This window comes from Oribacterium asaccharolyticum ACB7 (assembly GCF_000238075.1).
In the GTDB taxonomy this organism is placed as follows: domain Bacteria; phylum Bacillota; class Clostridia; order Lachnospirales; family Lachnospiraceae; genus Oribacterium; species Oribacterium asaccharolyticum.
In genome coordinates, this window is sequence record NZ_JH414506.1 from 260399 (window position 1) to 318069 (window position 57671).

49 protein-coding genes, 1 tRNA gene and 1 pseudogene (2 of these 51 running past the window's edge) are annotated in these 57671 nt (G+C 44.8%); 4 read left to right on the top strand and 47 right to left on the bottom strand.

Annotation, left to right across the window (positions count from 1 at the left end; genetic code table 11):
* From HMPREF9624_RS09040 to brnQ, 10 genes are all read right to left on the bottom strand, one after another.
* Positions 1-892 carry the beginning of an IdeS/Mac family cysteine endopeptidase gene (locus HMPREF9624_RS09040; protein WP_009537471.1) on the bottom strand. The gene continues 1013 nt to the left of window position 1, outside the view, so 892 of the gene's 1905 nt are visible here — the first part of the coding sequence; its start codon is at positions 890-892; the stop codon falls past the left edge of the window.
* A 208-nt stretch (positions 893-1100) separates the two neighbouring features.
* Positions 1101-1511 (bottom strand): PH domain-containing protein, encoded by a 411-nt coding sequence (locus tag HMPREF9624_RS09045; RefSeq protein WP_009537472.1) that lies wholly within the window; start codon positions 1509-1511, stop codon positions 1101-1103.
* A 66-nt stretch (positions 1512-1577) separates the two neighbouring features.
* Complete coding sequence (locus HMPREF9624_RS09050) at positions 1578-1997, bottom strand: hypothetical protein (RefSeq protein ID WP_009537473.1); 420 nt, start codon at positions 1995-1997, stop codon at positions 1578-1580.
* Between the two features lie 69 nt (positions 1998-2066).
* Positions 2067-2492 carry a hypothetical protein gene (locus HMPREF9624_RS09055; RefSeq protein ID WP_036595056.1) on the bottom strand — a complete coding sequence of 142 codons (426 nt, stop codon included), beginning with the start codon at positions 2490-2492 and terminating at the stop codon, positions 2067-2069.
* 5 nt (positions 2493-2497) lie between these two features.
* Positions 2498-3502, bottom strand: a complete 1005-nt coding sequence (locus HMPREF9624_RS09060) for a GHMP family kinase ATP-binding protein (protein WP_009537475.1) — start codon at positions 3500-3502, stop codon at positions 2498-2500.
* Between the two features lie 73 nt (positions 3503-3575).
* On the bottom strand, positions 3576-4559 hold the full coding sequence (locus HMPREF9624_RS09065; RefSeq protein WP_009537476.1) for a glycosyltransferase family 2 protein: 984 nt from the start codon (positions 4557-4559) through the stop codon (positions 3576-3578).
* Positions 4556-5422: a LicD family protein gene (locus tag HMPREF9624_RS09070; protein WP_009537477.1), complete on the bottom strand. Its 867-nt coding sequence runs from the start codon at positions 5420-5422 to the stop codon at positions 4556-4558. Before HMPREF9624_RS09070 ends, HMPREF9624_RS09065 begins: the two co-directional genes overlap by 4 nt.
* 204 nt (positions 5423-5626) lie before the next feature.
* Positions 5627-6769 (bottom strand): CDP-glucose 4,6-dehydratase, encoded by a 1143-nt coding sequence (gene rfbG / locus HMPREF9624_RS09075; RefSeq protein WP_009537478.1) that lies wholly within the window; start codon positions 6767-6769, stop codon positions 5627-5629.
* Position 6770: 1 nt separating this feature from the next.
* Positions 6771-7541, bottom strand: coding sequence for a glucose-1-phosphate cytidylyltransferase (gene rfbF / locus HMPREF9624_RS09080; RefSeq protein WP_009537479.1), 771 nt, complete (start codon positions 7539-7541; stop codon positions 6771-6773).
* A 68-nt stretch (positions 7542-7609) separates the two neighbouring features.
* Complete coding sequence (gene brnQ, locus HMPREF9624_RS09085) at positions 7610-8998, bottom strand: branched-chain amino acid transport system II carrier protein (protein ID WP_009537480.1); 1389 nt, start codon at positions 8996-8998, stop codon at positions 7610-7612.
* Positions 8999-9386: 388 nt separating this feature from the next.
* On the opposite strand from brnQ, the gene HMPREF9624_RS09095 reads away from it, so the two are divergent.
* A complete protein-coding gene (locus HMPREF9624_RS09095) occupies positions 9387-11594 on the top strand; it encodes a methyl-accepting chemotaxis protein (protein ID WP_009537481.1) in 2208 nt (735 codons plus the stop codon).
* Positions 11595-11736: 142 nt separating this feature from the next.
* Here HMPREF9624_RS09095 and HMPREF9624_RS09100 read toward each other — a convergent pair whose 3' ends face one another.
* A complete protein-coding gene (locus HMPREF9624_RS09100; RefSeq protein WP_009537482.1) occupies positions 11737-12462 on the bottom strand; it encodes an NAD-dependent protein deacylase in 726 nt (241 codons plus the stop codon).
* A gap of 171 nt (positions 12463-12633) precedes the next feature.
* Between HMPREF9624_RS09100 and crcB the strand changes: the two genes are divergently transcribed.
* Positions 12634-13014 (top strand): fluoride efflux transporter CrcB, encoded by a 381-nt coding sequence (crcB, locus tag HMPREF9624_RS09105; RefSeq protein WP_009537483.1) that lies wholly within the window; start codon positions 12634-12636, stop codon positions 13012-13014.
* Between the two features lie 31 nt (positions 13015-13045).
* Here crcB and HMPREF9624_RS09110 read toward each other — a convergent pair whose 3' ends face one another.
* The 4 genes from HMPREF9624_RS09110 to HMPREF9624_RS09130 form a co-directional block, all read right to left on the bottom strand.
* A complete protein-coding gene (locus HMPREF9624_RS09110) occupies positions 13046-13999 on the bottom strand; it encodes a beta-galactosidase small subunit (RefSeq protein WP_009537484.1) in 954 nt (317 codons plus the stop codon).
* Entirely contained in the window at positions 13983-15887 is a 1905-nt protein-coding gene (locus HMPREF9624_RS09115) for a glycoside hydrolase family 2 TIM barrel-domain containing protein (protein ID WP_009537485.1), read from the bottom strand. Before HMPREF9624_RS09115 ends, HMPREF9624_RS09110 begins: the two co-directional genes overlap by 17 nt.
* Before the next feature lie 459 nt (positions 15888-16346).
* Positions 16347-17357: an NADP-dependent oxidoreductase gene (locus tag HMPREF9624_RS09125; protein WP_009537486.1), complete on the bottom strand. Its 1011-nt coding sequence runs from the start codon at positions 17355-17357 to the stop codon at positions 16347-16349.
* Positions 17358-17367: 10 nt separating this feature from the next.
* Positions 17368-17796 carry an Rrf2 family transcriptional regulator gene (locus HMPREF9624_RS09130; protein WP_009537487.1) on the bottom strand — a complete coding sequence of 143 codons (429 nt, stop codon included), beginning with the start codon at positions 17794-17796 and terminating at the stop codon, positions 17368-17370.
* 396 nt (positions 17797-18192) lie between these two features.
* On the opposite strand from HMPREF9624_RS09130, the gene HMPREF9624_RS09140 reads away from it, so the two are divergent.
* Complete coding sequence (locus tag HMPREF9624_RS09140; RefSeq protein WP_009537488.1) at positions 18193-19536, top strand: RNA-binding domain-containing protein; 1344 nt, start codon at positions 18193-18195, stop codon at positions 19534-19536.
* A gap of 10 nt (positions 19537-19546) precedes the next feature.
* Here HMPREF9624_RS09140 and yaaA read toward each other — a convergent pair whose 3' ends face one another.
* From yaaA to HMPREF9624_RS09270, 26 genes and pseudogenes are all read right to left on the bottom strand, one after another.
* Complete coding sequence (gene yaaA / locus HMPREF9624_RS09145; RefSeq protein ID WP_009537489.1) at positions 19547-20296, bottom strand: peroxide stress protein YaaA; 750 nt, start codon at positions 20294-20296, stop codon at positions 19547-19549.
* A gap of 1 nt (position 20297) precedes the next feature.
* A complete protein-coding gene (gene bcp, locus HMPREF9624_RS09150) occupies positions 20298-20753 on the bottom strand; it encodes a thioredoxin-dependent thiol peroxidase (protein WP_009537490.1) in 456 nt (151 codons plus the stop codon).
* Positions 20754-20911: 158 nt separating this feature from the next.
* Positions 20912-20983: transfer RNA gene (locus HMPREF9624_RS09155), tRNA-Arg, on the bottom strand.
* A 144-nt stretch (positions 20984-21127) separates the two neighbouring features.
* Positions 21128-22675, bottom strand: coding sequence for a hypothetical protein (locus tag HMPREF9624_RS09160; protein ID WP_009537491.1), 1548 nt, complete (start codon positions 22673-22675; stop codon positions 21128-21130).
* On the bottom strand, positions 22668-24509 hold the full coding sequence (locus HMPREF9624_RS12030; protein ID WP_009537492.1) for a hypothetical protein: 1842 nt from the start codon (positions 24507-24509) through the stop codon (positions 22668-22670). Before HMPREF9624_RS12030 ends, HMPREF9624_RS09160 begins: the two co-directional genes overlap by 8 nt.
* 64 nt (positions 24510-24573) lie before the next feature.
* Positions 24574-26631 carry a hypothetical protein gene (locus HMPREF9624_RS09170; protein WP_242822641.1) on the bottom strand — a complete coding sequence of 686 codons (2058 nt, stop codon included), beginning with the start codon at positions 26629-26631 and terminating at the stop codon, positions 24574-24576.
* A 240-nt stretch (positions 26632-26871) separates the two neighbouring features.
* A complete protein-coding gene (locus HMPREF9624_RS09175; RefSeq protein WP_009537494.1) occupies positions 26872-27879 on the bottom strand; it encodes a proline racemase in 1008 nt (335 codons plus the stop codon).
* Between the two features lie 22 nt (positions 27880-27901).
* On the bottom strand, positions 27902-28987 hold the full coding sequence (aroC, locus tag HMPREF9624_RS09180) for a chorismate synthase (protein WP_009537495.1): 1086 nt from the start codon (positions 28985-28987) through the stop codon (positions 27902-27904).
* Positions 28988-29055: 68 nt separating this feature from the next.
* Positions 29056-30126, bottom strand: a complete 1071-nt coding sequence (locus tag HMPREF9624_RS09185) for a lactonase family protein (protein WP_009537496.1) — start codon at positions 30124-30126, stop codon at positions 29056-29058.
* A gap of 138 nt (positions 30127-30264) precedes the next feature.
* The gene (locus HMPREF9624_RS09190; RefSeq protein ID WP_009537497.1) at positions 30265-31989 is read right to left on the bottom strand and encodes a hypothetical protein; all 1725 of its coding nucleotides are present in this window, start codon (positions 31987-31989) and stop codon (positions 30265-30267) included.
* Positions 31990-32083: 94 nt separating this feature from the next.
* Positions 32084-32332 carry a DNA-directed RNA polymerase subunit alpha C-terminal domain-containing protein gene (locus HMPREF9624_RS09195; protein ID WP_009537498.1) on the bottom strand — a complete coding sequence of 83 codons (249 nt, stop codon included), beginning with the start codon at positions 32330-32332 and terminating at the stop codon, positions 32084-32086.
* A gap of 264 nt (positions 32333-32596) precedes the next feature.
* Positions 32597-33766 carry an ABC transporter substrate-binding protein gene (locus HMPREF9624_RS09200; RefSeq protein WP_009537499.1) on the bottom strand — a complete coding sequence of 390 codons (1170 nt, stop codon included), beginning with the start codon at positions 33764-33766 and terminating at the stop codon, positions 32597-32599.
* Between the two features lie 52 nt (positions 33767-33818).
* Entirely contained in the window at positions 33819-34619 is an 801-nt protein-coding gene (locus HMPREF9624_RS09205) for an ABC transporter permease (RefSeq protein WP_009537500.1), read from the bottom strand.
* Positions 34619-35437 carry an ABC transporter permease gene (locus tag HMPREF9624_RS09210; protein ID WP_009537501.1) on the bottom strand — a complete coding sequence of 273 codons (819 nt, stop codon included), beginning with the start codon at positions 35435-35437 and terminating at the stop codon, positions 34619-34621. The genes HMPREF9624_RS09205 and HMPREF9624_RS09210 overlap by 1 nt, the downstream gene beginning before the upstream one ends.
* A pseudogene (locus HMPREF9624_RS09215) lies at positions 35427-36510 on the bottom strand (ABC transporter ATP-binding protein). Before HMPREF9624_RS09215 ends, HMPREF9624_RS09210 begins: the two are co-directional and overlap by 11 nt.
* A 104-nt stretch (positions 36511-36614) precedes the next feature.
* A complete protein-coding gene (locus HMPREF9624_RS09220; protein ID WP_009537504.1) occupies positions 36615-37361 on the bottom strand; it encodes a response regulator transcription factor in 747 nt (248 codons plus the stop codon).
* A 1-nt stretch (position 37362) separates the two neighbouring features.
* The gene (locus HMPREF9624_RS09225) at positions 37363-39117 is read right to left on the bottom strand and encodes a sensor histidine kinase (protein WP_009537505.1); all 1755 of its coding nucleotides are present in this window, start codon (positions 39115-39117) and stop codon (positions 37363-37365) included.
* Entirely contained in the window at positions 39114-40298 is a 1185-nt protein-coding gene (locus HMPREF9624_RS09230) for an extracellular solute-binding protein (protein ID WP_009537506.1), read from the bottom strand. The genes HMPREF9624_RS09225 and HMPREF9624_RS09230 overlap by 4 nt, the downstream gene beginning before the upstream one ends.
* A 53-nt stretch (positions 40299-40351) precedes the next feature.
* A complete protein-coding gene (locus tag HMPREF9624_RS09235; protein ID WP_009537507.1) occupies positions 40352-41968 on the bottom strand; it encodes an ABC transporter ATP-binding protein in 1617 nt (538 codons plus the stop codon).
* Between the two features lies 1 nt (position 41969).
* Positions 41970-43793, bottom strand: a complete 1824-nt coding sequence (locus tag HMPREF9624_RS09240; protein WP_009537508.1) for an ABC transporter permease — start codon at positions 43791-43793, stop codon at positions 41970-41972.
* A 32-nt stretch (positions 43794-43825) separates the two neighbouring features.
* Complete coding sequence (locus HMPREF9624_RS09245) at positions 43826-45235, bottom strand: hypothetical protein (RefSeq protein ID WP_009537509.1); 1410 nt, start codon at positions 45233-45235, stop codon at positions 43826-43828.
* Between the two features lie 250 nt (positions 45236-45485).
* Positions 45486-46700, bottom strand: coding sequence for an iron-containing alcohol dehydrogenase (locus HMPREF9624_RS09250; RefSeq protein ID WP_009537510.1), 1215 nt, complete (start codon positions 46698-46700; stop codon positions 45486-45488).
* 378 nt (positions 46701-47078) lie between these two features.
* The gene (locus HMPREF9624_RS09255) at positions 47079-48140 is read right to left on the bottom strand and encodes an NAD(P)-dependent alcohol dehydrogenase (RefSeq protein ID WP_009428200.1); all 1062 of its coding nucleotides are present in this window, start codon (positions 48138-48140) and stop codon (positions 47079-47081) included.
* A 222-nt stretch (positions 48141-48362) separates the two neighbouring features.
* Positions 48363-49214, bottom strand: coding sequence for a YitT family protein (locus tag HMPREF9624_RS09260; protein WP_009537511.1), 852 nt, complete (start codon positions 49212-49214; stop codon positions 48363-48365).
* 27 nt (positions 49215-49241) lie between these two features.
* Positions 49242-50459: an MFS transporter gene (locus HMPREF9624_RS09265; RefSeq protein ID WP_009537512.1), complete on the bottom strand. Its 1218-nt coding sequence runs from the start codon at positions 50457-50459 to the stop codon at positions 49242-49244.
* A 10-nt stretch (positions 50460-50469) separates the two neighbouring features.
* The gene (locus tag HMPREF9624_RS09270; RefSeq protein ID WP_009537513.1) at positions 50470-51849 is read right to left on the bottom strand and encodes an MATE family efflux transporter; all 1380 of its coding nucleotides are present in this window, start codon (positions 51847-51849) and stop codon (positions 50470-50472) included.
* 154 nt (positions 51850-52003) lie between these two features.
* Here HMPREF9624_RS09270 and HMPREF9624_RS09275 point away from each other — a divergent pair, with 154 nt between their 5' ends.
* A complete protein-coding gene (locus HMPREF9624_RS09275) occupies positions 52004-53305 on the top strand; it encodes an MATE family efflux transporter (protein ID WP_009537514.1) in 1302 nt (433 codons plus the stop codon).
* On the opposite strand, the gene HMPREF9624_RS09280 is transcribed toward HMPREF9624_RS09275, so the two are convergent.
* The 6 genes from HMPREF9624_RS09280 to HMPREF9624_RS09305 all read right to left on the bottom strand — a co-directional run.
* The gene (locus HMPREF9624_RS09280) at positions 53292-54167 is read right to left on the bottom strand and encodes an aldose 1-epimerase family protein (protein WP_009537515.1); all 876 of its coding nucleotides are present in this window, start codon (positions 54165-54167) and stop codon (positions 53292-53294) included. The genes HMPREF9624_RS09275 and HMPREF9624_RS09280 overlap by 14 nt on opposite strands.
* 64 nt (positions 54168-54231) lie before the next feature.
* The gene (locus HMPREF9624_RS09285; protein ID WP_009428619.1) at positions 54232-54459 is read right to left on the bottom strand and encodes a FeoB-associated Cys-rich membrane protein; all 228 of its coding nucleotides are present in this window, start codon (positions 54457-54459) and stop codon (positions 54232-54234) included.
* A 208-nt stretch (positions 54460-54667) separates the two neighbouring features.
* Positions 54668-56881 (bottom strand): ferrous iron transport protein B, encoded by a 2214-nt coding sequence (gene feoB, locus HMPREF9624_RS09290; protein ID WP_009537516.1) that lies wholly within the window; start codon positions 56879-56881, stop codon positions 54668-54670.
* A 10-nt stretch (positions 56882-56891) separates the two neighbouring features.
* Positions 56892-57119 carry a FeoA family protein gene (locus HMPREF9624_RS09295; RefSeq protein WP_009537517.1) on the bottom strand — a complete coding sequence of 76 codons (228 nt, stop codon included), beginning with the start codon at positions 57117-57119 and terminating at the stop codon, positions 56892-56894.
* A gap of 38 nt (positions 57120-57157) precedes the next feature.
* Positions 57158-57367 (bottom strand): FeoA family protein, encoded by a 210-nt coding sequence (locus HMPREF9624_RS09300; protein ID WP_009427773.1) that lies wholly within the window; start codon positions 57365-57367, stop codon positions 57158-57160.
* 215 nt (positions 57368-57582) lie between these two features.
* Positions 57583-57671: the final stretch of a metal-dependent transcriptional regulator gene (locus HMPREF9624_RS09305; RefSeq protein ID WP_009537518.1), read on the bottom strand. The gene runs 310 nt beyond the window's last position; the window shows 89 of its 399 coding nt (coding positions 311-399); its start codon lies beyond the right edge, outside the window — the gene reads right to left on this strand; it ends in the stop codon at positions 57583-57585.

Sequence of the window (57671 nt, forward strand, 5' to 3'; positions counted from 1 at the left end):
AATCTTCTTCTGTTACATCCGCTTCTTCCTCCGACTGATCCGGTATTGCCTCACTTGTGCTGTTTTCCCTGTTTCCCTCTTCTTTCGATGCTGTTTCGCCGGGTGTGAAAGCACTGTGATCCTCTTTTCCCGGTGTGCCGGAAGGGGAAGAAGGTACTCCACTCGAAACTCCGCTGTAAGCTCCCGAAGAAAAACCGCCTCCGCTACTGCTGCCGGAACTTCCCGAAAAAGAACTTCTCCCGCCGCCGGAACCGCCCGATGAGGAGCCACCCCCACCGCCGCCACCGCCGCCGGAGCCTTTACGGATTGCGAGTCCTCCTCCTGAAGAACTTCCCGCTCCAAGCGGTGCAGTCTCTCCGGACGCGGAAGTCTCCGCAGTAGCCGCCTCAGCGGCAACTTTCTGCAAATAGGCACTATGGCTTTTAGCATAACCCTTATCTTTTTCAAAAACTGCCTTTCCCTGTTCGGTCCACTGTCCATCCGCCGAAAGCTGGTATCCTCCTACACTTTCATTCGATGCCATAGTCCCGTTCTCTTTCAGAAAATAGCAATTTCCATCCACCCAGGTCCAGCCGGTTGCCATTTTCCCCTGCTCGCGCGCATCCGTCTTTAAGAAATACCACTTCCCCTGATCTAAAATCCAGCCGTCAGCCATCTTACCGCTGGTCGGATCCAGATAATACCAGGAATCCCCTAAGTGGAGCCAGCCTTTATGTGCTACTCCCTTTTCCTGATACTGCCATGCACCGGAAAGTTCCACCCATCTTCCTTCAGCAAAAGCATCGATCCTAAAAAAATAAGAAAAAAAGAAAACCATCCAAAATAAAAATGCAAATAGGACGAGTTTTCCTTCTATTTTCTCTTTTCTATATTGATTCATCGCTTCTTTCATCTTTCACCCGCTTCCCGGAGATGCTTCAAATCCTTTCTCAGCCCTCCCGATAAAAAAGCCGTTTTCAGGGCTTCTCGCCAGAAAATCCCCCGCTTTTCTATTACAGTGCCTACACACCCTATCAAAAGTACATCGGCAAAAGACAAAATAATATTAATTTTTAATAATCCGGAGGGCTGTCCCCGTTTTTCACTGCAACCCGGTTTTTTTAGCCCTTTTTTGTTACAGGAATCCTGTGCTGAAAAAATATACGCTCCAATTCTTTGAGCTGCTTCTCTCCTTTCTTATCTCCGGGAAGGACAAGGAACTGATATACGCCTTTTTCTCTATGAAACTGCAAAGTATAGCTACCGCACCATCTTCCTCTGGTATAATAAATATGTACTCTCCTTATCTCTGAGAAGGGAACATCCCGTCTTCCTCTGAAGAAGAAACCGGCATGGACATATAAGGTATTCTCCGTAATATGGTAGCGATCCCAAAAATGCCCGCCGGTTTTCAGAATCGAAAGCCTTCTATAAAACCAAAGTAGCAGAAGAAATAGCAAAACCACATAAATCAGGGGAAAAAGGGGATGCCTTTCTATTGTATCTAAAACACTTTTCAAACCACTTAGCATACTTTTCCCCTTTTTTTCGAAAGTCTACTCCGGCGCCACTTGTTAAATGTTATATATTTCGGAAAACTATCCCCATTCCCTCACACCAACCCGGTGTTTTTTAAGTGCCTTTTTTAGCTCCTCGAGCTTCTGAAGACCTCTCTTATTCACTCCAATCATAAAGCACTTGGTAATTCCCTTCTTCCGCCGGATTTTTACGATATAGCGCCTGCCTCCTCTCCCGCTACCCTGGCTGATTTGCACGGACGCCATTTCCGAGAACGGCACTACGCGTCTTCCTATGCAGTAAAATGCAGCATGAATATAAAGAGTATCTCCTACGATATGAAACGGTTCCCAAAACTTCCCGCCGGTCTGTAGAATGGATATTCTCCGAAACAACCAAAAAGCGCAGACTGCCAACAGGAGATAATTAAACGGATTGAAAAGCGGATTCATCAACCACTCTTGCAGGGTAATAGAAAAATTTTCCAGTATCTCCGTCATCTCTTCCTGCCTTCCTTCTCAAAAGGGATATTCTTTTTCAAAAAACACATAGATAAAAGAACACGCATCTTAGTATCCCCATTTTCTTACGGCAATCCTGTGCTGAAAAAGTGCACGCTCCAAGTCTTTGAGCTGCCTCTTTCCTTTCTCATCTGCAGAAATAACAAAGCACTTAATCAGGCCTTTTTCTCTATGAATCTTCACGGTAAACCTTGCGCCCCCTTTTCCTCTGACATAATCAATGTCTACGGTCCTCATCTCCGAGAAAGGAACATCCCGCCTTCCTATACAGAAAAGCCCGGCATGAATATATAAGGTATCCCCCGTAATATGATAACTATCCCAAAAATGCCCGCCGGTTTTCAGAATCGAAAATCTTCGGTAAAGACAAAGCAGCTGAAGAAATAGAAAAGCCCCAAAGAGTAGGGAAAAAAAGGAATCTCCTGCCGTGGATTGAAAACCGGTTCTGAGATAATCCAGCCACTCAGTAAGCATCCTTATCACACTTTCTTTTCAAAGGTCTCCGGCGAATAGTAGACCACCTGTGTTCCTCCGTTTTCAAAGGAAAACGGAATATAGAGGAGATCTTTCATCGCTTCCATCAGACCTGCCTGCTTCTCTTTCTCCACATAGAAAAGTAAAAAGCCGCCTCCGCCCGCACCAAGGAGCTTTCCACCAAGCGCGCCCGCACGCATACCGATTGTATAAAGCTGATCTATGCTGTCCGTACTGATGCTTTTCGCTGTCCGCCGCTTTAACTCCCAGGTAGTATGGAGAAGGCGACCAAAATCATCCAGGTCTCTATCCTGATTGCAGAGAATGGATTCTCCCTCATTCACGAGTTCTTTCATATCCCGAAGAAGGGCAAGTTTGTCCTCCGGAGAACTGCTTTGATTCGCTTTCTGAATTTCAGAGGAAAAACGGGTGAAGCCGGTAAAGAAGAGCATCAGATTCTCATTGAGTTTCTTCTTTCGTTCCGGAGAAATCAGAACCGGACTCACCCGGTAGCCTTCGGCAGAGAAATCGATTCGATTCAATCCGCCGTAAGATGCCGCAATCTGATCCTGCCAGCCTCCCGCCTCGTTGCAAAGGACTCTCTCCAGATAAATCGCCTGATCCGCCAGGGTCTTCTTGTCGACATATTTTCCTTTTAGGGCATGGAAGGCATGGAGCATTCCGACCGCAAAAGAAGAGCTCGTTCCAAGCCCCGATCGTGCGGGCAAATCCGCCTCATACATCAGACGTATTTCCTGCATATTGAGCATCCGCATCGCTTCACGAATCGCCGGATGCTGAATTTCATCCAAACTGTTTACCCGCTCCGTCTTCGAGTAAGAAAGCTCCGTACTGTACTGGAAAAAAGGAGGCAAATGACGGACATTGACATAGCAATACTTATCAAAGCTCGTGGAAAGAACCGCGCCGCCACACTCCTTAAAATAGTCTTCCATATCCGTTCCACCGCCGAAAAACGACATCCTAAATGGGGTTTTTGTAATAATCAAGCTTTTTTCCTCCTATCATTCACTCCGATTCTGATGAATTCCATCCATTCTATATCTGAACCGCTTTCCGCTCTTATTCGGAGTTTTCCGGCAAATTCATTGTCTTCGAAACAACATAAATCGGCCTGTCCTTTATTTCTTCAAAAAGTAGTGCAATGTACTCCCCTATTATCCCTACTACAAAAAACAGAACCGCAAACATAAAGCAAAGCAGCACAACAATTGTGGCATAGCCGGACGGAGCTCCCTTTCTCGTAAGCAACGTATAAACCAGAAGGAGTATCCCCAAAAACATACTGCATCCCGAAGCGAAAATTCCGAGCTTCAGGGGAAGGTTGGAAAAGGATAAGAGGGTGTTACGTGAAAAAGCCCATAATTTTCGGAGAGAATAATGACTCTTTCCGCCCTGTCTCACTCCCGCCTCATACTCTATCTTTGTTTTGGAAAACCCTACCGACTGCACATAGCCTCTTAAATACCGCACCTTTTCCCGATAATACTTCTTTAAAACCTGCTGCACGGCGGAAGAGATGCCGAAGAAGTCGGAAGCATTTGCCTCAAAATGAAGAGGAGACAGATGATTCAATACCCAATAAAAGGCTGCAGAACTTAGATTCTTCAAGATTCCCGCAGAGGAATTCTTGGTCCTCACCATGGATACCACATGAAATCCCTCCTCATACTTTTCCAACATTTCCGGGATAAGCTCCGGAGAATGCTGCAAATCCGCATCCATAAAAATCAGAAAGTCCCCACTCGCATAATCCAATCCGGCTGTCATTGCGGCTTCATGACCAAAATTTCGGGAGAAATGAATGACTTTGACGAGCTCCGGATACTCCAAGGCCAGCCTGTCCAAAATCAAGGGACTTCTGTCCGTCGATCCGTCATCCACAAAGAGAATCTCCGTATGATATTTTTCTACTATTTTTTCACAAGCAGAGTCCTTCTTGCTCCCTGCACGACATGTATTTAAAACCGAAGAACAAGCCTCGAAAAAATTTTCCAGGCTTGCCTCTTCATTATATACAGAAACGATAATGCTACAGTTTTTCAAATCATCTCCTCATGTGCGGGTACCCTGTTCTCTTTCTTCGGCAGCATCTCATATCTCCCGTAAAGCATACGAAGCAAAGCATCATAGCCTTTCGGAATCGGTAGAGAATAGTTCTCAAATTTGGCCCGAAGCAAGGGTTTTTCCCAGGAATATCTGGAAATACAATACTGGAAATCCGGTTGGTAGTTGGAGAAATACAGAAACCTCTCCCCCTTTTCCGGGTTGGCTGTTACAGCCTTACGTTTTGCCTTTGTCTTCCTGCGTCTTCCCTCCGCCTGTGCCCATGCATCCTGCAGAGAGAAAAGAAAAGGCATGGAAAAGAGCCACCCAAGCTTGGACAATACGCTCACAAACAATCTGGACAAGCCCTTGTACTTCTTTAAATTCACCATCCTTCTATGCCCCATAGCAAGGCCGAAAATCAACTGTTGCCGGAAGGTATAAAACTTAGCCCAAAGAGCTTTCGCAGGCAAATCATCCAAGATAAAACAATCCACCCAAAGGTGATTCAATTTTCCCTCGTAAAATGTATCTCCTTCCGTTTTTTCAGATCTTCTCTCGGTGCTTAAGTCCACCACTCTCGGAACAAAGTCATAAAATGCTTTGCCTCCACGAAATGTATCCGGTAAAAGCAGTGCGAAGTTCGCAGGCAGTTCTTCCTGCGCCACTTTCGAAAACTTCTCCCAATCTTCTCTTAAAAAACAGAGATCCACATCGTCATCCCAAGGAATAAACCCTTTATGTCGAATTGCGCCAAGCAGCGTTCCTGCATCCAGGCGATAGGAAATTTGATGTTTTTCACAGATTCTATCAATCTCCAGAAGGATGCCCAGGCCCTTCTCCTGCTTTTCTTTTAAATCCATCGCTTCTCATCTCCGTTCTCGGAAATGCCGTCATTTCCGGCTACCTTTACAGCTTCGAATATCCTTTATATTTTCCGCCTATCTAGGACTTTCGCAGAAATACTATACTATATTTTCCGCCTATCTAGGGCTTTCGCAGAAATACCATACTATATTTTCCGCCTATCTAGGGCTTTCGCAGAAATACCATACTATATTTTCCGCCTATCTAGGGCTTTCGCAGAAAAAATGCTGAATCTGCTCTACACTGAACTTACGCATATCTTTCCCCTCGGACCATGCTTTATACCATGCCACGGTTTCCTTTACTGCATCTTTCACCGTGTACCGGGGCTCCCATTGAAAGGTTCTCCGCACCTTATTGGTATTCAGCTGAAGAAAACCTGCCTCATGCGGCGCATTTTTTTCCGACAAATTCTCCCAGGCCGCAGTTTCTCCCCAGAACTTGACAAAAAGATCCGTAAGTTCCCCCGTAGTGATGGCATCCTCCACACTCGGTCCTACATTGTAGTAGCCCGCAAAGCGCTTTCCTTGTTCATAGGAGAATTTCTCTTTACAGAGCCCCTTTACAAAGCCCGCCTGTCTCGCCGCAATCTCCAGATAGACCAGAAGCGGCTCTAAAACGTGTTGATAGGGACGAACGGAGTAAGGATTTCTTACACCGATTTTCTGTCCCCGCACGACTGCCCGCACCGCATCCGGAACAATCCGATCCTTTGCGAAATCTCCACCGCCGATGACATTACCGGCTCTTGCCGTGGAAATTCGCGGAAGTACACGCTGTCCATTCTCTTCCTTTTCCTCATTAAAGAAGGATTTCTGATAGCTGTGCGTCAGAATCTCCGAACAGGACTTGGAATTGGAGTAGGGATCGAAGCCGTCCAGTTTTTCTTCCTCCGTAAAGGCATGATGCTCCATGTCATTGTTCTCATAAACCTTATCCGTTGTCACATTCAAAACGGAACGGACAGAAGGGATATGCCGAATGGACTCCAGCAGATTCACGGTTCCCATAACATTGGTTTCGTAGGTTTCTCTCGGAAAAAGATAGGACTCCCGGACAATGGGCTGTGCCGCAAGGTGAAAAACCACCTCCGGATGCGCCCACTCCATCAGAGAACGAAGCTGCTCATAATTCCGCACGTCCCCTTCAAAGGAGTAGATCGGGGGCTTCGGGTACAGAATTGAAAAAAGTTCCCCCTCCTTCGCAGGAAGGCTGTATCCGTAGACTTCCGCTCCCAGTTCTTCCAGAAGAAGGGTGAGCCAAGACCCTTTGAAACCGGTATGCCCGGTCACAAAGACACGACGTCCCTTATAAAATTCTTTTAAATCATCAAACCCAATCATCTTACCACCTCTTCCAGGGTGCTTTTCCGCTTGCCCAGAGTTCTTCCAGGAGCTTCTTCTCCCGCTGCGTGTCCATGCACTGCCAGAAGCCCGGGTGATAGTAGCCGGCGAGCTTCCCTTCAGAAGCAAGTGCCTGCATCGTACTTTGTTCCAAAATCGTCCGATCATCCTGAAGATAACGGAAAATTTCCGGCTCCAGCACCATAAAACCGCCATTAATTACTGCGCCGTCCTTTTCTTCCTTCTCCCGAAAAGAATGGATGATTCCTTCCTGATCTACGTCAAGGACCCCTTTCTGCTGGGTAAGATTGACCATGGTAATGGTTGCCACCTTCCCTTTCTTCTTATGAAAATCCAAGAGTTCCTGCAAGTTTACATCCGAAACGCCGTCTCCGTAAGTCAGCATAAAAGGCTCATCATGCAAATACTTCTCTACCCGCTTGATACGACCGCCGGTCATCGTATGTAGTCCCGTATCCACTACGGTAACTTTCCAATCCTCCGCCTCACTGTTATGTACTTCCATGGTATTTCTTCCCATGTCAAAGGTAATATCCGCATTGTGCAGGAAATAATTGGCAAAATATTCCTTAATAACATACTGCTTGTATCCTGCCAAAATAATGAATTCATTTAACCCGTAGGACGAATAGTACTTCATGATGTGCCATAGGATAGGCATCTCTCCTACCTCAATCATAGGCTTCGGTTTTAAATGCGATTCTTCAGAGATTCTGGTTCCCAGACCTCCTGCCAAAATAACCACTTTCATCTGTTTTCTCCTCTATGTAAAGCATAGTTTAAAATTGCAAATCTCTACAGCGAAACTCCACTGAAAAATCAGACTGTTCCGCTTTTTTCTCGAACTTTATCAGTATACCATAAAAATATGCCTAAGGCGAAGCCCAAGAGAGACGGAACGAGCCAGGTCAGCCCCTTGTTAAATAGGGGGATATGACCTAAGAGAAACAGCAAACTATGACTGAAGGAGAAGTCCTTCAGTCCGCCCTTCAGGAGTATTTTCAAGGAATCCAGAAACGCAAAGGGAAGTGTAAAATAAATGCAATATCGGAAGACCTTGCCACTGAAATCATAAAAGCGCCCGAAAAGGCAAAGCACAATCAAGACCATACTCATGGGATAAATAAAGAAGAGAGCCGGCACACTGTAAGAAATGATTTTACTTAATCCTACATTCGATATTGCAAAGGAAAAGAAGGTGAAGAGACAAACATAAGCCTTGTATGGCAGACTCTTCGGAAACATTTCCACAAAGGCCATTGCCGTGGAAGTAATCAGCCCTACCGCAGTCTTTAAGCAAGAGAAGAAAATAATAACGGCAAGCAGTATTCCTCCATAACTTTTGAAATAGTACGTAGAAACCGAGTGCAAAACATCTCCTCCGTTTTCCTGCACGGAAAACACGGCACGACTCTGTGCACCTACTATGGCCAGCGCGAAGTAAATCACCACCATCATCCCTGCCGCCATAGCCCCGGAAAGCATCGTCACAAAAGGAATCTGTTCCGTTGCCCGGTTCTCTTCCCCGACTGCATTCTCCCCTTGTAGGGTACGAATGGTTTGAATCAGAATATTTCCGAAGGCCAAGGCCCCCACCACGTCCATGGTGTTATAGCCTTCAAATAAGCCTTTTAAGAGACTCCCTTCCTCATACCCTGCCGTGGCGGGAAAGGCTTCCATTTTCCCCATCGGGAAAATGAGCGCCGTAAGAAGCAAGACACTTAAGAAAAGAAGAAAGATAGGGTTTAAAACCTTTCCCACGTAAGTCAGCAGCTTTCCCGGCTTCAAGGATAAAACAAGGGCAATCCCGAAAAAGAGCAAACTGAAAAGAAAAAGCATCATTTTATGTGTATTTTCCGGCAAATAGGGTACCATCCCCACCTGAAACGGTACGGTGGCCGTTCTCGGGATAGCAAAAAGAGGACCAATACAAAGGTAGAGCAGGGTTGTAAAAAAGTAGGAAAATCTCTTTCCCACAAACCTTGCCATATCGGTCATACTGGAAGTCTTACTCACTGCCATTGCCACAACGGAAAGCAGGGGCAGACCCACTCCCGTAATACAGAATCCCAGACTTGCCAAGAGTGTTTCCATTCCTGCCTTCTGTCCCATGGAAACCGGAAAAATCAAATTTCCCGCTCCGAAAAGCATGCCAAAAAACATGGATGCCACAAATACCATTTCTCTAAAACCTATCTTTTTTTCCATAAACCTCTCCCTGCATCCCCTTGTAGAGCATGTAGAATCTTTTTCTATTTTTCATTCCATTCCGGATTTTTTGTGCCTGTTCATTCCGTACTTTACTAAACCGCTTAGAGAGTATAGCATGGAAGACTTCATTTGCCTATTTCCAAACGAGATATTGCGCCCTTCTCGAGCTGCAAGCGCTACAACTATGCGATTATCGCTCCTAGTCTGTTTTTTCCTTCCCTCGATATTTTGATTTATCTTTTTCTTCTTTTAACCGATTATCTATATGACGTGCACAGGCTGCCGGAGAATAGTCTCGACTTGCCTGTTTGAGAATCGGACTGTCGTTTTGTTCCATGCGGCAGTTTTTAAGGACTTTGGATTCACTTTCAAGGAGGAAAGCAAAATGAAACAAGCCAGAAGTCGGAAGAAGGGTGACTTCTTTAAAAAACTGAAGTTGAGTACCAGAATGTCTCTTTTTCTGGGTGTCATCACCTTCCTATTTTTAACTGCACTTTTATATTATCTGATTCATTCTTTTGAAATCACCATCGATAAAAAGATTGATGATAATCTAAGTGATAAGGCAAAGACGGCAAGCTCAGGCTTTGAGTCTGTCGTTTCCAATGTAGAGAGTATTTCGGATAACCTCCTCTATGGTGTTCAAATGATTTTAAGTGCCTCTCCCGAAACACCGGGAGCCGCACCGGTTAATCCTTGGAAGATTGCAACCGCGGAGGGAGAAGAGCCGGAACCTACTGCTCCTATGGGGCCTGTGACCCTTCGAAGCCAGATTGTAAACTCCGAAATCTCATACAGTAAACATGTAGGAGAAGTTTTTATCGTTAACTCCATCTACTCCTTATTAGAAGGAAACCCCGATGTTATCGGAGCGGGTGTTCTGATGGAGCCGAACGCCTTTCTCCCCAATGTGCGTGACTATTCTCCCTATATGACACAAAGCAGTAAAAAGGAAATGGTCCTTACGAACTATCAATATGAAGATATTGCGGATGAAGATTATTATCAGACTGTAAAAGAATCCAAGTCAAAATATGCGACTAATCTTTATACGGAAGAGGAAAATGGAGAAAAGTACACGGAAATGACCTTTAGCAATCCCATTATTGTAAACGGGGAATTTAAAGGAACCATCATCACGGATGTGAACGCTTCCGTATTGAGCACCATCCACCAGAAAGATGAAAACTTCCCGAGTATGTTTACCAATGTAATGGATGAAGGCGGCGTAATCTACAGTGAAAACCCGAATTTCAACGGTAGGGCATTAAAGGACATTTTACCGGAAAAAGCCATGTCTCAGATTCAATCCGGATTTGATACAGGAAAAGCCTTCAGTCGCAAAATTGTAAATGAACTCGGCGTGGAGAAAAGAGAGTTTTATAATCCCATTGACTTAAACGGAAGACTCTGGTGGGTTCGTCTTTCTATCACCGAGGCGGACTACGATCGAGAAGTGGATAGAATGGTCAATATGGGCATTCTTTTCGGCGTGCTCTGTGTTATCGTTCTTTGCATCATCACGACCGTGATTATTCGAAAGAGCCTCAAGCCCTTAAAGCTTGTATCCGATGCCGGAAAGAAACTTTCTAACGGTGATTTTGATATTGCGTTCAATTACAAGAGAGAAGATGAAATTGGAGAATTGATGCAGGCCATGAAGAGTGTAGTAGACCACATCCGCACCATTATCACCGACCTGTCCGAGAAACTCACAGAACTCTCACACGGTAACTTCGCTATGAATTTGGAAGACGAACACGGCTATTACCATGGTGCCTACCGCCCCTTACTGAACTCCCTTAAAGATATTACCGATGACTTATCCAATACCGTTTCAGAAATTTCGTCTTCCGCAGATCAGGTCAATAACGGTGCGGAGCAAGTCAGCAGCGCTTCTCAATCTCTGTCACAGGGTGCGACCGAGCAGGCTTCCTCTATTGAAGAGTTAAGCGCCACCATGAATGATATCTCCGATAAGATTAAGGATACCGCTCTCATGGCGGAAAAAGCCTCCTCTATGAGTAAAGATGCCGGCGCTGCCGTAAGTGAAAGTAATGACAAGATGAATGAACTGTCTTTGGCTATGCAAGATATTACCGAGAAGTCCAATGAAATCAGTAAGATTATCAAGACCATTGACGATATCGCATTCCAGACGAATATCCTGTCTTTAAATGCCGCTATTGAGGCGGCCAGAGCCGGAGCTGCCGGAAAGGGCTTTGCAGTTGTCGCGGATGAGGTCGGAAACCTGGCACAAAAATCCGCAAAGGCTGCACAAAATACCGGTGAATTGATTGCCGAAGCAATTGATGCTATTGCAAAGGGTGCCAAGATTTCCGATGAAACCGCCGTATCCCTTCAGAATGTCTCCGAAAGAACCACAACGATTAACCGGATTATTAAGGATATTGCAGCGGCTTCCGAATCCGAATCCGAAGGAATTACACAAATCAGCGTCGGAATGGATCAGATTTCCTCTGTTGTGCAAAGTAACACCGCAACTGCGGAAGAGTCTGCAGCCGCTTCGGAAGAGCTTTCCGGACAGGCGCAGATTCTCAATGACCTGATGAGTAAGTTCACCTTAAAATAAAAGGATCGGTGCTTTATCACATAGCACTCGTTAAACGAGATACCGCACGCTTTGCGAGCGATACTCGTTATGAACAAAGAGAAAAGTGTCGCACGGTAAACAGCGTGCGGCACTTTTTCTTTGTTCTATTTTGATTTCCGGCTTATAGGACAATTTTTTCCAGAATCTCCCCTATCGGAGCATGAATAGAGAGCTCCGCTCTCACCGCCCTTCCCGTCTCCGCTTTATTGATAAGCACAAGGTGCTTTCCCCGGAAATAATCGATAAAGCCTGCTGCCGGATAGACCACAAGAGAGGTCCCGCCAATAATCAGCGTATCCGCATTCGTAATCGCCGTAACGGCATCCTCTATCGTCTTACTGTCTAGACTTTCTTCATATAGCACCACATCCGGCTTGATGACTCCGTTGCAGGAACAATGGGGAACCCCATCCGACTCTTTGATAAACTTTGCAGGATAAAACTTGTGGCAACTAAGGCAATAGTTCCGGTGAATACTGCCGTGCAGTTCATAAACGATCTTACTTCCCGCCTTCTGATGCAGTCCGTCAATATTCTGTGTTACCACCGCTTTCAATTTTCCGGCTTGTTCCAGCTCCGCGAGTTTCCGATGTGCCGCATTCGGCTCCGCATCAAGACAAAGCATTTTTTCTTTATAGAAGCGATAAAATACTTCCGGCTTCGTAAGAAAAAAACTGTGGCTGATGATTTGTTCCGGCGGATAACTGTACTTTTCATGATAGAGCCCATCCTCACTCCGAAAGTCCGGAATTCCACTTTCCGTGGAAACACCCGCCCCGCCGAAAAATACGATATGCGCGCTTTCGTCTATGATTTCCTGTAAGGCGCTGATTTCTTGTTCATACATCCTATTTATGACTCCCTTCCGACAATGATTTCCGCCCTGCTCCTCTCGGCTACGCATGCCGTTCTTTACAATCTATAAAAAGAAACTGTAGAATAGACGCAGCTTTACAGTATTCTGCGGACTTTCTTTTCTATGCCACTATTATACACTTTACAAGGAGGAACGTTAATTATGGAGTTTCTATTTGTTGCAATGGGCGGTGCGATTGGTGCTATGGCAAGATATGCTATCAGTCTTATCCCGATTAAATCAGAATTTCCACTCTTAACTCTGCTTACAAATATTTTAGGCGCGATTCTAATCGGTTTTATTGTAGGATTTGCAAGCAATAGAGACAATATCTCCGGAAACACCGTACTTTTCTGGAAAACCGGAGTATGTGGCGGATTCACTACCTTCTCTACCTTCTCACTGGAAGCATTTCATCTAATGGAGCACAAGCAATACAGCCTAAGCGGAATCTATATCGCGCTGAGTGTTCTGTGCTGTCTCCTGGGAATCCTATGCGGAAACAGACTGGCGGCAATGATAAAGGGCTCCCTCTGTCCATGAAGTTAGGAATAGCACACCATGTCCATTCCTATCAACAAATATAGAACGAATAGTCGATATCTTTTTCTGCGCTGATATGATAAGCCTCTTCAACATCGCTGCCCCAACTGTCTATGCCACCGACTCCACGAACTGCACCATAGATGCACAATACCGTTCTTCTCGCCGGCGGTAATTCTTCGTGGTGTAAAGCATTCTCTATTTCACTTGCAGTATAGGGCAGACATGAAAAATCGAATTTTGCATCTGCCATTTCGATTCGAAGCGTATGCTGAGATCCATCCGTTTTGCTTCTATCCTGACTGGTACGACGTGTAACTTCAAGCCATTCCGTATCCATTCTCATACCACATTCCTGCGGCACGATATAGGGTGTCAAACTGAGATCGGTAACTTCAAATACGCCTTGTTGCGCACCCGCTTTTCGATCCGGATACGTCTCTCCTGACAATCCTTTATAAATATACTTTTCTGCAACTGTGGGCAGAATAAACCGCATGCCAAAAACCGGAAGTTCCGGAAGATCCTTCTTTCCATCATAGTGTACATCTACTTTGATTTTTCCGGACGGATTGACGGTATATGACACGATAACGGTCGTAGAGGGAACAGAAATGGTCTTATACAGATACTTGACCGTAATCTCATTTGCCGATACATCTCCACCATAGCTGTTGTTATCCGGTGCCTTACAATTCTGCACCGCTCCATCCATAATGACCGTAATGTCCTGACAATCAATAAACATATCCGCTGCTAGCCAATGACCACTTTTAATGTGAAATTTACTTCCTCTGTCGTTATCTGTCAAAGCCCTCCAAAATGTAGGCTTAGGGCACCGGAATAGCCATTCATATCCATCCTTCACTATCGATTCAAGCCCACCCTGGGCATAGGAAAAAATGTAACTAAACCCCTCTCCATGTACGCCAAGAGTAAAATCGCCATATACCACCCTTAATTTTTCATTATCTGTATAAGCCATAGTAATACCTCACTTCCTGCATTGCCGGTTTCTCTCTACGGTCTGCGAATAAAATACCATTTGCAGAAAATTCATAATCGGCAGGTCGATCTTCAAAATCACCGCCATAACGGAGAACATCCTTCCCTGTAACCGGATCTTTTACCAAGATTGCCTGATCTATGAAGTCCCAAATAAATCCGCCTTGATACAGGTCAAATTCATCAATCAGCTTCATGTAATCCCCAAGGCCGCCCATTGAGTTCCCCATATCGTGCATAAACTCGCATAAAATGTACGGCTTTTTCGGTTTATCACTTAAATATTCCGCTACATCCTTGGGGTTTGCGTACATCCTACTCTCAATATCTGAAATTGTATCTTCGTATGCTCTATTATAATAGGAACTTTCATAATGAACTAAACGTCCATCCTTCTTATCCTTAAAATAAACGTTCATAGCCTCGATGTCATCGCCTGCATAGGACTCATTTCCTAAAGACCAGAATAAAATCGAAGTATGGTTTTTAAAAGTTTCAAAGCTGGTTCTTGCACGATCCATAACAGCTTCTTTCCACTGGGGAATAGACCCCGGCACGTTGCAAGACGGTTCAATAGCACCGAGCTTTTGAAAACTTCCATGGCTTTCCAGATTGCACTCTGCCATGACATAAATTCCGGCTTCATCGCAAAGAAAATACCAGGGGATTTGATCCGGATAATGGCAGGTACGTACGGAATTGATATTATTTTTCAAAATACATGCTATATCGGAATGCATCTCCTCCATTCCGATGCATCTTCCGGTCTTTGGGCTCCATTCATGACGGTTAACCCCTGTGATGACGAGACGCTTTCCATTTAGATAAATGACCTTATCCATGATTTCTACTCTTCTAAAGCCAATATCATACGGTACAAGCTCCAGTAACTCTCCATTCTCGGCATTTTTTAACGCAATTGTTGCTTGATATAAATAGGGGTGGTGGTTATCCCAAGATTTAATTACGCCAACATCCGTATATATTTCTCCCGTGAGGTTTCCGTTTAAGCCTTGTAATGGAACACTGTTCTCCGCAACCACATTCCCTTCTCTATCTCTCAACACAAACTGCGCATGGACAGTGACTTGCTTTCGAGCAGATACTCTCATACTCACCGCTACACTTCCATGTTCATTGTCCGGGTTCAATACAGGCTTAAACCACACATCCTCCATATGGACATCCGGCACTGCTTTCAACGTAACATTTCTAAAGATTCCAAAGAAACGGAAGAAGTCCTGATCTTCCAAAAATGCCGCCGTACTCATTTTATGAACCTGTACGGCAAGGATATTATTTTTTTCACGAATATACGGTGTAAGATCAAACTCAGATGGTGTAAAACTATCCTCAGCGTAACCCACAAACTGCCCATTAATCCACAAATACATCGCTTCCTCTACTCCTTCGAAGCAAATGCGGATTCTTTTTCCAAGCATCGTCGGTTTTAAATCAAAATGTTTCAGATAAGAGCCCACAGGATTATAGCTCGCTTCCGAAAACATTCCTTCCTCTGCTCCCGTGCTGTCCAGGCTATACGCACCTCGGTGGTACTCTTTGCCTTCCCATGGATACATGGTATTGATATAGCGAATCTGATCATATCCGGCCAGTTCGATATGCCCTGGCACCATGATTTTATCAAAATCGGAAGCATCAAATCCCTCTTCATAAAAGTTGCCGGGCCTACTCGCTGCATTTTTGCTAAATGCAAAGTCCCACTGGCCATTCAGTGACTGGAACAAAGGGTTTTCCGGTTTTTCCATATCCGCATAATTCAGATAGTATGAATGGTCACTATGTGCATCCAATTGATTCACACGAAAAATTTCCGGATTATCCAACCATTTTATGCAAGCGTTCATAGGGCTCCTTTCTTTTTTGCAAACCTCTGATACCTATCCTCATTTCTGAATACACGATCGTAATCATCTTCCTCTTGATGATAAAACCAACCCGGACGAATAGAGTCTTGCTGACTTAGCTCCGCGGTGATTGCAGGATCCGTCATATCAGCGGCTACAACACTCCATTCACTCGGACGAACCTGTCAGGCTTCATTATAAAAACTATTTCTGTGAAAGTTATCGCATGTTTTTTGATGCATGCTTACATGACATGATCGTCGTTGCCAATTATATTAGATCACATTCTTAATACATTTTATGTTAGAAAACATTCCTGACACATCCTCAATTCTGTCAGAGGAGCAGAAGGAACTAATGCCTTGGTTGGAGGAATCACCGGAAAGCTGTAGAAAAAACAAAACAAGGTAAAGAAAAATCTGCCAGTCTAAAAAACAGCAGATTTTTTGAACGTACAGGTTATTTGTCATTTACTTTCAAAATCGTTTTCCCCTTCGATTTCCCCTGCTTTACTTTGTCTAAGGCTTCATTGACTTCTTCTAAGGAAAATACCGTATCCACCGAGGTTTCCAAGGGCCTCTCCGAAGAAAAGAGTTCTCCAATCTTTTCCAGTTGTGCTCCATCCTCATGGACAAAAAGGAAATCATAGCTCTGTCCCTTTTCCTCCGCCATCTTGTCATACTTCCTTCCGGCAAATCCGAAAAGGAGCTGCTTTAGGAAGGACAGACCTGCTCTTTTCGCAAATCTTCCGTTGGGCAGTCCTCTTAAGGACACAAGGCTTCCTCCCTTCTTTAATACTTTAAATTCATTGGGAAGTTCACGATCTCCAAGAGTATCCAATACATAATCCACATCCTTTAAGACATCGGCATAGTTTTCCTTTTTGTAGTCAATAAAGCGGTCAACACCCAGCTTCTCAACCCGTTCCGCATTGTCTCCACTACCGGTGGTATAGACGGTAAGTCCAAGGCTTTTCGCAATGGGAATGGCCATGGCTCCAAGGCTTCCTGTTCCGCCGGATATAAAGACGGATTCTCCGGCCTTAGGCTGCATGATTTCAAAGGCCTGCATAGCGGTTAAGGCGGTTAAAGGCACGGTTGCCGCCTCATCATAGGAAAGGTAATCCGGAATAGGAGCCAAAGCCCCTTCCTCTACCGCTGCATATTCCGCAAAGGCACCGATCTTGGAAAGGGGCATTCTACCGTATACCCGATCCCCTGCCTCAAAATGCTTTACGGCGGAACCTACGGCTTCCACCTGTCCCGCAAATTCATTTCCCATAATCAAAGGCAAGCTATAAGGTACAATCAGCTTGACCTCTCCCCGAATAATCATATTGTCCAGGGGATTTACTGCTGCGGTAAAAACCTTAACCAAGACTTCCTTTTCCCTTGGACTTGGCTTTTCCACCTCTTGTATCTCCAGTTTTCTTCCATTCTTATCATAATTTGTTAAAACCGCTGCTTTCATTTGCTTTCCCCTACTCTTTCTCTTTTAACTCTTTTCTCATGGCATTCACACAATCTTCCAGACTCATACCGGCAAGTTTTTCTTCCATCTCTTTTTCCATCCTGTTGAACATCCCCTCTAAGGTGGGCTTGATATTCCGCCCCACAATACATTCATCATTGGGATTTTGGTGAATATCAAAGATATGGACTTGATTCACTTCCATAATGCTTTTATAAATTTCCAGTAAGGAAATCTCCCTTGCCGGCTTTAGCAGACGAAATCCGCTAATTCCCTTACGCCCTTCAATGATTCCTACCTTACTGAGCCTTGTGGTTAACTTCCTAATATAACTGGCATTGGTTCCCACGCTGTTCGCGATCTGCTCGGAATTCACCGGTGTTTCCGACTCGGATATCATAATCAGGGAATGAATTGCTGAAGAAAATTTTGTATCCATCTTAGTCCTCCAATTGGTACGTTGCGATATATTCTACATTTTCCGCTGTGGAAACTCTGCCTTCTGATAAGTTCTGACACTGACTCTGTTCTTTATTGTGCTGTTCATTTCCTACTACTCTATATCCCGATTTAAATGTATTTGTATCTGATACATTTACTTTATAGCTGTTTTCTTCCTTTGTCAACTGTTTTTCTCTTACTTTGAAATACTCCCATACTGTCCTACACCGCTTTAAGTAGTTCTCCTCATTTCATTGACAAGAATGATTAGAATGGTTAGAATAATTAGAATGGTTAGAAAGAATTGGTATTCTTGAAATGTTTGGAAGTCAATAAAAATGGAGCAACCGGACAAGAATGTTGGAAACTCTAAAGAAATTCGGAAGGTGAGAAAATGACTTTTCAAGAAACGGAAAAAGTTGCGCTAAAATCAATCGTGCAGGAGGATATCAAAAAAGAAATTCTTGCTTTTGCCAACTGTAATGGAGGCACTGTTTATGTGGGTGTTTCTAATCACGGGGAAATCTTGGGATTAGAGGACATAGACGCCTCTACTCTACAAATTTCCAACATGGTACGGGACAGTATTAAACCGGATATCACCATGTTTATTCATTATGAAGCGCTGGAATACGAGGGAAAATCAATCATTGCCATTCATATCCAAAGGGGAATCAATCGCCCATACTATTTATCCAAAAAAGGCCTTCGTCCTGAAGGAGTCTATGTAAGGCAAGGGCATTCTGCCGTCCCCGCAAGTGATACAGCCATCCGGCAAATGATTAAAGAAACCGATGGTGACAGTTTTGAAGAGATGCGTTCCATAAATCAAGAATTAAGTTTCGATGCGCTAAAGCAAGAATTTGAAACTCGTAAGATTCCTTTCGCACAGGCACAAATGCAAACGCTCCACATACAGTCCACCGACAAGCTTTACACAAATCTTGGATTGCTGCTATCCGATCAATGCCCCTATTCCATTAAAGTTGCCGTTTTCGAGGGGAATACACAAAATATCTTTAAAGACCGAAGAGAATTTTCCGGTTCAATTATGCGACAGCTTCATGATGTATATGACTATATCGACTTCCATAATCAAGTCCATGCAAGCTTTCATAAGCTACTGCGTATTGACAATAGAGACTATCCGGAAGTGGCAGTCCGGGAAGCACTTCTCAACTCTCTTGTCCATCGGGATTACTCTATCCACGCTGACACCCTCATCAGCATTTACAGCAATCATATGGAGTTTGTCACTTTGGGCGGGCTACTCCCCGGCTTGGAACTCGATGATATAAAAATGGGAATTTCTGTTTGCAGAAACCCTCAACTGGCCAATGTATTCTATCGTTTGCAATTCATAGAAGCCTATGGAACCGGCATAAAAAAGATTATGGACAGTTACCTCGGAAAAGGGAAGCAGCCCTCCATCATCTGTAGCAATAATGCCTTTAAAATCGTCCTTCCCAATACCAATGCAGGGCAAATCGTAAAAGAGGATAGTGTCTACTATTCTTTAGATTCCTCTTCCGTAGCGCCCCCTGCTACGCTTCCATCTGCTGAAGAGCAAATCCTACAAGCCCTTTCCGTGCAGAAAGAAATTACAAGAAAAGAAGTACAAGAGCTATTGGAAGTCAGCCAGTCTACCGCCGGCCGTATTCTAAAAACCATGGTAAATCGAGGGCAAATCATTAAACTGGGCGGTAGTCTTACGACACGCTATAAGACAAACCTGTAAAACGATATCCTTAGGCTTTTTTCCTCACAAAGATATATTCCTTTTCCGAAGATAGCTCCTCGGAAAAACGGTATCCCATGACGGAGAAATGCTTGATGCCCTCCGGCTCTTCCACTCGGTTCTCCGCCATGAAACGCACCATCTCTCCGCGTGCCATCTTACAGTACACTCCCTTTTGAACAAGCTTCCCCTCTTGCTCTTCAAAAAAATTGCAGCTGATATAGCGGTCACTCGGCTGCAAATACTTTTCTATACATTTTGAATACTCTTTTGAAGCCAAATTGATGATGATTCCGCTACTGTCGCGGACTTCCTTATAGAGCCTGTCCCCCCAGTAGTCATAGAGATTTTTCGCGCCGTCCACCTCGAGCTTTGCCTGCATCTCCAGGCGATACGGCGTAACCCCGTCCATTGGCCTTACAATACCGTAAAAGCCGGAAAGAATTCGAAGATGTTCCTGCACATAGCTGAGCATCTCTGTCTCAAAAACAGTTGGAGCCATATATTGATAGGCAATTCCGTCATAGGAAAGAATCGCCGGTGTGAGTTTTTCTCTTAAATCCATCGACGAAAGACGCTCTATATTTTGCTCGGTAATCTTCTCATTACAGGCCCAAAGCGCCTTTAGTTCCGAAAAGGATTTTTCTTTCAGACTATCCTTGATTTTCTCGGCACCGGAAAGAAAAACGGGCAAATCCCGGTAAGCCGGCCCATTTTCATCATGCTGCATCTTTTTTGCAGGAGAAAGAATGATTCGCATATCAGCTAAGTTCTCCCAGCATCTGTTCAGGATTGTCAGCCGCCTTCACCTTGTCAAAGGCTTTGGCAATCTTTCCCTCTTCATCAATCAAATACGTTGTACGCACTACACCCATATAGGTCTTACCGTAGTTCTTTTTCTCCTGCCATACATCATAGGCCTGAATTGCCACAAGTTCCGGATCGGAAAGAATCGTAAAGGGCAGGCCGTATTTCTCTTCAAACTTCTTATGAGATGCCACGCTGTCCTTACTGATTCCGAGAACCACAGCCCCCTTCTCTATGAACTGCGGATATCTCTCCGCAAAGCCGCAGGCCTGCTTCGTGCAGCCCGGGGTGTTGTCCTTCGGGTAAAAATATAAAATAACCTTCTTTCCTCTGTAATCTGACAGAGAGTGCCTGTTTCCGTTCTGATCCGGGAGTGTGAAATCCGGTGCCTGTGTTCCTACTTCTAACATAATATTTCTCCTATCTCTTCTTTCTCTAATACAGCTTTAGCTGTTTATTCCCGATGAATTTTCCTTTCGAAAATCCACCGCCCTTTTCTTTAACTTAGCATAGTTTATCCTACAAAAAAAGCGGTAACGACCGTATTCATCCGTACCGCTTTTCTGCCTGTTCTCAGCGGGAATCGAACCCACAACTAGTGCTTAGGAGGCGCTTGTTATATCCATTTAACTATGAGAACGCGATTTCTCTTTTATTTTAGCATAGGATGGGAATCTGTCAATTCCAAAACGAGGTACCGCACGCTGCAAAACGCGATGCCGTACGCTGCGCGAGCGATACTCGTTATGAAGAAGCGCCTCCTGAACAGGAGGCAACTCTTCCCCTATTTCCCATAAAAACAGTTCAGTTTCCGCTCCTTAAGAATGGAAAAAGCCTTTAGAATTCTCTCTTTTCCATGGCGATATTCGTAGAGTCTTTCCAGCTCTTCCTCGTCCATTTCCTCGATTCGATTCACAGAGTGAAGCATCGTTTCATAGTGGAGCCTGCGATAAGGTGCCTTCAGAAGTTCCGTTTTCGCGGTATGGAGGGTGCCGCCTAAGAAGAGAAGAGTGATTCCTATGGAAATGATTCGGAGCAGTGCCCTCCTCGGTTCAGCTTTCTTATCCACATCTCCTGCAAGTTTTACGCTCTCCGCATTCTCATCTTTCTTTACTTTCTCACCTTTCTTCCTATCCTCTATTTCCCTATCCCTATTTCTTTTTTCCACCCTCACTTCCTGTCCTCCCGCTGTTTTCAGATATAAAAGAAGCAAAGCCCCGAGTAAGGCACTCTGATACTGGAGCGCATAACGGCTCTGCACGGCATATTCCGGGCGGAGAAAAATGTATCTGGACAGAAAAACCAGGGCAAAGCTAAGGAGACCATGGAGAAGAAGAAGTGCCGGAAAAATACCTGTCAGACTCTTGTCCTTCTCTTTTTCCGGAATACAGTCGTCGCTCGAACCCTTTTCTCCGAAAAATAAATCCTTCAAGAAGAGAAGCGCCATTAGAAGGAAAAAGAGAAGAATCAAGCCACCGAGCAGAAAGAGTTGCTTTCCCTGTACTGCCCCGCTCGACAGCCATTCCTCCAGATTCTCTCCGGAAAAAAGAAGGGAAGAGAAGCCGAAGCCGAAAAACTTCAGTACAAAGGTCATTTTCGTGAACAACACTTCCTTCAGAGAAATGCTTTTCGCCCCGGCATACTCATAAACCGCATAATGATTACTCAGAAAATAGAGGAAGGTCGAAACAAAGCTCGAAAGAAGCAAAACAAGGCTCCCTCTTTTGTCCCGGATTTTACCGGCTAAGAACAAAAAGAAAAGAGAGAGAATGGTCGCACCGTAAACTGCAATAGCATAAGGCCCTCCCGTAAGTAGGAAGAGGAAGGGAAAAACGGAGAGCGATAAAAGGGAACTGCCCTTTCCGACTCTTTCAGAAAGGAGATAGAAGAAGAGATAAAAAAGTGCAAAAGAAAGAAAATGGGCATACCCCGAGCCGTTGAGAAGCATTTCCCACTTATTTAAGCTGTAAAAAATGAGTAAAAGCGAAACGCTGAAAAAAACGCCTGTTCTCCTCTTTGCCATAAAGAGAAGGATCGGAATACTCGTAAGAAACAGACCAAAAAGCCCAAGAAACCGGTCAAAAGTAATGGAATAATGGAAAAAAGCGATATTGATTTCCCGAAAAAGGAAGCTCACGGGTATTCTCGTCAAGATATCCTTCGTCAGTAAATCACGGAAAGAAAAAGGCTCTCCCAAATAGGAATTCGTCAGGCGGATATAGTCGGAATAGACGATATCCGCGCTGGCGGACAGGATATAAAAACCGAGAAACACTGTGCAAAGGATGGAAACGAAGAGAAGGAATGAAGCGCGGAACTTTTCTTTACTCATGGAAAACCTCCCCCGTAATATCCCTGTAGGCTCTTTGTTCCGCCACTTCCTCGAGAACCAGGCTGTTCTTCCGGTTCGCATCCTTCGGAAGCCTTGTCAAATCCTGTATAAAATGAATCTTCGTACCGTGTCCGCTGAAATCCTCGTCAAACACCTGAAAGAAGGTATCTCCGTAGAACTTACTCATCTTGTATTTATTTTCCAAAATATAAACCTGCTTCCCGAGAACGCCCTCTCTGCCATACTTTTCTATCGTCTCCTCTGCAAGCGAATTCATGCGATCCTGATCCTCCCAGAAATAAATCTGCGGAAAATAAGAGCGATAGTAGCGCTCCACCGGAAGGCGTAGGCAAATAAACGCCAGGCAGAAAATCGTACCGAGCGGCAGCCTGCTCACGCCCAGCAAATACGAAAAATAGAGGAGAGAAGCCGCAAAACTCACATAAACCCAGCGCATTTCCACGCGAATCGTCACGGAAGAAGAACCGATACATAACGCAATAAAAAGCAAAAAGAGAATATTGTTTCCAATAAAGCTGCGAAGGCGGGCGAGTTTCACGCGCTTCTGCTCTTTTCCCACACCCACATTACTCTCCGTGCTACTTTTTGTTCTGCTTTCCGTGTTCGTTCCTGTAATACCGTCCGTGCTCACCGCTATGCTGTTCCCTGTACTTTTCTCCGTCTTAAAAATACGGATCAGTGCAAAAATCAGGGAGAGCAGTACCGTGAAAGCCAGTACGGCAATCGATGCATAGACCAGTTTCCGTATATCCGGACTAACCTTCTCCCAAGGGATTCCGTTTAGGTGTTCCGGTCCCTTCTGGAAGCCGAAGATATAGTAGACTTCCGCGAAGGCATTTTGGAGGGCATCGGTAAGTTTAAAGCTTTCCGTAACTTCCGTGCCTCCCGTCCCCTTAGGAATGAAAGAGCCAATGGCAAACTTACGGATAGCATAAAAAAGATAAGCTTGGGCAAGAGGAAGAAGAAAAAGAATGCACGAAGTAAAAACGATATTTTTTCCCTCTTTCTTTTTTTCTTTTCCTGCTTCATTTCCTCTCGTTTCCGATTTCTCTTGCTCTGTTCCTTTATATTCTGTTTCTGCATTATTTCCTCCTGTTGAAGTAGCCTTAACGGCCGTGTTCTTTCCTACCCTTCCTCTAAAAAGCAGCGGGACATAGAAAAGGGGGAGTAAAGCAATATATCTTTCGTGTGTAAAGACTAGTAAGAAGAAAAAGAGATGGGAAAGCACAAGGTTTCGTACAAAATGCCTTTCTTCATTTAACTGCAAGTAAAGGAAATAGAGCGTAATCAGGGAAAAGCCCAGCGCCAAGGTTTCCAGTATTCCCAGCGCCTGTGCAATCTGGTAATACGCAAAGTGAGCAGACAGAAAAATAATCCCCAAAGAGAAAGAAACAATTTTCTTTCCCTTCGAAACCACCCAAGAAAAATAACACAGGAAACAGGCCAAAAGGCCATTCAATGCCACATTAAAGTACCAGTAGCGGTTTGGATCATTTCCCACAAAGACCATCTCAATATAGCTGAGAGCCCAGTACACCGGACGAAACCGCACTGCATTTCCGATAGGGAAACTGAACGTAAAGAAATCCTGCTCCCGGAAAAAAGAAAAGAGATAAAGGTCATCCATGTATAAGGCCTTAATATGAATATGCCGATTGACATAGAAGGCAAAAATCATCAGTGCACAAAAACTGCAGAAGAGAAAAAGAACAGTAAAGATTCTCTCCCTTTTTTTCTTCCTGCTTGCATCATCCTGCAAGTGATAATTCTCGGGCATTCTACGATTCTCTTCTGTACTATCCTTTCCTTGCATGCCATCCCCTCCTTAAAAAAGCTCTTTTCCCTCATTTTCTACCGCCGGTAGAACATCAATATTCTCATTTAACTCTCTGTATACACTTATCCTGCGAGGCGTCTCCGTTCTCTATCCAGTTTCTCACGCTCTTCGTATCCTCTTCTTCCTCTTTTGTGAGAACAGGATACGACTCTTCTCTCCACGCATATTCTAAGCGAGACTGATTCACTTTCACAAGGAGGTATTCCGGAAGACTCTCTTGCGTTTTTGTTAAATTTGCAAATTCCGGCTCTATCAGGATACCAAGGTTTGCCATTTGTATGAGCATTTCTTTCGCGCGCGCTTCCCTCTCCTCCTCCAGGAAGGATTTTTCTATGTAAATGTAATCCGTCTTCGCCCATTTTAAAAACCAGGCAAAGTAAAGCGGATCGTCGTAGAGTCCCGGACTTCCTCCGGAACCCTCCACATCGGTAATGCTCTCCACTACACAGGGAATCCTATAGCAATCCGGTGTTTCCGAAACGGCAAGGACATGATTCCTCGGGTTTTCCGCCATTTTCAAAAACAGGGGCAGACTTCCCCGCTCCGCCTGCTTCTCCATTTCTACGGAAAGGTGATCATAATAGCCCTTATTTATTGGATCAATGGGCGTGAAGCCTACTGCCCCGGCCCAGGAAGTTACCAGTGTTGTAAGAAGCGCAGGCAAATAAAGAAACGGAGCAAGCAAAATCCTCCATTTCCTCTTTTGCCTTTCTTCTTCCTTTTTCCATAGCGGACTTCCAAATGCAAGAAGAAGTGCCAAGCACTCCCATAAACTATAGTAATTTCCGTCAATCTGCCAGAGCATAACAAAGCTCAGAAGGGAGAAAAAGCTAATCAGAAAAAAAACAAGCGGAAGCTCTATGTCCTTCACGTCCCCCTTTTCTTTTTTTCTCCCCGATGAGAACCTGCGAAGAATCATTTTCAAAGCATTTCCGGCGGCAAGGAAGAGAATGGTCGGAAAAGCAATTCCGCTCCAGGCAATACCGACATGCGCCATGTCCTCCCCCACCGGATAAAACAGGAAGAAAAAGAGTCTTTTTCCAAAAGAAAGGAGCGTCTCTTGCAGAGAAAGTGCCCCGCTGTAATCCACATGCGCGTCCAGATTAAAGGGCCACTTCACGGAAAATCCCATGGCTTTGAAAATTCCGGTAAAGGTAGTCGAAAAGGGAAGACCGGTAATCCAAAAAGTGCGAAGGGTAATCAGACAAGTAAAAAGAAGAGAGACAAAGAGCAAGGCCGTGGATCCCTCTTTTTTCGTGCCAAAGGGATGGAAGTACCTTTTTTCTTCCGGCTCCCCTTTTCCAAAGAAAAATGTACCGATTGTTCCCTTAATCAAACTATCCAGAAAAAATCCGATGAAAAGCAAGGTACTGAATACCACCGCTGTGGGTTTTAGACTATAAGTTAAAATCAGCATCGAAAGACTGTTCTTTCTCTCTCCTTTCCCATAGAAATAGAGGCTCAAAAGCTGTAAAAGAAGAGTGAGATTATCGGTTTTCATGGTGATTGCCATATTTCCAACAGACGAAAAAAAGAAAAAGGTCAAAATCCCCAAAGCAAGCTCAGCGTCTTTTCGGTCTCTTAAAAGGAAGTAAAGCACAAAGGCAATCGCAATGTATATCCAGATTTGAAAAGCCAATAAAAAACCGTACCCCGGAAAAAAAGAAAGCGGAGCGGTCAAGAGTTCCAATCCTTTTGGATAACTGTAGACAGCATTGATTAAGCCATGAGAGGAAAAAAAAGCTTGCACGAAAGATAAAATGCCTCCACCTTTCCCTTCCGGAGAAAATAAAATCCATGCACTTCTCAGTCCGTAACGAAGAGAATCATAGTCCAAAGCAATATTACTGCGACTGATTTGAATGAGCACAAAGGGCAGAGCCAAAAATGCTGCCGTCTTGTCTTTTTCGGAATAACGGAAAGAAGTACATCTTTGAAGAAAATGATTTATTTTTCCGGAAAGGAAATAGCAAAGAATCGATGCCAGAAAGAAAAAGTAAAAAAAAGAAAATAAAAGCGGAAGAAGAAAACGGTGTAGATAAGACGTAAGAAGAAGGGGAAAAGAGAGGAAAAAAAGAAGCGCTCTTCTGCTACGCAATGTTGTTTTCCGCAATAACAAAATAAAAAAACTGTAAAGCAGAAAAATGCCCGTTTCTCCCAGAGCGAGCAAATTTTTTTTCTCCAGCAGACGCTCCCCATTTCCGCTATCCACAAAAAAACGGCAAAAGAAAAAGAATGAACAACAAAGCAAGAAGAGACAGACCATTTTCTCTCCCCACACTTCTCTATTGTCACTCCCTTTTCTCAATGCATTCTTCATCCTTTTCTGTTCCGTAATCTACTCCAGTACAAATCCATACTTTAAGGGATCATTTTTCTCCATCACAAAATGGTTAAATGCAGTGATATAGGCCGATCCGGTAATTTGCGGAATAACCGCATCATATCCTCCCACCTTCGCGGTATCCAGAATTTTTCCTTCAAAAATAGTCCCCAGAATAGACTCGTAGTAAAACGGCTCTCCGACCTTTAACTCTCCTCTCGCAAAAAGAGTTGCCATCTTAGCGGAAGTTCCTGTCCCGCAGGGAGAGCGATCCACCTGTCCTTTCCCGAAAACCACGCAATTCTTTAATGTTGCTCCCTTTGTTTCCGTTTCAGACCACCACTCTACCAGATCCACCGTATGAATATGAGAAAGGGTGGGATGCATCACCGGAATCTCTCGATTGATGATTTCCCGCAAGGCGATTCCCAGCTCTTTTAACTTCTCCGCATTTTCCGGAACGATGGAAAGCCCCACCTGCTCGGCTTTTACAATGGCGAAGAAAGATCCTCCGAACGAAATATCAAAGCGAATTCTCCCGTATCCGGGAAGCTCCACCTCCTGATCCTGTTTATAGAGAAAGGAGGGAACATTCTGAAAGCTGACTGTCTTCGCCTTATCCCCTTCCACCAAAACTTCGCCGTGAATCATTCCGGCAGGAGCTTCCTGCACAATCTTTGTAATCGGCTCGGTGACTTCCACCATCCCGGTCTCTACCGCTACTGTCATTGCCCCGATAGTACCGTGTCCGCACATGTTGAGGTATCCGCCTCCGTCCATGAAAATGATACCGTAATCCGCTTCCTCTGTAGTGGGGGCGGTAAGAATGGCGCCGAACATATCATTGTGTCCTCGGGGCTCCAACATCAATGCAGTCCGAAGATAGTCCATCCGGCTCTCCAGCCATTCCTTCTTTTCCGGCATAGACTTTCCCGGAATCTTAGGGATTCCCCCTACGACAACTCTGGTTGACTCTCCTGCTGTATGAGAGTCTACCGCATAAACACTTTTTGTTAATCCCATTCTTCTTTACCCCACCGCTACTCTATTCTTCTTTTCCATAAATCTTTTTGACATTTTCCAACTTGGAACTCATATTTTCCAGAAGACAGTCCAGAATCACAACTGCTGTCATGGCTTCCACAACGACACAGGCACGCTCCACAACCGTAGGATCATGTCTTCCCTTAATTTCTATCGTAATCGGCTCTCCGTCTTCCTTCACCGTTTTTTGTGCCTTACTGATGGATGGAGTCGGCTTAAAACTCGCTTTTAAGACTATTTCCGCACCGTCGCTCATTCCCCCAAGGATTCCACCGCTGTGATTGCTTTCTTTTCTCAGCCTTAAACATGCACTGTCCTTATTCAGTTCGTCATCTTCCTCTACGAAAAAAGCATCGTTGTTTTCCGAACCAAGAGAACGGCTCACTAAGATGCCGTCTCCGATTTCTACCGCCTTTACCGCGCCTATGGACATCACCGCCTGCGCCAGACGGGCATCCAGCTTATCAAACACCGGCTCTCCGATTCCCGGGCAAAGCCCGTTTACTTTGCAGGTTACAACACCGCCCGCGGAATCGCCTTCCGCCCGAAGCGATAAAATTCGCCGATCCGCTTCTTCCTTTCCCTCGGAAGTAGCAAGACTGATTCCGGCAAGCTCACTGACTTCCGCTTCCACCGTAATGTGAAGTTCCTGTAAAAGTTTCTTTGCTATAGCTCCCGCTGCCACTCTACTGAGAGTTTCTCTTCCTGAAGAACGCCCCCCTCCGCGATAATCCCGAAAACCGTACTTACTGAAAAAACCGTAATCGGCATGCCCCGGCCTGAAGCTCTCCGCAATCGCTCCATAATCCTTCGATCGCTGGTCTTCATTTCGTACCAAAAGCGCAATCGGTGTTCCGGTTGTGCGCCCGCAAAAAGTACCGGACAGGATTTCCACCCTGTCTTCCTCTTTTCTCTGAGTCATCTTTAAATTTTTACCGGGTCTTCTTCTCTCCAAGTACGGCTGAATATCCTCTTCCGAAAGAGGAAGTCCCGCAGGACAGCCGTCTACAATAACACCCAAGGCTTTCCCATGAGACTCCCCAAAGGTACTGATACGGAAAATTTTTCCAAAACTGCTTCCGCCCATACTACTCCTTAAAAATTTTTCACTCTCCCATCCACCGCTAATCCGGTCTGCAATCCGTGAATCGTCTTCTAGCCCGTACACTTTACCATGCAAATACAATTCGGCTCGTCTATCGCCAGTTCCCTTGCGCTCATGGAAAGAAGGCCGTGCTCATAATCCACATTCAGGAAGGTAATGGTTCCGCTCTCATTGTTTGCCACCGCAATGTGCTTTTCATCCGGGAAGATACAGAAATCCTTCGGATACTCTCCGCCAATCGGCAAGCTTCCCTTCATGGTCAAAAGTCCCGTCTTAAAATCTCTTCCGTAAATGGAAATCGTATTAATCCCCGCATTGGAAACAAAGAGGTGCGAGGCTTCAGTATCCGGTGAAAAACGCATTTGACAAGCAGCAATCAGAGGGTCTCTGTCCTTTTCATTGAAGGTGGAAATCGTCTGAATCTTCTCGAAGGAAACCTCATCTCCATCCTCTTCTTCATGAAATGCATAGACATCGATTACATTTTTTAATTCATAAAGAAGGTACAGATACCTTCTATCCGGGCTAAAACGGAAATGTCTCGGACCGGATTGCAATTCACAGCGGAGGGTATCAATCTGGCGCATCCTGCCGTCCGCCTTGTCAAAACGAAATACCTTAACCTGATCTATTCCCAGGTCCGCAATCAAAATGTACTTCTGGTCATCGGTCATTCTTGCACAGGAAATATGGGGGCGGAAAGTTCGCTCCGCAACGGAACCGATTCCCTGATCATATACACCGTCAATAATATCTCCCACCGAACCGTCCGGATTCAAAGAGAGTAAAGTGGCTTTTCCATCATGATAACCGGAGACCATGAGATACTTCCCGCTCTTATCTACAGAAAGATGACATCCTCTCATTCCGCGAATGTTTTTTGTGTTTAATTTGCTTAATCCTCCGTTTCCCATGATACGGAAGGCAATAACACCTTCGTCCGCTATGGAATAGAGTGTTTTTTCATCTCTGGATGCCACCATATAGGAGGAATTGTTTACTTCAACTTCCGTCCGCTTCGTAAACTTTCCCCTCTCCATATCCACATCACAGATGGTAATTCCCTTTGCCGAACCCGTGTAAGAATAAGAACCTATATAAGCCACATATTTTGAGCGCATGATCTTCCCCCTTTGACACTGAGTACTTGCTGTTTCGTTGCTTTATATTCTAGCAAAATTTATGCCCCGTTAATAGCTTTTTTTACAGCCTCCTTACTTTTATTCCAATTTTTCCTGAAATCCTTCCATTTCCGCTGTCTAGCCTGCATAAGCCATGCCTTCAAAGAGTTCCTCCGCCTCTACTCCGTTTACTTTCGTTATCCAATTCTCCATATCCCGTTCCATTCGAATCCTGTAAAGCGGACCGTTATAATCGAATTGACCGGAATCATTTAACTTATAGTAACTGCTGTCTCCTCCCCAGTTTTCTTTATCCACATATTTTTCTTCAATAATCCGCATGTCGACAAAGCTTTCGTTGTCGCTATACAGAAACAGAAGGTAGGAATTTGCAGGAATAACACTTTCTTTTACCACATTTCCTTTAGCATCCACTTCCGGGGCGGGAATATCCTTAAGGGTTCTCAGAACATGGTTACTGGTGACTCTGTATCTGTTTCCGTCAGGTCTTGGATAAGCCTCCTTATCCAGCACCCAATCAATTTCTACCGAATTGGTACTTAAAACATCATTTCTCCCTGATCCGCAAAAGCCCGCCGCATCACTGAAATTCTCCTCTTCATAGCGGTGCGTTTCAATATTTCCCTCATTTCTCCAGGTATAGTATTTGGTCGAAAGGTCCGTTGCCCAATATTCTCCTTCCTTTTTTTCCATCGTAGAAAGGTCCAATCGATAAAGAAGGGTTATATCGTCCTCTGCACTCACAAATACGTACATATAATATTTTCCGGACTTCTTAACAATATAGGCTCTTCCGTCAAAGCCCTCCAGAGGTTCGCTTTCTCTGCCGCTTGCAACAGCGGAAAAATCCAGATACGCACTGTTTGCATCTTCACTTTTCTTCTTAAGGTAAACCGCTTCCCTCTTGCCGTCTCCGTCTATATCCAAATCCAGATGCATGTCACCAATAAGAGGGATGACATAGTCCTCTTCCGTCTTCGTATATCTTTCTTCAAATACATTCCTTGCTTCCTCAAAATATACCGTAAGGACTGCCGGCTCCCTACGAGACTTTCCGTATTCATAAATATCGAGATAAACGGAAACGCCTTCCTGATTGACCGTCCACGTAAGCTCACTCCCCTTTTCCTTAATCTTATCAAGAAGCTCCGGCGGAAATTCGGTATCCGTTCCAACTGACTCTTTGGCTCTTTTTTCCGCCAGCATGAAAAATTTGTCCGTATCCTTCACTACATCGGAAAAGCTGAGTCTTTTTCCGCTTCTTGTATCAAAATTCATAGCACTTCGACTATATTCCATTCCGCTTCCGGTATAATCGGTTGACTTGGAAAGGAGAACGCTGACAATTGCCTTGTCTGCCCGAATAAGTTCGCAATTCGTCTTACTTTCCGGCGTATTCCCCGAGGAACTGAGCACATTCTTCTTGGCTTCCTCGGAAGAGTTACTGCTATTTTCCAATTCCGCACGTTCTTTTTGATAAAGTTCCTCTACCTCTTTGTTGTATTCCGCAAAGGCCTTGTCAAGCGCCTTGAATGCTTTTCCTTCCTTCAATTTTAGTTTTGTGCTTTCAATTTGATATAAGTAGTGGTAGTCCGAATCACTGTGCGTCTCTCCCTCCACTGCAAAAAGAATATGAGGCAGACCTCGAAGCACAGCTTCTTCCCCGTCTTCTTCCGCCTTCTTTTCCTTTTCTCCCCTTCGTTCTTCTTTGTCCTTTTTCTTTGTTTGCTCCCGTTCTTCCGTTTCCTTTCTTGTATCCTCCTTTTCCGCTCTCTTACAAGCTGTCGGAACAAGGCAAAGAAGTAAAAGCAAAATCGCAACGGTTCTGTATCTAAGTTTCATCTCATCCTCCTGCTTTCCTCTCAACGAGAACCGACACGCTCTCAAGTGGTCCTCGCTAAGAAGAAAGATAATTTTTCGTAAATTGTTTTTTATTTTAACATTTTTCATCGGCATTTTGAACGGAATTTCCCTCGTTCGCATTTTTCTCTTCTCTTTCTGCCAGTTTTCTTTGAATATCCACAATATTTCTCCTTCCGAGATTTCGTACATTCGCTAAATCTTCTTCCGAAAGCATCTTCAGTTTCTCTACGCTGTCAACGCCCGCACGCTTTAAGCACTCATAAGAACGCACCATTAAATGTAATTCTTCAATCGGGGTAAATGTTTCCAAATTCTTTTCCATCTCTCTTTTCCTTTCTTTGTCCATCAATTCGTTTACGGGTATCGTTTTAAAAAACAGCGCAAAAAAACCGCTGTTTCGATGGAGCTTCGAAAGGACAGACTCCCCCCTCGGAGCTCCAATCGACATACATCAAAACAGCGGCTTCTAATTAACCGATTCAATTTTCAAAGCTGATAATACAGTAGAAAACAGGAATTGACAAGCGGTATTCTCATTTTTTCCGATGATATTTTTATTTTCTCCGATGATATTTTTCAGCCATCTCTACGATGCCTTCAATATCTTCCAGCGATTATTATACTTGGCCTCATTTTCCTCTCCAAGGTAAGTATAGACCTCTCCCTTTTTCAGGACCTCTTTCATATCCGGGAAAACGGCTTTATTTTCCGTATAGCTCTTATCCAAAAGAGCAAGGGCACCCACGTTTGGCGTAGGATAAGTAATGTACTCGAAGTTCTTTGCAGCAATGTCCGGACGACAAAGGAAATCCATCCACTTCTCCGCATTTTCCTTATGTTTTGCATTCCAAGGAATCACCCAGCCGTCAAACCAGACATTCGTTCCTTCCTCCGGAATGGCATAGTCAATTTCAACATCGGTTCCCTCCAGTTCTCCCTGCACATAGAGAATTTCCCCGGAATAGATGACACCGACCGCAGCCTCTTCTCCAATCATCTTATCTCTTACCTGATCCACCACATAGGCCTGTACCAGGGGCTTCTGTTTGATCAAGTCTTGTAAGGCTTCATCCAGCTCCGCATCACTCACGGTATTCATGGAATGCCCCTCTTTTTTCAGAGCCACCATAAAGGCATCCCGCACAGAATCCTGCATGAGAATCTCTCCCTTTAACTTCGGATTCCATAAATCCGCCCACTTGGTCGGGTAGGGCACACCGAGATCGTCCAGCATTTTCTTGTTATAAAGAATCCCTACCGTCCCCGTAGTGTAGGGCACAACATATTTGTTTCCCGGGTCGAACTGCTCACACATCTTCATGTAGTCCTTCCCGATTTCCTTAATGTTTGGGACATTGTTAAAGTCGACCTCCTGCAAGAGATGATTCTGCATCATTTTTTCTATCATATAGTCGGAAGGACAAACCGCATCATAAACCACCCCTCCTGCCTGAATTACCGGATACATCTCCTCGTTGGTTTCAAAGGTATCATAAATTACTTTGATTCCCGTTTCCTCCTCGAAAAGCTTCGGTACCTCAGGGTCAATATACTCTCCCGCATTGTACACCATAACGACATTGTCGCCCTGTGCATCCGCCTGTCCTTCTTGCTCTGTTGTGTCTGTATTATTCTTTCCGCATGCTACAAAAAAAACGGACGTAAGACAAATGCAAAGCAGCGAAAGAACTGCAATCTTACGAGAGCGTCCGCAGACGGATCGTTCTCCTTTTATATGTTTCATGATTTTTAACATATGATATTCCTTTTCCTGATTCTATATTTTTATACTTTATAAGAGCTGTGCTTTACGCAGTCCTCTCCTTCTTCCGCTCAAAAAACCCCGGTGCAAAGTTCGCACAAAGTAAAACCACAAAAACCGTCACAAAAATCAGGGTAGACAGGGCATACATCGTCGGCTTGATTCCCTTTCTTGCCTCGGAATACACAAGGGTGGAAATGGTATCGATACCCGCACCTCTGGTAAAGTGCGTAATGATAAAGTCATCGAGGCTCATGGTAAAGGCCAATAAAAAACCGGATAAAACTCCCGGCATAATATCCGGAAGCACCACCTTGAAAAAGGCATAAAGTGGGCTCGCCCCGAGGTCAAGAGCCGCCTCATAGCTTACCTGCGAGCTCTGCCTGATCTTCGGAAGCACCGACAAAAGGACATAGGGCAGGTTAAAGGTAATATGGGAAATGAGTATCGTGTTAAATCCCAAGGTAAAGCGAAAAGCAATAAACATCAGCATTAAAGAAATACCGGTCACGATGTCGGCATTCAGCATCGGGACATTCGTCACCCCGATAATCAAATTTCTCGGCAACTTCTTCATTTTCCGAATCGCAATCGCCGCCATGGTTCCCAGCACTGTTGCAATAAAAGCAGACAAAAACGCAATAATCAGCGTATTCTTTAAGGCTTGCAAGATGGCCTCATCCTGAAACATCTCCGCATACCACCGGAGACTAAAGCCGGAAAAATGAGCCCTGCTTCGTCCCGCATTAAAGGAAAGCACGCTCAGCATAAATATAGGTGCATAAAGAAAAAGTACCACAAAGCCGAGATACCCGTTTTCCAGCCATTTTTTTCCTCTTTTTTCCATCAGAACATCGCCCCCTCTCCATTGTCATAGCGGGAAAGGATCGCCATGGAAAGAATGATAAAGAGCATGAGAATCATGGAAAGTCCGGAGCCTACATTCCAGTTGGAATTCGTCGTAAATTCCTGCTCGATGACATTTCCGATCAGGTAAATCTTTCCGCCTCCGAGGATGTTCGAAATGGCAAAGGTAGTCAATGCCGGAACAAAAACCATGGTCACTCCGGAAACAATACCCGGAACGGAAAGCGGTAAGATCACCTTCCAAAGCGTAGTGAAGAAGCTTGCACCAAGGTCATAAGCCGCATCAATCGTATTGTCGTCAATTTTACTTAAAGTATTGTAAATCGGTAAAATCATAAAAGGCAAAAAGTCATAGACCATACCGAGAATGATGGCATAGGGGGTGTTAATCAGGTTTTGCCTCGGTAAATGGAGGAAGAGCAAAAATTCATTCAGCACTCCTTTTCTCTCGAGTAAGGTCTGCCACGCAAGAATCCGGAGCAGGGAATTCATCCACATAGGAAGAATAAAAACAAACGCCACAAAAGAGCCCTTCCCGATTTTCTTATTGCGAAGAATCAAAGCAAGCGGAAAAGCAAAAACAAAACAAAGCACCGTACTTGCAAAAGAAAGAAGCAGTGCCAAAACCAGGGGCTTGTAATTTTCCCACAGTAAAATCTGCCCAACATTTTCCAGCGTAAAGGTCCCGGACTTTGTCGTAAAGGCATAGTAAATCACCATTACCAACGGAATGACAATAAAACCACACATCCAAGTGAGGTAGGGTGTGGCCAGTAAGGTATTCTCTTTATTCTTCAACGCCGATAGCCTCCTCGTCCTCAGACTCGGGCTTATTCATAATCTGAATATTGGAAGGTCTGACATAGAGTCCCACCTTCTTTCCCGGCTCATGCATCTCCGTGGAATGCACTAACCACTCAAAGCCGTCTTCGGTGGTGCATTCCATCTCGTAGATTTCTCCTTTGAAAATGATGTGCGTCATCGTTCCCTTAAGAATCGCACGATCGTCTCCGTCTTCCAAAATTTCCACGTCCTCCGGTCGGATTACCACGTCGACCGGCTTGTTTCTGCCAAAGCCCTCATCAATACAGGGGAAGTTTGCACCAAAAATTTGTACCAGTCTATCTTCTAACATAACGCCCGGTACGATATTGGAATCGCCGATAAAATCCGCCACAAAAGCATTTTCCGGCTCATTGTAAATCTGCTCGGGGGATCCGGCCTGCTGGATATAACCCTGATTCATCACCACCACATAATCGGACATAGTCAATGCCTCTTCCTGATCATGAGTGACATAGATAAAGGTAATTCCCAATTCATTTTTCAAGCGAATCAGTTCGTATTGCATCTCCTGCCTAAGCTTTAAGTCCAAAGCCCCCAAGGGTTCGTCCAAAAGTAGGACTCTGGGCTCATTCACGATCGCTCTTGCTATGGCAATTCTTTGCTGCTGTCCACCGGAAAGCGAAGTCACGGAACGTTTCTCATAGCCTTGTAAGTTCACAAGCTTCAAGGCATATTGAATCTTATCCCGAATATACTCCTCCGTATTTTTTTCGTATTCTGAGTCCGAAGGCAATATTGTCCGCAATATTCATATGAGGAAATAAGGCATATTTCTGAAATACCGTATTTAACTGCCGTTTGTTCGCCGGCAAATTGGTAATGTCTTTTCCCTCAAATAATACCTGCCCTTTATCAGGCTGTACGAAGCCTCCGATGATACGAAGCGTAGTGGTCTTTCCGCAGCCCGAAGGTCCGAGCAAAGTCACAAAACTGTTCTCTCTTATGGAAAGGTTGAGATCATCCAAAATCAACTCTCCATCAAAAGATTTGGTAATTCCCCTTAAATCAATCAGCGTTTTTTCCAACTCATAAAAACCCCCTTCTCTGTTTTTTACTGCAATGGCAGCAATGACCCTATTGTATCAAAAACAACGCTATTTACAATCTATGAAGGAAAAAAATTTATGCATTATTTTCCGGCCGTACTTTGGTATTCCGAGGGGCTCTTTCCCACCAGCTTCTTAAAGGTCGTTGAAAAATAGGTAATATCTCGATATCCCGCCATTTCCGCAACCTCATAGACCTTATACTTTCCGCTCTTTAAGGCAAGAGCAGCCTTCTGTATCCTGCATCCGGTTATATAACTTAAGATGGTTTGCCCTGTTTCTCTCTTAAAAGTATGACTGAGATGCCCCTCGCTGATGCCCAGCTTCTCGGCAATTTCCCCTACCGTAAGGTCCGGGTTTCCCGAATGGAGCGAAATGTACTCTGCCGCTTCCGAAATATAGCGACTCATTCCTTCCGGTTTTAATTCTGAAAATGTAAGAGGTTTCTCCTTCTGCTCCCCCTCTTTCTTCTTTATCCGAAGAATGGCCTCCTCCAGTTCTCCGTCATGAAAGGGCTTCAAAAGATAATCCACAGCGCCAAGACGCAGTGCACTTTGTGCATAAGAAAACTGGTCATAGGCAGTCAGTACAATGACTGCCGCTTCATTCCCTTCTTCTCTCAATTTTTTCAGCATTTCCAGACCGTCCATTTTGGGCATCCGAAGGTCCGTAATAATCAAGTCCGGATGCAAGTCCGAGACGGCTTTAAGTCCCTCTTCTCCATTTTCCGCTTCTCCTACAACCATACAGTTAAGAGCACCCCAATTTACCGTCATGCGTATCCCTTTTCGAATTAAGTTTTCATCTTCTACAAGCAGAACTTTCCACATTTTATCCCTCGAGTCTTTCTCTTTGCAAAGGTAAAACAGCCAGTACTATCGTTCCACAAACTCCCTCTTCCTCTTTTCTGTCCAAAATCGTCAGTCCGTAGCGCTCTCCATAGTGCTTCTTTAAAATAGTATCCACATTGTAAAGCCCCAAATGATGCCCAAGATCTTCTTTGGGCGGCGAATACGGGCCTATTAACTCTTTCCTGATTCCTTTTCCGTTGTCTTTTACCAAAATCCGGAGCTCATTATCCTGCTCCGCCGCGCAAAGTTCAATTTCCCCTTCCGAAAGAATCCCGTGCAAAATGGCATTTTCCACGAGGGGCTGTAAAACCATACGAGGAACCATGGCGTTCTGTAAGTTCTCCGGAACAGTAAGATGAAACTCGATTTTACTGAATCCTCGTATTTTTTGGATTTCCATATAACGCTTAAGGATTTCTATCTCCATCTCCAAAGAAACAAATTCTTTGGGGGAAATGGCAAAGCGAAGGATGTCTGCAAGATCTGTCGCCATTTCCGCTACTTCCGGAATCTGATGAATTTTTCCCATCCACTTCATCGCATCCAGAGTGTTTCCAAGAAAATGGGGGTTTAGCTGAGCCTGCAGCATCCGAATCTGCGCTTCGTTTAATTCCTTTTGGTTCTTCAGCAGGGTTTCCTGGTTAAGAAGGAGAGCTCTTCTGTTTTCCGCCAAAGCCTCCGTCATACGATTAAAACGTCCTGCCAGCTCTCCCAGCTCATCTTCACTTTCCCTAAGGCGCACATCCAGATGATCCAGCGTCACTTCCCGCATTGCGCTTCTGAGTCTTTCAATAGGCGTAAAAAGTCTTCTGCTCATCATGGATCCCATAAGGAAAGACAGGGCTGCGCCAAAAAGAATGGATAAGAAGAGAAGCAAGAGCATCAGAAAATTCATGTTCTTGCTGATGGGTTTTTCCTGTCTGAGAATAAGATACAGCCCCATATCTTCTATTGGCGTCACCGTATAAATAAACTCTCCTGTGGAATCTTCCAACGGATTTCCCCGTAAAAACTCTTCCCTTAATGTAGAAAACAGTTCTGTAGGAAGTAAAATATTTTCACTATAAACCGGTCTCCAATAAGAGCTAAGCAGTAAAATCCCGTTCTGCACACCGTATTTTCCGGACAAAAGTGTGCGAAACGCTTCTTCCTCAAGGCTTGCTAAGACATAACCCGATATCTCTTTGTCACCGCCTTCTCGCTGTCCTTTAATTCTCACTGCAATCTGAAAAAGACGAGAACGGGAATCACTCCCCTCCGAGCTTTCATACACCGGACTGTCCGCACGTGTCGCACGTTGCAATATCCCCCAATCCGTCGGAAGACTGCGGCTCTCAAGATACGGCGCAGTAGAATAGCGTAAGTTCCCTTCTTTATCGTAAATGTCAAAACGGACAGTATCTCGGAGGCCCTCCGTCAAAGAGAAGAGAAGCCGATTTACTTCCGTTCTTTCCTTGCGTTCCTCCGTTAAAGCCCTTTTCAGCTCGACCGACTCGGAAAGTTCCTGCAATGCCAGGGTAATGCTGTCTCTCGCCTCGATAATACTCTCCCGAATCAGTTTGAGGGACTCCCTGCCCTCCTTATCGACCTGCTCCTTTCTGCTTCCCCGAAAGGCGGAAAACAAAACCAGAAGACTTAAAAGCAGAGGAATAAGAGAACACAAAAGAAACGCCCCGAAAAGACGTCTCCGAAAAGAATTTTGAAAATACCTGCGGAAAGAAGCGATTCCTTTCATGATGCTTTTTCCTCTTCTTCTATCAGTCCCATATAAAAGCTCCAGTCCGTAAGAACCCTGTTCCGCTCCGCACTGATTTTAGGAATATCATAAGAAAGTTTTTTTATCTCAAGGAGGGAAGGCTCCCCCTCCCCCGCCATGCTTTTTAGTACGGCTCTTCTATGGAAACGCTTCTGTAAGATATCCTGGCAATCTTTCGAAATACTGAAATCCAAAAATTTTTGCGCATTTTCCAAATGCTTCGCCCCCTTTAATATCGCTCCCGCATCCGGCACCACAGTGGTTCCCTCTTTCGGATAAATAATGCCGATATTCTTTCCTTTCGCCATGTACTTTAAGGCAGTTTCTTCCAAAGTAATGCCGACAAGCTCCGAGCCGTCCGCAACCGCTTCCGGCACCTCCCCGGAATCCGCATATTCTTTTCCGTCCAGTTGTTTTGCAATGCGCGGAAGAATTTCCTTATCCCCGGCGATATCTTCCGTGGAATCCGTATCTTCCTGCACGGCTTCAGCAAAACTCAAAAGACCCGTAAAGGCGGATGCGGAATGAGCGGGGTTCGCCATCGCAATTTTCCCTTTAAACTTCGGATTCAGTACATCCTCCCAAGAGCTTAATTCCTCCGGCGAAAGTAATTTTTCATTATAAATCAGCACGACGGGCAAGGCCGAAAAAGGCGTCCAAACATCGCTCGCACTCCTGAATTGAGGATCAACCTCTTCTATTCCCTTTGCCTCGTAGGGAATAAAATACTCCGAAAAAGCGTTCAGGCTTTCCACGCCGCCTCCAAAAAAGAGGTCCGCATCCACTTCGCCCTTCTTCTCGGCAATCTCTTCCAGAAGAAGATTCGTTCCTCCGGAAACCACTTCCACCCAGATTCCTGTTCGCTCTTCAAACTCTTTCACAATCGGCTTCCACAGCTCTTCCTTATGGGAGGTATAGATAAGCAGTCTCTTATCCTCTGCCGGCGCCTTCAGCACCTCTCCCTCCGTTCTTCTTCCGCAAGAACTGAACAGGAGAGCGAAAACAGAGATGCACAAAAAGAGAAGCAGAATATCCTTCCGCTTCTCTTCCTTATTCTTAACAAGTGGCATAGGCAAAGCCTGAGACCTCTTGTTTTTAACGAGTATCGCTCGCGTGGCGTTCGATATCTCGTTTACTTCTTCTTTTCTAAAAGAAAACATCTGCGGTACCGCTCCTTCATCAGCTGAATATGTACCATTATAGCATATTTCTTTTAGGAAAAACGAAGACTTCCATTTGCAATTCTCTCTCCGCTCTTTCTGTCAAAAAGCATCAGTTTCATTCCCTTAAAGCTGAGCTTCAGCTTTTCCCCGATGGAGAAAAGGTCGCTTCCGAAAACCATTCCGGTTAAAAGATACTCTCCTACACGCACCTTCACGGTGGTTTCCATTCCGGTAGGCATTACACCGTAGATTTCTCCCTCGATTCCTTCTCCGGATTTAATGTCGATAAACTCCGGTCGAACGGCAAGTAAAAGGTCATCATTCGTCATCGTTTCGGGGTGGAATTCTCCCTCCTCTCCGTTCACGTAGGAAATCGGATAGCGGAAGATTTCATCTTTGTTTCCTTTTTCCACATAGCCCTTTTCTTCCGAACGCTTCTTCTGCTCCTTTTCTCTCTCTTCTTTCTTCCTGTCTCTTTCTGAAAACCATTCGGCAAGCTTCAGCTCTTTCTCCGGAGTGAATACCGCGTCTTTCCCTAAGAGTTGTAAGGAAATCGTTCCGTCTTCCTTCTGTGCCCCCTTAGCCTCAATAAAATTGATAGAGGGGTTTCCCACGAAATCGGCAACAAAGGTATTTTCCGGCTCGCTATACACGGTAAGCGGAACGGCATACTGCTGTAAAACGCCGTTGTTCAGTAAGCATATCTTGGTGGCAAGGGTCATGGCCTCCATCTGGTCATGGGTGACATAAACAAAGGTGGAGCCTGTCTCTACATGCAGTCTTTGCAACTCATAGCGCATTTCAAGCCTTAGCTTGGCATCGAGGTTGGAAAGAGGCTCATCCATGAAAAGTACTCTGGGCTTTGGAGCCAGGGTACGGGCAATCGCCACTCTTTGCTGCTGTCCTCCGGAAAGCTCTGCCGGATAACGGTCCATAAACATTCCGATTTTTACGATTCGGGAAACTCTACGAAGCGCCAAATCCATTTCTTCCGCCGAAAGCTTTCTCTCTTCCTTCACCACTTCGCCGTTTTTCACATACTGGAATTTCTCATTCAGGCCTTCTGCAATACAGGTTTCCTGCACCTTCTTTTTTAAAGCTGCCAGCTCTTCCCGGACATCCTTTCCCTCCTCCAGGTGATAGGCGTAAAGCTTTTTCGCTGTCGGCATAGAAATCGTAAAATAGTCAATCAGCTTAATCAGACAACGCTTCTCATCAATTTTTCCGTTTCTGTCCTTGCATTCTTCCGTAAGGCGCTTTACTTCCTCCGGCTTTTCCAGGCAACGCGCCAAATCGGCTGATACCTTTGTTTCAAAATCCACCTTGGGAAGGACATCCTTCACATTTTGCAGGCCGAAGGAAATATTTTCCTGTACCGTCATGTTCGGCCAAAGGGCATAGTTCTGGAAAAGGAATCCTACACGGCGCTTGTTGGCCGGGATATTGATTCCCTGCTCGCTGTCAAACACGACCTGATCCCCAATCGTGATTTTTCCGCTGGTCGGTGTTTCCAACCCTGCGATCATTCGAAGAATAGTTGTTTTACCGCAACCGGAAGGTCCGAGAAGGGTGATAAAGGCATTGTCTTCAATCTCCAGAGAGACATCCTCTGTAGCGTAAAACTTATTCCAGTGTTTTGTAACATGTTCTAATTGAATCTTCGGCATACTAACCTCCTATACCCTTATCCAAGCTTGCTCCGGTCACCTTGTTCACAATCGAATTACAAATCAAAATCGTAACAATCAGAATCAGATTGATTCCGCTGGAGAATGCATAAAGTCCCATTTCGTCAAAATAATCCAAAGTCGTCGATAAGATGAATCCCTGTACACAAAGCAGCATAAAGAGCGACAATTCTCTTAAGCAGGTCATAAAGGGAAGCAAATATCCGCTGATAATGGAAGACTTCTGAATCGGAATGATGATTCTTGTCATTCTCTGTATCCAGGGAATGTTCAAGATGATTGCCGATTCTTCAATCTCTCCCGAGAGCTGTAACATGGAATTCAATGCCGCCTTGGAAGCAAAGGGAATGTATTTAATCGTTCCTACAATAATTAACAGCCAATAGGTATTAAAGAGGTTAATGTATTTGTTCGAAAAGAGGATGAAATAAGCTACTCCCACAGCAATAGAAGGCATGAGGTAAGGAAGGAAGGCCACCGCATTCACATAATTCGCCCATTTGGAGCGCCTGTTTTTGGAAACGGCATAGCCAATCAGCGTTCCGATGGTTCCAGCGAGGATGGCACAGGCAAAGGATACTAAAAGCGTTCCAAAAAATGCCGTCCTGATGGTGTTGTTGTACAGGATTCCCATCTGCCCGTACATACCGTTTTCCGTAATATTCTCCGCCGTAACCCACCATTTTGTCGTGAGGTTGGAGAGGTCTCCCGTATAAAGGAAGGAATAGTCTCCGGGGTTCGGCAGGAAAGTTTCCACCGCAAAGCTTAGGATGGGGAAAATGGACGTGAAGAAGGTCAGTATCACTAAAATGAAGGCAATAATATAGCGTCCCAGCTTTCCGAGCTGAATCTTGGAAATCTGTCCCGACTTTCCCGTCACGGTAGTGTAGTTCTTTCTACTTGTAAGGGAAATCTGATTCATCAGCATGATAGCTACACCAAAGAGCATCATGATGATGGCAAGCACGGAAGCTTCTCCCGTGTACTTGGAGTTCATGGATACATACTTCGTGGAAAGAGTAGTGAGGCCCAAGTAGTGCGGAACCGGATAGGATCCCATTGCGGAGCCGAAAACCAAAAGAATGGTAGATAAAATTGCCGGCTTTACCATGGGAAGCGTAATCCTGGTCATGATTTTCCACTTGGGTGTATCGAGAATCGTTGCCGCCTCTTCCAGGTTGGCATCCATATTTCTGAAAATACCGCCAATCAGAATATAGGCGAAAGGCGCATAGTGCATCCCGAGAACAAGGAGGCTCGGGAAAAGCCCCTTACACCACCATAGCGGCATGGTGATACCTGTAAGCGCTGCTAGGAGACCGTTCTGTGTTCCCGTTACCGCATTACTGTTGAACATATGCTGCCATACAACGGCCAAAGTCCATTGTGGCATGATATAGGGAAAAATAAAGATGGAACTTAAATATTTTTTCCAGGCAAGATTTGTTCTGGTAACCAGAAAAGCCATGATTCCTCCGAAGAGGATGGATACCACGCAAGTACCGACTGCAAGCAGCATCGTATTTAAGAGTGGTATCCAAAGATTTGTCTTTGCTAACTTGCTGGTAAACAAATCAATGTAATTGATTAAAGTAAAGCCTTCCGATTGCCCCGTTAAATGCGCATCAATGGTACCCGGATGAATTACGAAAGTATCCCGAATAATGGCAACAATCGGTGCCACAGTCGTAAAAGTCAGCACAATGCCCATCAAAAGCAAGATTACATTATGAGGCTTGGAAAAATAAGTTCGAATCTTATTTCTTCGTACCGTTGAAGTCTTTAATGTCATGTTATTTGCCATGATTACTCCTTAAAAGTTAGCAAAGTAAAGCTTTACTGCGCACTGTTCTTGTCTAATACTTCAATCCAGGAACCGATTCCGAAAGCTGCATCTGCGCAATAATCGGGATCCTCTAAAACAAGCTTTCCGTCTGTTGTCCACCACTCATAGCCGCGGTCATTCTTGGCGTCAAATTCTACTGTTGTACCGTCTGCAGCCATTCCGCCTTTTTCATGATGGAACTTTTCCTCATTTTCCTTCGCAACGACCGGATTAGAGGAATATCCTCCCATATCCTTACCCCATGCGGAGAAGCCGTCTTCGGTAGTGGTTAAGTAAGCAATGAATGCACAAGCTGTCCAAGGAAGCGGACTGTTATCCGTAACAAAGAGATAATGGCAATATCCGAAACCGCCGACACCCTTATAGCCGTCCTGATAAGCAGCTACCTTGATGTTGTTTACGGACACGGTCGGAGATTCTTCAATGGAACGAAGCTTGGAATAAACCAAGAGTCCGAACTGATCCTTAGCGGATGCATCGGTCAAAGTTGTGCAAATAGGTCCGTCATCTGTCTGTTCATTGTAGCTCGCCATCCAAAGTTTAATCCAAGCCAAGGAGTATGCTGCGTCATCACCGAGTCCAAACTCTTCTGCAGTAGCTTTACACTCTGTCACAGTCGGCTGGAAATAACTCTTCTTGTCTTCCGGAAGAGCATCAAAGGCTTCCTTCATCCAAGCTGCATACTCGTCCTTTGTCAACATATAAAGGAAGTTCTTTCCTACGATTTCGGAATCCACACCCATGAAAAGGCCATGCTCGCCTTCTGCAACAAAATCCCACACATTGTTGTAGGTCTTGTTTCCGGTTGAGTTATACATAAATACCTTATTCAGAGTCTGTAAAGGAAGGAAGCCCTTATACTGATCCGGAGTCGTTCCGTTTGCCTCAGCCCACTCTTTCGGAATGAAGGTGTCCAGAATTCCGGTATCCGTCATCTTGGTCTTAATCTGGTTTCCGTCCTGAATCAATGTCATCGCAAAAGTTCCTACATCCTTCTTATTGTCTGCATTCAGCTGATCAAAGATTTTATTGTTCTTCGGCTGCTGCCACTCGAAATCCATGTTGTAAGAGGGATCAATCGTCTTTAAATAATCAATGAAGAGAGGAAGCGCTGTTTTTCCGCGGCTGGAATTTCCGACACCGTAGAACATCTTTCCGTTGGACTCTTCAATGGCTTTTTTCGCAAGCTCCTCCATGGTCATTCCCTGAGCTTCCTGAATGATTTTCTGGGTTTCCGTGAGATTTTCCGCCTTCTTGCTGTCCTCCGCAGCTTCCTTTTCGGAACCGGCCGCCGTAGTCTGGTCCGCCCCGGTGGTCGTTTTGTTTGCACTTGCCCCTCCGCAAGCTACAAGCCCTATGGTCATTGCCATAGCAAGAAGTACCGACAAAGTTTTTTTCATATTTTCCTCCTTATACAATGTGTATACTTTCGTGCCAAACCGCACAAAAATACTGTTAAAAATGATTGTATATTTTTCTGAAAACAAAAAAAAGGAGACAAAACTGCGAAATCTTTGAGATTTCTGTGCTTTGTCTTCCTCTCTTCGTGAAAACTTCAAAAAAGCAAAATACCTATATGCTGTACAGCTTCGTTGCAGGGCACACTCCTCCCGCTAAGCTCGCATAGGAATACTAAGCGAAAAACACCGCTTAGAAATCCACTTCCGTGTCATAGTAGCAGCACTTTAAGAGCTTTTCCATTTCCTCTACGCTCGGCTGACGGGGATTGGATCCTGTGCAGGCATCGGCAACGGCATTGGCTGCGATATCATGGAGTCTCTCTAAGAAAATCTTCTCCGGAACGAATCCCTGCTCTGTCGGATAGGAATCTGCGCCATAGTTCTTAATGCAATGCGGAATGTTCAGCTTGTCGTTTAAGCCTCTGACGTAAGTAATCAATGCCTTTACCTTTTCGTCATCACTGTTTCCGGAAAGACCGATTACATCGGCAATCTTGGCATAACGCTTCTTCGCCGTCTCATCCTTGGCATTGAATGCGATAACCTTCGGAAGATACATGGCATTTGCCGCACCGTGAATAATGTGAGCGCCTAAGTCTCCGAATACGGCACCGGTCTTATGTGCCATGGAATGCACGATTCCCAGTAATGCATTGGAAAATGCCATTCCGGCAAGACACTGTGCATTGTGCATTTCATTTCTGGCGTTCTTATCTTCATTATAGGAATCTACCAGGTCATCCCGAATCATCTCAATGGCATGCAGTGCCAAAGGATCCGTGTAGTCGCAATTTGCGGTAGAAACATAAGCTTCAACCGCATGAGTTAATGCATCCATTCCGGTATGCGCAACGAGCTTCTTCGGCATGGTCTGTGCCAAAGCCGGGTCAACAATGGCAACATCCGGAGTGATTTCGAAGTCAGCAATCGGGTACTTAATTCCTTTCTCATAGTCCGTGATAATGGAAAATGCGGTTACCTCGGTAGCGGTTCCGGAAGTAGAAGAAATCGCACAGAACTTCGCTTTGTTTCTCAGTGTCGGGATACCGAATACTTTACACATATCTTCAAAGGTGCAATCCGGATACTCATACTTAATCCACATTGCCTTAGCCGCATCAATAGGAGAACCTCCGCCGATGGCAACAATCCAATCCGGTCCGAAATCCTGCATCTCCTTTGCGCCCTTCATTACGGTATCTACGGAAGGATCGGACTCAATCCCTTCAAAAAGCTTTACTTCCATACCGGCTTCCTGTAAGTATTGTACTACTCTGTCCAAAAAGCCGAAACGCTTCATCGATCCGCCGCCCACGCAGACAAAGGCTTTCTTTCCTTTGAAAGTCTTCAGTGCCTCCAACGCATTCTCTCCGTGGTAAATGTCTCTTGGTAAAGTAAATCTCATCTTAAGCCTCCTTAAATAGACCTTCCAACTTTTATACGCCCCTCATCATACTCTCCAAATTTTTAAATGTCAATATTTTAACAATATTATTTTTTAATGATATTGTCCCCTCTATTTTATCTTCTATATTTCTGAGGCAATAACGGGATAATTAGGAAAGAAAGTTATTTTCTGCATCAGGAGGAATGGTAAGCCATGAAAGGAAAAATTGCGTACACCATTTGTTGTAAAGAAAAGAGGCTGTAAAACCCAAACTGAACTTTTTATTGCTGCGCAGGTTTGTTACGGCCTCAGATTACCCCGGAACGAACCTGCACAGCATAAAGGAGTTTGCTTGTTTTATAGTCTCTTTTATATATCTCTTATTTTATATATCTCTTATTTCTTAATAGATACTACCGGCTTAATGAGATCGGCAGGCTTATCTCTCATCATGAAGAGCGCCTTCTCCAGGTTCTCCCAGCCATCGAAAACATGGGATACGAGCGGATGTACATCGAGCTTTCCGGAAGCAACTAAAGCTCCGAGTTTCTCCATACGAAGTCTTCCGCCCGGCATAAGACCGCCGTTAATAGCCTTGTGTCCCATACCTACACCCCACTGGATACGGGGAATACCGATGCTCTCTCCTTTTCCGAGATAGTTTACATTTCCGATTTTAGCCCCCGGCTTCATGCACTTTACTGCAGAAGCAAAGGTATCTACTTCTCCACCGGCGATTACAACTCTGTCTACGCCCTTCCCATCTGTCAAAGCCAGAACCTGATCCTCAATGGTTCCGTTCTTATAACTTACAAAATCGGTTGCACCGTACTTCTTCGCCACTTCGATACAAGCGGGTCTGGTTCCTACACAGATGATTCTGCTGGCTCCGCGAAGACTTGCTCCCGCTACGGACATCAGTCCTACAGGACCGATACCGATTACGAGTACCGTGTCACCGAACTGAATATCGGCAAGTTCAACTCCATGGAAACCTGTCGGTACCATGTCGGAAAGCATACAAGCATCTACCGGATCAATTCCCTTTGGAAGAAGTGCTAAGTTTCCGTCAGCATCATTTACATGGAAATACTCTCCGAAAACACCATCCTTAAAGTTAGAGAACTTCCAGCCTGCAAGCATACCGCCGGAGTGCATGGAAAATCCGGCCTGTGCCTCTAAGGAATTCCAATCCGGAGTAATAGCCGGAACGAGGACACGGTCTCCTACCTTGAAATCCTTAACCATATCTCCAACTTCCACGATTTCCGCACAGCACTCATGCCCTAAAATCATGTTGTGCCTTTCTCCGATTGCCCCCTCCCAAAGGGTATGCACATCAGAAGTACAAATAGCTACTGCGAGCGGTGTACAAATGGCATCCATAGGACCGCATGCGGGACGATCCTTCTCAATCCATCCTGATTCTCCGATTTTCAGCATTGCATAAGCTTTCATTTCTTTCTTCTCCTCTCAAATTTATGGTTTCTTCCGGCCGATTCTTCTGGATTTTCCTTTTCCTACTGCAGAACGTCGGATTCCCATGGAATGAAACTGATTTGTTCCATAGTTTGTTAATACATTAACAACAATATAGCATAAATTCAGGGATTGTCAATTTTTTATCAAATAAAATTAAATTATTTTATTCCAAAAAGATTTATCTACTTTTCAAAAGGCTTACCACTTCTTCGGAGTGTAATGAATTTCCGCAACATTATACACTGTAATGAATGCCTTCGGATCTACCGTCTCCAGAAAACGCATCAGCTTCTGATACTCCTGCCGGTCCACAACCGCAACAATTTCTTTTTTCCGCTCATGGCTGTATGCCCCGACAATGTCATAGATACTCATCCCGCTATGCAGGCGATTTAAAATAAAGTCCGTAACCTCCTCCGACTTATCAGTAATCACACAGACTCTCTTTTTGATGCTTTGCCCGAAAATGAAATGATCCAGAATGATTCCGTTAAAATAAGTCCCTAAAACAGAGAGAATGACCGCCTTTTTATCGAAGGCAAAAATAGACAGCGAAGCAATAAAGAGACCGGAAAACCCAAGCGCCTTTCCGAGATCCATATGAAGATACTTCTGCATCAACTTTGCCACAACATCCAAGCCGCCTGAACAGGTATTTCTGTTAAATAAAATAGCAAGCCCGATGCTGACAAAAAAGATATAGGCAATCACATCCAAGAGCACATCCCCCGTCAAAGATTGATTGTTCGGAAAGATTTTCTCAAAAAGAAGCATAATCGCCGGTAATACTATCGTTGCGTAAGCCGTTTTGTAAGCAAAGCTGTGGCTCAGGAAAAAATAGGCAATAATCAGCAGAATCACGTTCATGATCATCGTCAGCGTTGCCACGGAAAGCGGCAGAAAATGATTCAGAATAATCGCCAGACCGGAAATCGAAGAAACAGCCACATGACTCGGAACCTGAAAAAAGAAAATTGCCGCAGCAACAATCACTATGCCCAAATTCACCATAAAAGAATCTTTTATCTTAGCCAGTAAATCCTTGTTCAATTTCCAATTCCTCCTTTTTTCCTCTTCTTATCTTTCTATTTTACCTCTTTTTCCTCTGGTCTTATAGAGTAAATTCCTGTACATAAAGAGCATGCCGAAAAACAGGACCGTAGAAAAGAAAGGAAAAAGTCCCGTCCCGAAAATCTTTGCCAAAACCCCAAAAAAAGGAGGAAAACTCATACTGCCGATATAAGCAGCCGCCATCTGCTTTCCAATCAAGGCGGAAGTATTTTCCGCACCGAAGTTCCGAGGCGTCGAATGGATGATTGCCGGATAAATCGGAGCACAGCCCAGTCCCGAAAGAAGCAAAGCACAAATAACCAGAAGCTGTCTGAGCTCCATTCCGAAAAGTTTTACCTCCTGCCCCGGAACCATTGAGCAAAAAAGAAGTACCAGTCCCAAAAAGAGAATCCCGCAGCCCCCCAGTATCAAAGCTTCATCCTGCCATTTTGCCGCAAGAATGCCGGCAAGAAAACGTCCGAAGGTAATCCCGAAGTAAAACAACGCCACAAAAGATGCTGCAAGCTTGGCCTCTATTTTTAAGGAATACACCATAAAAGAGCCTGACCAAAGTCCGAGTGTCTGTTCTATCGCGCAGTAAAGGAAGAAGCTCACCAGGCACTCCTTTGCCCCGGTAATAGAGAGAATTTGTCGAAAAGACATGGGTGTTTTCTTTTCTTCAGTCTTCTCCTTCTTTTCCTCCTTTCCCCACAACCCGAGGCTTAAAAAAAGGATGATTGTGAGAGTTGCCTGAATCATGCTGAGCACCAGATAGCCGCTCCTCCAGGACTCCCCTCTTTGTAACACAAAGCCCAAAATATACGGCCCCAGGGCGGCGCCTATCCCCCACATGCAATGCAGCCAGTTCATACTTCTCCCGGAATAATGCACTGCTACATAGTGATTTAATGCCGCATCCACCGATCCTGCCCCCAGTCCATAGGGAATCGCAAAGAAAAGCATGACGGAAAGAGACGGACTGATGGAGAAGCCGAAAATGGCGACAGCCGTAAGCAATACGGAAAAAGCGGTAATCTTTCCCGTTCCAAATCGAAGTCGCAGGCTTTCGCTCTTCAAACTGGACAGAATGGTACAACAGGAAATCAACATATAAATACTGCCGGAAAAGGAAATCGGAACCCCGAATTCTTCATGAATAATCGGCCAAGCCGCTCCCAGTACAGCATCCGGAAGCCCCAGGCTGACAAAGGACAGATAGATTATAAGTAATAATAAAGAAAACATTCTTTTCTCCTTATTGTGGATTTGGCTTTGCATCCGTTTTTGCACGAAGTTCCTTTAGGATTCCGTCGGTAATCAGAAAAGCAATTACCGCGGCAAAAACATCACTCACCGGCTGAGACGATTGCACGCCGAGCAGGCCGAAAAGCGGCGGCAGAACCAGCAGAATCGGAATCAGACATATTCCTTGTCTTAGCAACGCCACAATACTGGCGCGAAGAGGATAGCCTGTGGTCTGACTGAACATATTTGCCATCGTAAGCTGCGCCGCAAGAGGAATGGTAAGGCATTGCAGCCGCAGCGCCAGAAATCCTATACGAATCACCTCCGCATCCTCTTTTCTAAACGCAGTAATAAGCGGTTTTGCGAAAATAAAAACCACTACTCCCATCACGACCAAAATGGAAAAACAAACTTTCAGACTGAAATAATAGGCCTTCTCTACCCTTTTATAATTCTTTGCACCGTAACAATATCCGCAAACCGGCTGAAATCCCTGTCCGAAACCGATAACCAGAGAATTGATAAACATGGTGATTCGCATGACGATTGCCATCGCAGCAATTGCCGCATCTCCGTAGGGATGTGCCGAAAAATTTAAGATAATCGTGGATACACCGGCTATTCCCTGTCTTGCCAGACTGGGTAAGCCGAATTTCAAGATTAAGATATAGCGCTTAAGGCTCGGTTTAAAGTTTTTTAAAGAAACGCTGATACAGGCCGGCATCTTATTACATTGGTAAAGTAAGATGCTGAAGGATACTATCTGGCTGATTGTAGTGGCTACCGCTGCACCCATGATTCCCATATGAAAACCGTAAATAAAAAGCGGATCCAGGAACATGTTCAGAATCCCTCCCGTGCTGATTCCCAACATGGAATAAAAAGAATTCCCCTGAAAACGGAGCATGTTGTTCATCCCGAGGGACGCCATAATGAACGGCGTTCCGAGAAGGATGTAGCGGGCGTAACGGATTGCGTAGGGTGCAATGGTCTCGGTAGACCCCAGAGCGTAAACCAGAGGCGTACAATACACAATGCCGAAAAGCGCAATAATCGTGCCCAAAATGATTTCCGTAAAAAAGCCGATGGCCACGAAGCGTGCCGCTTCTTCCTGCTTCTTAGCGCCTAGCAGACGGGAAATTTCATTTCCGCAGCCCATCCCAATCATAAAAGCAACCGCCTGAATAATCGCAGCCATGGAAAACACAATCCCGACCGCACCGGACGCGGAAGTCCCCAGCCGAGATACAAAAAAAGTGTCCGCCATATTGTAAACAGCCACCACAACCATAGAGACCATGGACGGAAGGGCAAGGCGAGGAATTAACGTATTCACCGGTTCTTCCATCATTTGCCTGTATTTTTCTTCCTCCGTCAAGGCTTTTCTCATACTTCTCTCCTTTAAAAATTTACATACTCCCGCTCTCATGATAGGATAGGCGGACGGGGTATCATGCGTTTTCCGCAGGATACTAGATTGGAATAACAAAGTGCGCTCCATTATACTACCGGAGTACTCTTTTTGCAAAAGCGGGAGTTCGTGTATGAAAAACTTTATTCATTATGTAAGTCACAGTATTGCCGGCATGATCGGCATCTCCGTTTATATCCTGGCAGACACCTATTTTATTGCCAGCTATTCCGGAAGTGACGGACTGGCAGTCTTGAATCTGGTTCTGCCTTTATACGGCATGATGAATGCCCTCGGCTCGATGCTCGGTATCGGAAGTGCCACCAGATACAGTATCAGAAAAGCCAGAGGAAAAGATGTCAGCAGTTTCTTCCTCCAGGCCGTTTTTTGGAATGCCGTTTTCAGTATTCCTTTTTTGCTTGCCGGTCTTTTCTTTTCGAGAGAAATTCTCGCCCTTTTAGGAGCTGACCGGGAGCTGCAGGAACTCGGCATTCCCTACCTCCGAACCATTCTGCCTTTTGCCTTCTTTTATATGGTAAATTATACCACCAGCGCCTATGTGCGAAACGACAACAATCCTTCCATTGCTATGATGGGGTCTGTCTTCTCCAGCCTTTTTAATATTGTCTTCGACTATATTTTCATGTTTCCCATGGGAATGGGCCTCGCGGGTGCGGCTCTCGCCACCGGAATTTCCCCTATTGTCGGCTCCGCCTTCTGCCTCATTCATTACTGCGGAAAGAAAAACACGGTCCCCTTCGGCTGGCAGACACCGCGCTTTAAGCACCTCTGTGCTTGCTGTCAGCTTGGACTCTCCAATTTCGTCGGAGAAATTGCAAGTGCAGTCACCATCGCCACCTTCAATATGCTGATTTTAAATCTGTCCGGAAATACCGGAATTGCAGCCTACGGTGTTATCTCCAACGTTTCCTCTGTCTGCAATGCCATCTATAACGGTCTGGCACAGGGTGTACAACCTTTGATGAGTCACAGCTACGGAAAAAAGGATAAGCATCTCCTTCAAAAGTATTTACAGTACGGTATTGTTACTGCACTGCTTATTTCCGTCATCATCCTTTTCTTTGTGAACTACAAGAGCGATTTCTTCATCGCACTTTTTAACAGTGAAAATAATCCGGATCTATACGTTTATGCCAAAGAAGGGATTCGACTTTACTTTTGGGCCTTCCTCTTTGTGGGAATCAATACACTTTTGGTCTCCTATTTCTCCGCTACGAATAACCCCAAACCCGCCTTTCTGTCTTCCCTGATTCGAGGAACCTTTGCCATTGTATTCTTTGCCCTTCTTCTTTCTTATTTCTGGAAAATGCTTGGGGTCTGGCTCGCCTTTCCTTGCTCGGAGGCTTTTTCCTTACTGCTTATCCTTTATTACTACAAAAAAGAGCAAAAAGAAAATCAGCTTAGTCCAAGCTGATTTTACAATGATAACTGCGCTCCTCATCCGGTAAAAGAGACTGAAAGTCTTCTTTTTCACAGATATCTTCTTCAATCCCATCCCTACCGGGAAGAGAAGTCCAAGGCTCAATGCAGAGGAAAGGGGCTTCCTTTCCATAGGGCTGCCAGATAGCGATATAGGAATAGTCCGGATATTCCATCCTGAGTCCTTCCTTTTCTCCTCTTTTATGGAGAAAAGCTTTCCCTCCGGTCTCCGGAAACACCGGCGCATCATTTCGGAACAAGTCATAAGAAAGAGAAAGGCTTTTCTCCTTTAAAAAAGCTTCTCCTCTTTCTTTTTTTGTCAGGCTCTCTTCCGAAAAAAGAATTTGCTCCAATTTTTCTCCCGGACAATCGGGAAAATCGAGTTCGAAGTCCGAAATTTTATTATTCTCTGAGAAAAGTTGAAAGCCCGGATGCAAACCCAAAGCAAAATACATTGTCTCCATTCCCAGATTTTCAATTTTCGTCTCTATGAGAAGGCTTGTCCCTTTTACTTTATAGTACTGCCTTAGCCGAAAGGCAAAAGGATACGCCTGTCTGGTTACCGCCGTATCTCTCAACTCCAGAAGGCAGGAATCCTCATTGTGTTCCACCACTCGAAAGACATTCTCTCTGGCAAAGCCGTGCAAATCCATTGGATATTTTTGTCCGTTATAAGAATAGGCCTTTCCTTTTAGACGTCCGATGAACGGAAACAGAATCGGCGCCTGCTCCGCCCAAAGTCTTCTGTCTCCCTGCCAAAGCAATTCCCGCTCCTTTTCTTTGTCATAGATAGAGCAGAGCTCCGCTCCCTTTTCTTTGATTTTTACGCTTAAGTTCGGGGATTCAATACACAGCATAAAATACTCCTTTATGAATGCTTTACGGTCTCCTTAGTATTGTACCCAAATTTTGTAGAAACTACTATGCTTTCTTTCTATTCCTGCTATGTCTGTCCAGAATAGCCTGCTCCTCCTTTGTAAGATGAAAATTCTGATGATCCAATTCCTCATGTCCGACGTGATTACACTTTCCGGACTTTGCATAGCTACAAAAAGCACAGGAGCCGCTTTCTTTGTGCTCCTTCCGTAATGCACGAAGAACCAGCAGAATCAAGCCTGCCACAAAAACAATTACTATAATATTTCCCATAGTCTAACCTGCTTTCCGTAAAAACTTAGTCTTGTATAACTTTTATTATTATAAGGGATGATTGAGCCAATGAAACAACTGTAAATCATTAAATTTCTAAAAAGAGAACCCCTCCTTTCCGGCTATGCCGAAAAAGGAGGGGTTCCGGAAACAGCGGGGGGGTAGTTTCCTGTATCACGAAATCTCGCAGAACAAGTCCAACAGCCTATTAAGCCATCGCTCTCTCTACGGCTCTTTCTTCTTTCTCGGAAAGGGTATCCGCTTCCTTGTACGGACGGAGGAGTCCCCAGATACCTGCCGCAACAAGCAAAAAGGCTACGATAGTGAAGATATTAAACTTCACCGCACCGGTAACAAGACCGCCGATTTGATAAATCACAAGGGATACACAATAAGCCAAGAAGCACTCCCAACCAATGGCAAACATCGTCCAACGACCATTGTTCATCTCTCTCTTGATGGCGCCGATTGCTGCGAAGCAGGGAGCACAGAGCAAGTTGAAAGCCAGGAAACTATAGCCTGCAAGACCCGATCCGAAATACTCTCTAACTTTTTCCCAGATTGCCGAACTGTCATCTGCCAACTCACTGGCATCTCCCGCATAATTAAAGAGCGTTCCGAAGGTACCCACTACATTTTCCTTTGCAATAAGACCGGTAACGGCTGCCACTACAGCCTTCCACTGCCCCCAGCCAAGAGGAGCAAAGAGCCAAACCAGAGAATTACCAAAGCCGGCCAAGATAGAACTGTCCATTTCCTCTTCCGGAAGATACTGCATCTGGAAATTAAATCTGGACAAGAACCAAACCAAAATCGCAGCAAGGAGAATAACCGTTCCCGCCTTCTTTACAAAGGACATTCCTCTCTCACCCATACTCTTTAAGATATCAATCGGTCTTGGCATGTGATATGCCGGAAGCTCCATAACGAATGGTGCCGGCTGTCCTGCGAACATCTTTGTCTTCTTTAATACGATACCGGAGAACACGATGGCACAAACGCCGAGGAAATAAGCACTCCAGCCTACCCACGCCGAGTTATTGAATAAGGCTCCGGCAAGAAGGGCAATAACCGGCAGCTTTGCGGAGCAGGGAATGAAGGTCGTCGTCATAATGGTCATACGACGGTCTCTTTCGTTCTCTACGGTACGGGAACCCATAACGCCCGGAACACCGCAACCGGTTCCGATCAGCATCGGAATAAAGGATTTTCCGGAAAGGCCGAACTTACGGAAAACACGGTCCATGATGAAGGCAACTCTCGCCATATATCCGCATCCCTCCAAGAAAGCAAGGAAGAGGAAGAAGGTGAGCATCTGCGGTAAGAATCCGATTACCGCACCGACTCCGGCAACAATACCGTCAATCACAAGACCCTGTAATGCTTCGCTCACGTTCATGGACTCGAGGAGACTTGTTACCGCACCGGGGATGGACGGCACATCAAAGAGTCCGAAGAAGGACCAGGGATTGTTTCCGAAAAGCACATCGTTAACCCAGTCGGTCATCTTGGTTCCCACTGTGGAAATAGAGATATAGTACACGCCAAACATAATGAGTGCAAAGAGCGGGAGTGCCAAAAAGCGGTTTGTTACGATAGCGTCAATCTTATCGGATACCGTGAGTCCTGTCTGCCCGCGCTTTTCATAGGCAGAAGAAATAATACTTTGGATATACTTATAACGCTCATTCGTGATAATGCTTTCCGCATCATCGTCTTCTTCTTTCTCAATCTCGGAGATAATGCTTTCCAAATCGACATTTTTTGCTTTTTCCGGAAGTTCGTTTCGAATCTTGTCATCTCTTTCAAAGAGCTTGATGGAGAAGAAACGGGTAAGTGCCTCGGGAACCTCTCCGGTAATCTTACTTTGAATTTCGGAAAGCGCTTTTTCCACGTTCTCCGAAAAACGGTGCTCGATAGCCGGTTCCGCACCGCTGTTTGCCTCCGCAACAGCAAGTGAAATCAACTCGTCAATTCCCTGATTGCGAAGTGCGGAAATGCTGATAACCTTACAGCCCATAGCTTTGCCAAGGGCCTCAAGATTCAAAACATCGCCGTTCTTTGTTACGACATCCATCATATTGATAGCCATGATTACGGGAACGCCGAGCTCCTTTAACTGCGTGGAAAGGTAGAGGTTTCTCTCTAAGTTTGTACCGTCCACGATATTTAAAATGGCATTCGGTCTGTTGTTAATCAAATAGTTTCTGGCAACCACTTCCTCAAGCGTATAGGGAGAAAGGGAGTAAATTCCGGGAAGATCGGCAATGATGACATCCTTATGTCCCTTTAACTTTCCTTCCTTTTTCTCCACAGTAACACCCGGCCAGTTACCAACATACTGATTCGAGCCCGTTAACTGATTAAATAATGTTGTTTTTCCGGCATTCGGATTGCCGGCAAGTGCGATTGTTACAGCCATCTTCTTCCTCCTAAACCTTCTCTTCCACTTCAATCATCTCTGCATCTGCCTTACGAACAGAAAGTTCATAGCCCCGAACGGTAAGCTCCAAGGGATCCCCGAGGGGAGCTACCTTACGGACAAGTATCTCCGTTCCCTTCGTCAGCCCCATATCCATGATTCTCCTCTTGACTGCACCTTCTCCTGTCAACTTCTTTACTACAGCGCTCTGTCCCGGTTTTAAATCTTTCAGTGTCATACTGTCCTCCGCCTTCTTCTTTGCATATGTTAAAAAACCTACACCATAATTTTGTTTGCCATCTCTTTACTGATGGCCACTCTGGCATCTTTGATCTTCACAATGACATTGCCGAGTGATGTTGAAATCACGGTCACTTCTCCACCGACCACAAATCCGAGGTCACTCAGATGCTGTCTCATTTCTGCAGATCCGCCAATCTTCTTGATTTCCAGCGCTACTCCTGTGCCGGCTAATGTAAGTGGCATACCCCCTCCTTCTGCTCCCATTTCTTTTTCAGTCCGTCGAAAGAGAAACTAAGCTTGCTCTATAGTTAGTATACGAAAACCAACCATTAAATTAGCATTCTCTAACTTATTTGTCAACCAAGTGATTGTTTTTATAAAAAAAATAGAGCCGATCCCTTTCAAAAGGAATTGGCTCTATCTCCGTTCTTTTCTCGAAAAATCATATTTTTCAAGAACTATTTCTCATCGTATTCGCCTTTTTTAAACTTAGCATAAAAATCTTTAATCTTTCCGAAGGACTCCGGACTCAGCACATGTTCCATCC

What these genes read in the sequence shown, in the direction of transcription:
- bcp (WP_009537490.1), bottom strand. Translation starts at nt 20,753, where the DNA reads ATGTTAGAAGTAGGAACACAGGCACCGGATTTCACACTCCCGGATCAG.
- HMPREF9624_RS09240 (WP_009537508.1), bottom strand. Translation starts at nt 43,793, where the DNA reads ATGGCAAATAACATGACATTAAAGACTTCAACGGTACGAAGAAATAAG.
- HMPREF9624_RS09230 (WP_009537506.1), bottom strand. Translation starts at nt 40,298, where the DNA reads ATGTTTTCTTTTAGAAAAGAAGAAGTAAACGAGATATCGAACGCCACG.
- rfbF (WP_009537479.1), bottom strand. Translation starts at nt 7,541, where the DNA reads ATGAAAGTGGTTATTTTGGCAGGAGGTCTGGGAACCAGAATCTCTGAA.
- HMPREF9624_RS09275 (WP_009537514.1), top strand. Translation starts at nt 52,004, where the DNA reads ATGAAAAACTTTATTCATTATGTAAGTCACAGTATTGCCGGCATGATC.
- HMPREF9624_RS09220 (WP_009537504.1), bottom strand. Translation starts at nt 37,361, where the DNA reads ATGTGGAAAGTTCTGCTTGTAGAAGATGAAAACTTAATTCGAAAAGGG.
- HMPREF9624_RS09200 (WP_009537499.1), bottom strand. Translation starts at nt 33,766, where the DNA reads ATGTTAAAAATCATGAAACATATAAAAGGAGAACGATCCGTCTGCGGA.
- HMPREF9624_RS12030 (WP_009537492.1), bottom strand. Translation starts at nt 24,509, where the DNA reads ATGCAAGGAAAGGATAGTACAGAAGAGAATCGTAGAATGCCCGAGAAT.
- HMPREF9624_RS09185 (WP_009537496.1), bottom strand. Translation starts at nt 30,126, where the DNA reads ATGCGCTCAAAATATGTGGCTTATATAGGTTCTTATTCTTACACGGGT.
- HMPREF9624_RS09175 (WP_009537494.1), bottom strand. Translation starts at nt 27,879, where the DNA reads ATGGGATTAACAAAAAGTGTTTATGCGGTAGACTCTCATACAGCAGGA.
- HMPREF9624_RS09270 (WP_009537513.1), bottom strand. Translation starts at nt 51,849, where the DNA reads ATGAGAAAAGCCTTGACGGAGGAAGAAAAATACAGGCAAATGATGGAA.
- aroC (WP_009537495.1), bottom strand. Translation starts at nt 28,987, where the DNA reads ATGGGCGGAAGCAGTTTTGGAAAAATTTTCCGTATCAGTACCTTTGGG.
- HMPREF9624_RS09225 (WP_009537505.1), bottom strand. Translation starts at nt 39,117, where the DNA reads ATGAAAGGAATCGCTTCTTTCCGCAGGTATTTTCAAAATTCTTTTCGG.
- HMPREF9624_RS09140 (WP_009537488.1), top strand. Translation starts at nt 18,193, where the DNA reads ATGACTTTTCAAGAAACGGAAAAAGTTGCGCTAAAATCAATCGTGCAG.
- HMPREF9624_RS09280 (WP_009537515.1), bottom strand. Translation starts at nt 54,167, where the DNA reads ATGCTGTGTATTGAATCCCCGAACTTAAGCGTAAAAATCAAAGAAAAG.
- HMPREF9624_RS09110 (WP_009537484.1), bottom strand. Translation starts at nt 13,999, where the DNA reads ATGGCTTATACAGATAATGAAAAATTAAGGGTGGTATATGGCGATTTT.
- HMPREF9624_RS09190 (WP_009537497.1), bottom strand. Translation starts at nt 31,989, where the DNA reads ATGAAACTTAGATACAGAACCGTTGCGATTTTGCTTTTACTTCTTTGC.
- HMPREF9624_RS09285 (WP_009428619.1), bottom strand. Translation starts at nt 54,459, where the DNA reads ATGGGAAATATTATAGTAATTGTTTTTGTGGCAGGCTTGATTCTGCTG.
- HMPREF9624_RS09255 (WP_009428200.1), bottom strand. Translation starts at nt 48,140, where the DNA reads ATGAAAGCTTATGCAATGCTGAAAATCGGAGAATCAGGATGGATTGAG.
- HMPREF9624_RS09130 (WP_009537487.1), bottom strand. Translation starts at nt 17,796, where the DNA reads ATGGATACAAAATTTTCTTCAGCAATTCATTCCCTGATTATGATATCC.
- HMPREF9624_RS09205 (WP_009537500.1), bottom strand. Translation starts at nt 34,619, where the DNA reads ATGGAAAAAAGAGGAAAAAAATGGCTGGAAAACGGGTATCTCGGCTTT.
- HMPREF9624_RS09195 (WP_009537498.1), bottom strand. Translation starts at nt 32,332, where the DNA reads ATGGAAAAGAATTTGGAAACATTTACCCCGATTGAAGAATTACATTTA.
- HMPREF9624_RS09045 (WP_009537472.1), bottom strand. Translation starts at nt 1,511, where the DNA reads ATGCTAAGTGGTTTGAAAAGTGTTTTAGATACAATAGAAAGGCATCCC.
- crcB (WP_009537483.1), top strand. Translation starts at nt 12,634, where the DNA reads ATGGAGTTTCTATTTGTTGCAATGGGCGGTGCGATTGGTGCTATGGCA.
- HMPREF9624_RS09055 (WP_036595056.1), bottom strand. Translation starts at nt 2,492, where the DNA reads ATGCTTACTGAGTGGCTGGATTATCTCAGAACCGGTTTTCAATCCACG.
- HMPREF9624_RS09160 (WP_009537491.1), bottom strand. Translation starts at nt 22,675, where the DNA reads ATGAGTAAAGAAAAGTTCCGCGCTTCATTCCTTCTCTTCGTTTCCATC.
- HMPREF9624_RS09265 (WP_009537512.1), bottom strand. Translation starts at nt 50,459, where the DNA reads ATGTTTTCTTTATTATTACTTATAATCTATCTGTCCTTTGTCAGCCTG.
- HMPREF9624_RS09095 (WP_009537481.1), top strand. Translation starts at nt 9,387, where the DNA reads ATGAAACAAGCCAGAAGTCGGAAGAAGGGTGACTTCTTTAAAAAACTG.
- HMPREF9624_RS09250 (WP_009537510.1), bottom strand. Translation starts at nt 46,700, where the DNA reads ATGAGATTTACTTTACCAAGAGACATTTACCACGGAGAGAATGCGTTG.
- feoB (WP_009537516.1), bottom strand. Translation starts at nt 56,881, where the DNA reads ATGGCTGTAACAATCGCACTTGCCGGCAATCCGAATGCCGGAAAAACA.
- HMPREF9624_RS09300 (WP_009427773.1), bottom strand. Translation starts at nt 57,367, where the DNA reads ATGCCACTTACATTAGCCGGCACAGGAGTAGCGCTGGAAATCAAGAAG.
- HMPREF9624_RS09125 (WP_009537486.1), bottom strand. Translation starts at nt 17,357, where the DNA reads ATGAAAGCAGCGGTTTTAACAAATTATGATAAGAATGGAAGAAAACTG.
- HMPREF9624_RS09245 (WP_009537509.1), bottom strand. Translation starts at nt 45,235, where the DNA reads ATGAAAAAAACTTTGTCGGTACTTCTTGCTATGGCAATGACCATAGGG.
- HMPREF9624_RS09115 (WP_009537485.1), bottom strand. Translation starts at nt 15,887, where the DNA reads ATGAACGCTTGCATAAAATGGTTGGATAATCCGGAAATTTTTCGTGTG.
- HMPREF9624_RS09235 (WP_009537507.1), bottom strand. Translation starts at nt 41,968, where the DNA reads ATGCCGAAGATTCAATTAGAACATGTTACAAAACACTGGAATAAGTTT.
- yaaA (WP_009537489.1), bottom strand. Translation starts at nt 20,296, where the DNA reads ATGCGAATCATTCTTTCTCCTGCAAAAAAGATGCAGCATGATGAAAAT.
- HMPREF9624_RS09070 (WP_009537477.1), bottom strand. Translation starts at nt 5,422, where the DNA reads ATGGATTTAAAAGAAAAGCAGGAGAAGGGCCTGGGCATCCTTCTGGAG.
- rfbG (WP_009537478.1), bottom strand. Translation starts at nt 6,769, where the DNA reads ATGATTGGGTTTGATGATTTAAAAGAATTTTATAAGGGACGTCGTGTC.
- HMPREF9624_RS09050 (WP_009537473.1), bottom strand. Translation starts at nt 1,997, where the DNA reads ATGACGGAGATACTGGAAAATTTTTCTATTACCCTGCAAGAGTGGTTG.
- brnQ (WP_009537480.1), bottom strand. Translation starts at nt 8,998, where the DNA reads ATGGAAAAAAAGATAGGTTTTAGAGAAATGGTATTTGTGGCATCCATG.
- HMPREF9624_RS09295 (WP_009537517.1), bottom strand. Translation starts at nt 57,119, where the DNA reads ATGACACTGAAAGATTTAAAACCGGGACAGAGCGCTGTAGTAAAGAAG.
- HMPREF9624_RS09100 (WP_009537482.1), bottom strand. Translation starts at nt 12,462, where the DNA reads ATGTATGAACAAGAAATCAGCGCCTTACAGGAAATCATAGACGAAAGC.